49 protein-coding genes and 1 pseudogene (1 of these 50 running past the window's edge) are annotated in these 57671 nt (G+C 67.7%); 28 read left to right on the forward strand and 22 right to left on the reverse strand.

From position 1 onward, the window contains the following. On the forward strand, positions 1-847 hold an 847-nt coding region (locus tag ACYX7E_RS09080; protein WP_462080261.1), incomplete at its 5' end, for an alpha/beta fold hydrolase. A gap of 62 nt (positions 848-909) precedes the next feature. Beyond that, positions 910-2442, forward strand: coding sequence for a serine hydrolase domain-containing protein (locus ACYX7E_RS09085; RefSeq protein ID WP_462080262.1), 1533 nt, complete (start codon positions 910-912; stop codon positions 2440-2442). A 576-nt stretch (positions 2443-3018) separates the two neighbouring features. On the opposite strand, the gene ACYX7E_RS09090 is transcribed toward ACYX7E_RS09085, so the two are convergent. The 3 genes from ACYX7E_RS09090 to ppsR form a co-directional block, all read right to left on the reverse strand. Beyond that, positions 3019-4680, reverse strand: a complete 1662-nt coding sequence (locus ACYX7E_RS09090) for a serine hydrolase domain-containing protein (protein ID WP_462080263.1) — start codon at positions 4678-4680, stop codon at positions 3019-3021. A gap of 223 nt (positions 4681-4903) precedes the next feature. Next, complete coding sequence (locus ACYX7E_RS09095) at positions 4904-5419, reverse strand: DUF1249 domain-containing protein (RefSeq protein WP_462080264.1); 516 nt, start codon at positions 5417-5419, stop codon at positions 4904-4906. 355 nt (positions 5420-5774) lie between these two features. Continuing rightward, complete coding sequence (gene ppsR / locus ACYX7E_RS09100) at positions 5775-6596, reverse strand: posphoenolpyruvate synthetase regulatory kinase/phosphorylase PpsR (protein ID WP_462080265.1); 822 nt, start codon at positions 6594-6596, stop codon at positions 5775-5777. A gap of 122 nt (positions 6597-6718) precedes the next feature. On the opposite strand from ppsR, the gene ppsA reads away from it, so the two are divergent. Beyond that, positions 6719-9112, forward strand: a complete 2394-nt coding sequence (gene ppsA / locus ACYX7E_RS09105) for a phosphoenolpyruvate synthase (protein ID WP_462080266.1) — start codon at positions 6719-6721, stop codon at positions 9110-9112. A 191-nt stretch (positions 9113-9303) separates the two neighbouring features. Here the strand turns inward: ppsA and orn are convergent, their stop codons facing one another. Beyond that, complete coding sequence (gene orn / locus ACYX7E_RS09110; RefSeq protein ID WP_462080267.1) at positions 9304-9873, reverse strand: oligoribonuclease; 570 nt, start codon at positions 9871-9873, stop codon at positions 9304-9306. Positions 9874-9937: 64 nt separating this feature from the next. Between orn and ACYX7E_RS09115 the strand changes: the two genes are divergently transcribed. After that, positions 9938-10411 carry a DUF2721 domain-containing protein gene (locus ACYX7E_RS09115; RefSeq protein WP_462080268.1) on the forward strand — a complete coding sequence of 158 codons (474 nt, stop codon included), beginning with the start codon at positions 9938-9940 and terminating at the stop codon, positions 10409-10411. Between the two features lie 73 nt (positions 10412-10484). Here ACYX7E_RS09115 and tadA read toward each other — a convergent pair whose 3' ends face one another. From tadA to ACYX7E_RS09145, 6 genes are all read right to left on the reverse strand, one after another. Continuing rightward, complete coding sequence (tadA, locus tag ACYX7E_RS09120; RefSeq protein ID WP_462080269.1) at positions 10485-11042, reverse strand: tRNA adenosine(34) deaminase TadA; 558 nt, start codon at positions 11040-11042, stop codon at positions 10485-10487. Positions 11043-11110: 68 nt separating this feature from the next. Further along, complete coding sequence (locus tag ACYX7E_RS09125; protein WP_462080270.1) at positions 11111-12556, reverse strand: replicative DNA helicase; 1446 nt, start codon at positions 12554-12556, stop codon at positions 11111-11113. A gap of 232 nt (positions 12557-12788) precedes the next feature. Beyond that, positions 12789-13241: a 50S ribosomal protein L9 gene (rplI, locus tag ACYX7E_RS09130; protein WP_462080271.1), complete on the reverse strand. Its 453-nt coding sequence runs from the start codon at positions 13239-13241 to the stop codon at positions 12789-12791. Between the two features lie 99 nt (positions 13242-13340). After that, the gene (gene rpsR, locus ACYX7E_RS09135) at positions 13341-13571 is read right to left on the reverse strand and encodes a 30S ribosomal protein S18 (protein WP_096208774.1); all 231 of its coding nucleotides are present in this window, start codon (positions 13569-13571) and stop codon (positions 13341-13343) included. A gap of 11 nt (positions 13572-13582) precedes the next feature. Further along, a complete protein-coding gene (gene rpsF, locus ACYX7E_RS09140; protein ID WP_462080272.1) occupies positions 13583-14014 on the reverse strand; it encodes a 30S ribosomal protein S6 in 432 nt (143 codons plus the stop codon). A 564-nt stretch (positions 14015-14578) separates the two neighbouring features. Then, a complete protein-coding gene (locus ACYX7E_RS09145) occupies positions 14579-15898 on the reverse strand; it encodes an MFS transporter (RefSeq protein ID WP_462080273.1) in 1320 nt (439 codons plus the stop codon). A 182-nt stretch (positions 15899-16080) separates the two neighbouring features. Here ACYX7E_RS09145 and cyoA point away from each other — a divergent pair, with 182 nt between their 5' ends. From cyoA to ACYX7E_RS09170, 5 genes are all read left to right on the forward strand, one after another. Further along, positions 16081-17238 (forward strand): ubiquinol oxidase subunit II, encoded by a 1158-nt coding sequence (gene cyoA, locus ACYX7E_RS09150; protein ID WP_462080274.1) that lies wholly within the window; start codon positions 16081-16083, stop codon positions 17236-17238. 102 nt (positions 17239-17340) lie between these two features. Then, positions 17341-19317 (forward strand): cytochrome o ubiquinol oxidase subunit I, encoded by a 1977-nt coding sequence (gene cyoB, locus ACYX7E_RS09155; protein ID WP_462080630.1) that lies wholly within the window; start codon positions 17341-17343, stop codon positions 19315-19317. Between the two features lie 46 nt (positions 19318-19363). Then, positions 19364-20011 carry a cytochrome o ubiquinol oxidase subunit III gene (cyoC, locus tag ACYX7E_RS09160; RefSeq protein WP_462080275.1) on the forward strand — a complete coding sequence of 216 codons (648 nt, stop codon included), beginning with the start codon at positions 19364-19366 and terminating at the stop codon, positions 20009-20011. Next, the gene (gene cyoD / locus ACYX7E_RS09165; RefSeq protein ID WP_462080276.1) at positions 20008-20430 is read left to right on the forward strand and encodes a cytochrome o ubiquinol oxidase subunit IV; all 423 of its coding nucleotides are present in this window, start codon (positions 20008-20010) and stop codon (positions 20428-20430) included. The genes cyoC and cyoD overlap by 4 nt, the downstream gene beginning before the upstream one ends. Before the next feature lie 51 nt (positions 20431-20481). Then, the gene (locus ACYX7E_RS09170; protein ID WP_462080277.1) at positions 20482-21399 is read left to right on the forward strand and encodes an SURF1 family protein; all 918 of its coding nucleotides are present in this window, start codon (positions 20482-20484) and stop codon (positions 21397-21399) included. Positions 21400-21504: 105 nt separating this feature from the next. On the opposite strand, the gene ACYX7E_RS09175 is transcribed toward ACYX7E_RS09170, so the two are convergent. Further along, the gene (locus ACYX7E_RS09175; RefSeq protein WP_462080278.1) at positions 21505-21846 is read right to left on the reverse strand and encodes a HesB/IscA family protein; all 342 of its coding nucleotides are present in this window, start codon (positions 21844-21846) and stop codon (positions 21505-21507) included. A 108-nt stretch (positions 21847-21954) separates the two neighbouring features. Here ACYX7E_RS09175 and asnS point away from each other — a divergent pair, with 108 nt between their 5' ends. The 13 genes and pseudogenes from asnS (at position 21955) to ACYX7E_RS09240 (ending at position 33515) form a co-directional block, all read left to right on the forward strand. Continuing rightward, positions 21955-23355, forward strand: coding sequence for an asparagine--tRNA ligase (asnS, locus tag ACYX7E_RS09180; protein WP_462080279.1), 1401 nt, complete (start codon positions 21955-21957; stop codon positions 23353-23355). A gap of 3 nt (positions 23356-23358) precedes the next feature. Beyond that, on the forward strand, positions 23359-23667 hold the full coding sequence (locus tag ACYX7E_RS09185; protein WP_462080280.1) for a hypothetical protein: 309 nt from the start codon (positions 23359-23361) through the stop codon (positions 23665-23667). Between the two features lie 69 nt (positions 23668-23736). Further along, positions 23737-24090 (forward strand): hypothetical protein, encoded by a 354-nt coding sequence (locus ACYX7E_RS09190; protein ID WP_462080281.1) that lies wholly within the window; start codon positions 23737-23739, stop codon positions 24088-24090. Between the two features lie 79 nt (positions 24091-24169). Further along, positions 24170-24955 carry an SDR family oxidoreductase gene (locus tag ACYX7E_RS09195; protein WP_462080282.1) on the forward strand — a complete coding sequence of 262 codons (786 nt, stop codon included), beginning with the start codon at positions 24170-24172 and terminating at the stop codon, positions 24953-24955. A 91-nt stretch (positions 24956-25046) separates the two neighbouring features. Further along, positions 25047-25709, forward strand: coding sequence for a carbonate dehydratase (gene can, locus ACYX7E_RS09200; protein WP_462080283.1), 663 nt, complete (start codon positions 25047-25049; stop codon positions 25707-25709). Between the two features lie 13 nt (positions 25710-25722). Beyond that, positions 25723-26196 (forward strand): RidA family protein, encoded by a 474-nt coding sequence (locus ACYX7E_RS09205; protein WP_462080284.1) that lies wholly within the window; start codon positions 25723-25725, stop codon positions 26194-26196. Between the two features lie 71 nt (positions 26197-26267). Then, positions 26268-26834, forward strand: a complete 567-nt coding sequence (locus ACYX7E_RS09210) for a 3-hydroxyanthranilate 3,4-dioxygenase (RefSeq protein WP_462080285.1) — start codon at positions 26268-26270, stop codon at positions 26832-26834. Further along, the gene (locus ACYX7E_RS09215; protein ID WP_462080286.1) at positions 26824-27867 is read left to right on the forward strand and encodes an amidohydrolase family protein; all 1044 of its coding nucleotides are present in this window, start codon (positions 26824-26826) and stop codon (positions 27865-27867) included. The genes ACYX7E_RS09210 and ACYX7E_RS09215 overlap by 11 nt, the downstream gene beginning before the upstream one ends. A gap of 87 nt (positions 27868-27954) precedes the next feature. Then, on the forward strand, positions 27955-29253 hold the full coding sequence (gene kynU, locus ACYX7E_RS09220; protein WP_462080287.1) for a kynureninase: 1299 nt from the start codon (positions 27955-27957) through the stop codon (positions 29251-29253). 80 nt (positions 29254-29333) lie between these two features. Further along, a pseudogene (locus ACYX7E_RS09225) lies at positions 29334-30668 on the forward strand (FAD-dependent oxidoreductase); the annotation flags it as partial. A 92-nt stretch (positions 30669-30760) separates the two neighbouring features. Beyond that, positions 30761-32206 (forward strand): exodeoxyribonuclease I, encoded by a 1446-nt coding sequence (gene sbcB / locus ACYX7E_RS09230; protein WP_462080288.1) that lies wholly within the window; start codon positions 30761-30763, stop codon positions 32204-32206. A gap of 30 nt (positions 32207-32236) precedes the next feature. Beyond that, complete coding sequence (locus tag ACYX7E_RS09235; RefSeq protein ID WP_462080289.1) at positions 32237-32923, forward strand: DUF2461 domain-containing protein; 687 nt, start codon at positions 32237-32239, stop codon at positions 32921-32923. A gap of 52 nt (positions 32924-32975) precedes the next feature. Next, positions 32976-33515: a DUF2939 domain-containing protein gene (locus tag ACYX7E_RS09240; RefSeq protein ID WP_462080290.1), complete on the forward strand. Its 540-nt coding sequence runs from the start codon at positions 32976-32978 to the stop codon at positions 33513-33515. Positions 33516-33539: 24 nt separating this feature from the next. Here ACYX7E_RS09240 and ACYX7E_RS09245 read toward each other — a convergent pair whose 3' ends face one another. From ACYX7E_RS09245 to ACYX7E_RS09265, 5 genes are all read right to left on the reverse strand, one after another. After that, entirely contained in the window at positions 33540-34445 is a 906-nt protein-coding gene (locus ACYX7E_RS09245) for a 5'-nucleotidase (RefSeq protein ID WP_462080291.1), read from the reverse strand. Positions 34446-34662: 217 nt separating this feature from the next. Then, a complete protein-coding gene (locus tag ACYX7E_RS09250) occupies positions 34663-35433 on the reverse strand; it encodes an NAD kinase (RefSeq protein ID WP_462080292.1) in 771 nt (256 codons plus the stop codon). Between the two features lie 124 nt (positions 35434-35557). After that, positions 35558-37162 (reverse strand): serine hydrolase, encoded by a 1605-nt coding sequence (locus tag ACYX7E_RS09255; protein ID WP_462080293.1) that lies wholly within the window; start codon positions 37160-37162, stop codon positions 35558-35560. Positions 37163-37454: 292 nt separating this feature from the next. After that, positions 37455-42434, reverse strand: coding sequence for an NAD-glutamate dehydrogenase (locus tag ACYX7E_RS09260; RefSeq protein ID WP_462080294.1), 4980 nt, complete (start codon positions 42432-42434; stop codon positions 37455-37457). Between the two features lie 325 nt (positions 42435-42759). Beyond that, positions 42760-43941, reverse strand: coding sequence for an acyl-CoA dehydrogenase family protein (locus ACYX7E_RS09265; protein WP_462080295.1), 1182 nt, complete (start codon positions 43939-43941; stop codon positions 42760-42762). Between the two features lie 185 nt (positions 43942-44126). Here ACYX7E_RS09265 and ACYX7E_RS09270 point away from each other — a divergent pair, with 185 nt between their 5' ends. The 6 genes from ACYX7E_RS09270 to ACYX7E_RS09295 all read left to right on the forward strand — a co-directional run bounded on the left by ACYX7E_RS09270 (position 44127) and on the right by ACYX7E_RS09295 (position 52939). Then, the gene (locus tag ACYX7E_RS09270; RefSeq protein WP_462080296.1) at positions 44127-45056 is read left to right on the forward strand and encodes an ArsR/SmtB family transcription factor; all 930 of its coding nucleotides are present in this window, start codon (positions 44127-44129) and stop codon (positions 45054-45056) included. After that, positions 45053-46144 (forward strand): homocysteine S-methyltransferase family protein, encoded by a 1092-nt coding sequence (locus ACYX7E_RS09275; protein WP_462080297.1) that lies wholly within the window; start codon positions 45053-45055, stop codon positions 46142-46144. Before ACYX7E_RS09270 ends, ACYX7E_RS09275 begins: the two co-directional genes overlap by 4 nt. A 100-nt stretch (positions 46145-46244) precedes the next feature. Next, positions 46245-48947: a methionine synthase gene (gene metH / locus ACYX7E_RS09280; protein ID WP_462080298.1), complete on the forward strand. Its 2703-nt coding sequence runs from the start codon at positions 46245-46247 to the stop codon at positions 48945-48947. Between the two features lie 320 nt (positions 48948-49267). Next, on the forward strand, positions 49268-49963 hold the full coding sequence (locus ACYX7E_RS09285) for a hypothetical protein (RefSeq protein ID WP_462080299.1): 696 nt from the start codon (positions 49268-49270) through the stop codon (positions 49961-49963). A 10-nt stretch (positions 49964-49973) separates the two neighbouring features. Then, positions 49974-51173 carry an MFS transporter gene (locus tag ACYX7E_RS09290; protein ID WP_462080300.1) on the forward strand — a complete coding sequence of 400 codons (1200 nt, stop codon included), beginning with the start codon at positions 49974-49976 and terminating at the stop codon, positions 51171-51173. A gap of 167 nt (positions 51174-51340) precedes the next feature. Further along, positions 51341-52939: an amidohydrolase family protein gene (locus ACYX7E_RS09295; protein ID WP_462080301.1), complete on the forward strand. Its 1599-nt coding sequence runs from the start codon at positions 51341-51343 to the stop codon at positions 52937-52939. Between the two features lie 9 nt (positions 52940-52948). Here the strand turns inward: ACYX7E_RS09295 and ACYX7E_RS09300 are convergent, their stop codons facing one another. The 6 genes from ACYX7E_RS09300 to ACYX7E_RS09325 all read right to left on the reverse strand — a co-directional run. After that, positions 52949-53668, reverse strand: coding sequence for a DUF2058 domain-containing protein (locus tag ACYX7E_RS09300; protein WP_462080302.1), 720 nt, complete (start codon positions 53666-53668; stop codon positions 52949-52951). Between the two features lie 6 nt (positions 53669-53674). After that, complete coding sequence (locus ACYX7E_RS09305; protein WP_462080303.1) at positions 53675-53887, reverse strand: SlyX family protein; 213 nt, start codon at positions 53885-53887, stop codon at positions 53675-53677. A 13-nt stretch (positions 53888-53900) separates the two neighbouring features. Then, positions 53901-55247 carry a UDP-glucose dehydrogenase family protein gene (locus ACYX7E_RS09310; RefSeq protein WP_462080304.1) on the reverse strand — a complete coding sequence of 449 codons (1347 nt, stop codon included), beginning with the start codon at positions 55245-55247 and terminating at the stop codon, positions 53901-53903. 54 nt (positions 55248-55301) lie between these two features. After that, complete coding sequence (locus tag ACYX7E_RS09315) at positions 55302-56087, reverse strand: FKBP-type peptidyl-prolyl cis-trans isomerase (RefSeq protein WP_462080305.1); 786 nt, start codon at positions 56085-56087, stop codon at positions 55302-55304. A gap of 108 nt (positions 56088-56195) precedes the next feature. Then, positions 56196-57128, reverse strand: a complete 933-nt coding sequence (locus ACYX7E_RS09320; RefSeq protein WP_462080306.1) for an FKBP-type peptidyl-prolyl cis-trans isomerase N-terminal domain-containing protein — start codon at positions 57126-57128, stop codon at positions 56196-56198. Between the two features lie 234 nt (positions 57129-57362). Beyond that, on the reverse strand, positions 57363-57671 hold the 3' portion of the coding sequence (locus tag ACYX7E_RS09325) for a glutathione peroxidase (RefSeq protein WP_462080631.1). It continues 243 nt past the right edge of the window; only the last 309 of its 552 coding nucleotides appear in the window; the start codon falls outside the window, past its right edge; its stop codon occupies positions 57363-57365.

The raw sequence follows: 57671 nt of genomic DNA on the forward strand, positions 1-57671 counted from the left end.
CCCTGACCGGGCGCCTTCGACACGCACGACGCCCGCCCCGGCGGCGGCCACCACAGCGCCGACGCCACCCTGGCAGACCCTGCCGGTGCCCGACGCATCGCAGCTGATCCCCACGACGACTGGCCATGTCGAGGTCGACGGCGCGCGGTTGTACTACGCCAGCTACGGCAGCGGCGCGCCGGTGCTGCTGTTGCACGGCGGCCTCGGCAGTGGCGACGACTGGGCCCTGCAGATCCCGGCGCTGACCGCCGCCGGCCATCGCGTGATCGCGCTCGACAGCCGCGGCCATGGCCGCAGCACGCGCGGCCCGGGCGCGATGCATTACCAGCGCATGGCCGACGACGTCATCGCCGTGCTCGACCATCTGCACATCGAACGGACTGCGCTGATCGGCTGGAGCGATGGCGGCATCATCGGCCTGGATCTCGCGATCCGGCATCCCGGACGGCTGAGTCGACTGGTGGCGTTCGCCGCCAACGCGCGCACCGACGGCATCCGCCTCGATGGCCCGGCCAACGCCGTCGGCGACGCCTATGCTGAGAAGGCCGCCAACGACTATCGCAAGCGCTCTCCGACGCCCGGCGACTACACGGCCTTCCTCGCCGCGATGGACGCCATGTGGACCTCGGAACCCGACTACAGCGACCTGCAGCTTGCGACGATTCGCACGCCGACGCTGATCGCTGCCGGCGAGCATGACGAGTACATCCGCGCCGACCACACCCGCGCGATCGCCGCGGCCATTCCCGGCGCGCAGCTGGTCGTGCTGCCGGGCATGAGCCATTTTGGCCTCTGGCAGGCCCCCGACGCCTTCAACCGCGTGGTGGTCGATTTCCTCGCCGATTGAGGCGGACCCGCCCCTCGACACACACCGCCCGCACGCGGTGCCGCACTTTCCGGATCTCCCCGATGACCCTGCCTGTTCCTGCCGCGCGCCGTCGCGGCCTGCTGTTGCCAATGCTCGCGCTGCTGGCGTCTGCCGCCCTCGCACCGCTGCACGCCGCGGATCGTTTCGATGGCGTGCGCGCGCAGATCCGCGCCGACATCGCCGCAGGCAAGACGCCGTCGGTGGCGGTGGCGGTCGTCGTCGATGGCCAACTGCTCTGGGAAGAAGGTTTCGGCCTCGCCGACCGCGCACGCGGCATCGCTGCCACCCCGCACACGCCCTACCTGCTGGCCTCGGTGTCCAAGCCCATCCTGACCACGGCGCTGATGCGCCTGGCCCAGGACGGACGCGTCGATCTCGACGCGCCGGCCAACCGCTACCTGCCCGACAGCCCGCTGACCGCGCACGAAGGTCGCGTCGACGACGCCAGTGTCCGCCGCGTCGCCAACCATTCCTCGGGACTGCCGGTGCACTACCGGATGCTGCCGGGCCAGCCGATGCCGATCGGCACCCGCGCCGACACCGTCCGCCACTACGGCCACCTGATGACCGCGCCGGGCGAGCGTTACGACTACTCCAACCTGGCGTTCGGCGTCATCGACCGCATCATCGCCTCGGCCTCCGGACAGCCGGTCGACGCCTACATGCGCGCGCAGCTGTTCCAGCCGCTGGGCATGCGCGATACCAGCTACGGCCCCGACGCCACGCGTCGCGACGACACCGCGCTGCCCTACGCCCCCGATGGCAGCCCCTTGCCGCTGGCGTCGATGGATACGCCCGGTGCCGGCGGCCTGTATTCGAGCGCGCACGATCTCGCGCGCTTCATGTCGCTGCATCTCAAGCGCCCGCTGGCAGGCGCGGCCCGCGTGCTTGACGACCGCCATGTCGACGAGATGCAGCGCGCGACACCGGCCAGCAGCGATGGCGGGCCCGGCGTGCCGAAGACCTCGCGGATCGGCTGGGGTGGCGCCGACGAACGCGTGCGTCGCTACGACACCGTGACCAAGGCCGGCGGCATGCCCGGCGCGGCGACCTGGATGGTGCTGGTCCCCGGCCAGGACATCGGCGTCGTGGTGCTGACCAACGTCTCGTGGACCGATTACCAGGGCCCCAGCTACACCATCGCCGACGCCATCCTCAAGGTCCTGCTTCCGGACTGGGAAGACCTGCGCTCCGAGCCCTGGGGCTCGGAATGGGATCAGGTCGGCAGCACGCCCGATGCTCGCTGGCAGGGCACCTGGACCGGCCGTCTGCAGACCTGGCAGGGCGATACCCCGGTCACCCTGGTCGTCCCCGCACAGGGCGCGTTGCGCCTGCGGCTCGGCGACGGCAACGACACTGCCATCGAAGACCTGAAGGTGCAGGACACCTGGCTGCGCGGCGAAGCCGCCGGCACCCTGCCCACCGACGATGCCCGCGTCTCCGGCATCGACCGCCTGCAGTTGTCGCTGAAGCACCGCGGCGACCGCATCAATGGTGTCGCGATGGGTTTCGGTACCGGCATCGAAGGCGACGCAATGGGTCACTGGATCGAGCTGCGTCGCGCCGACCCGTAGCCGTGGCCGTGAGCCGTGAACCGGTTGTCGCGGTGATGGAGGGTCCGCGCCATGTGCAGGAGCGTGCGTCCTCTGGGGTTGGATGCAGCAGTGCATCGCGCCCATGGGCGCTCCCGCAAGAGAAAAAAGAGAAGAAGAGCACCGCTTTGCTCTTCGCAACGACGACGCATCGCATGTAGACCCGGAGGGCGCCGCACATGGATGTGCGGCGTTTCTCGACTGAGCCATGGATGGCGAGTCGAGAAATCCCGGAACGAACGAAGCGCTGTGACGCTTTGATCGAGGAAGCGTTTTTCTTTGGTTCTGTTTCTTTTGGGGCTTACCAAAAGAAATGAACCCGGCCGCGCCAGCGGACGGAAGCTTTTGCTTTCGCTAGAACGCGGTAATGCCCGATCGCGCCCATGGGCGCTCCCACAGAATGTCGCGCTCCCACAGAATAATGTCGAGATCCCACAAATGGGTTCCCGAAGAAGCCCCCTGAAATGAAAACGGCGGGCCCATCGGGCCCGCCGTTTTGCTGTTGCCAGGCCAGGCGAACGCGCATGTGGATTGCACGTCGCGCTGGCATGCGTGGGCTTACTCGCCTGCGGTTGCGCCGGCTGCGGTCACCCGACGCAGTTCCATCCAGTGGTTCAGGCCGAACACGAAGTACGGATCCTGCACGCCCGCCGGGCCGACCGGGCCCGACCCGGCCATGGCTTCGCCCTTGAGCGTATCGCCGTCCAGCTTCAGGTCCAGCCGCACCGCATGCCGACGGCGGCTGACGTCCTGGGTCTGCAGATGGCTCAGGGCGCGTCCACTGAGCCGGCCGTCCTCGAACTTGACGCTGTTGACCAGGCTCCACAGCTGGTCGTTGATGCGCAGGTGCACCTGGCCCGACGGCAGCACGCGCAGCACGGCGGGAATGTCGCCTTCGTAGGTATGCACCACGCCGCGCCAGTCGCCGGTCAAGCCCGGCGGCAACGCCACCGCGGCATCCAGTTCGGGCGCGGGCTTCGGCGGTGTCGCGGTCGCGGCCTTGGCTACTTCAGGACGGCCCCAGTCGGGCAGCAGGGTCTTCAGGATCGCTTCGCTGACCTTGCCGACCGGTGCGCCCGACAGGTTGCCGAGCACGACCACGGTGATGCCTTCCGACGGCACCATCATCAACGTCGTGCTGACGCCCGACATCGAACCGCCATGGCCGATCCAGCGATACTTGCCGAGGTCCATGACCTGCATGCCGATGCCGTAGTAGTCGCCCTCACCTTCCTTGGCAACGTTCTGGATCATCGCGTCCAGGCTGCGGCGGTTGAGGATCGCCTTCTGACCGGGCACGCGCTGGCCCTGCACGAACATGCCGTAGCGCACCAGGTCGTGCGCGCTGCTGTACATCGCGGCGGCGCCGGGTTCGGCGAAGCCGTAATCCGGAATGCGCTCGCGCTTGGGCCCGTAACGCACGGCGGCATAGCGCTCGAGGCCCGGTGCGACGCCGATCGAGGAATGCGTCATGTCCAGCGGCAGGTAGACGTTCTGGCGCATGTAGTCCGCGAACGGCATGCCCGAGACACGCTCGACGACATAGTCCAGCAGGCCGTAACCGAAGTTGTTGTAGCTGTAGCGCGAACCCGGTTCGCGCACGATGTTGCCGTAGCGCGCGATCGACTGGTCCATGCTGGGCACCAGCTTGCGCTCGTCGCCATAGAAGAACTGTTCGGCCGTGCCCAGGCCCGAGGTGTGGTTGGCGACGCGACGCACCGTGACCTGGTTGATGTCGCCGACGCGGGCCACGAGCTTGGCCTCACCGAAGTAATCGTTGATCGGCCGGTCCAGGTCGACCTTGCCAGCCTGCACCAGCGTCATCAGGCCGGTCGCGGTGAAGGTCTTGGTGACCGAGGCCAGCGAGTACATGGTGTTCTCGTCGGCCGCGATGTCGTTCTCACGGTCGGCCTTGCCGAAGCCTTCTTCCCACAGGATCCGGCCGTCCTTGGCGACCGCCAGCGACATCGCCGGCACGTCGCCATCGGCCATTTCCTTGGCGATCAGCGCACGCACGTCGTCGAAACGGCGATCCGTCGCAGGGGCGTCGGCGGCCGCGGCCTGCGCGGACACCAGCAGCGCCACCGTAGCGACCAGGGCACGCGCGACGGGCCAGCGCGGACGCGCGGCCTGGACGCGCGGCGCGCCCTCGGACGGGACCGGACAGGAGGACAGGAAGGAACGCGCGCTTATGGACTGGCGCTGACAATCGGTGGTCATCGGCTTGCTCACAATTCCGGCGGTCATGCCGCCGCAGAGGGATCACACATCCACGGCCGCCGCCCCACGCGATCACGGGTGGAATGGCGCGTGGTTCGAAGGCCGCCGGGGAGCGGCGGGCCGCCCGATTCGAGCATGCCGGGCGCGGAGGCCGATATCCGTAAAACCACTTGAGTCGACGTGCCCGCTGCGTACGTCGTGCGTATGTCGACGGCGTGCCGGTTCAATGCCCGTGCGGCAGCGGCGCATCCTCGATGACCGGCGGCAGCTCTTCCAGCTCGGCCGGGCGCAACGTCGCCACGCCATGGCCACGCTCGGCCAGGTACTGCAGCCATTTGCCGAGGAAGGTATTCATCCGCATCCGGTGGTCGAGCACCGCGGCCGGCGGCGGGAACATGCCGATCACGTCCTGCCAGCGCCTGCCGACATAGCAGTGCGTGGCTTCGAGCTGGCAGGCATCGCGATACAGGCGCAGGTAGGCCGACGGATCGGGCTGGCCGGTCAAGGGATCGGTCATCGCGTAGGTCAGCCGCAACTCGGTGGTGTACGCGTGCTGGGCGGTGATGTCGACGCGGACATCGAGGCCGTCGTCGATGACCGACAGATAACTTCCCGGTGCAAGATCGCCGGGCTCGAACAGCCGGGTCATGCGCTGGAAGTTCTCGGCGTACAAGCCCATCAGCCAGCTGAAACGGCTGAGCCTGGGCACATGGGCATGGCGGGAGAGGACCTGTGACATGACACCGATCCTACACGCTGCACATGTCGACGGGCAGCATTGACGGATGCGGCGGCCGCGCCTAAGTTGTGGGTTCACGCGCGCGGCTTTCCGCACGCGCATCGCCGTCGCCGGGACGCCGCCACAGCCCTGCGCGCCATCTCCGCGCCGTCCTTTCGTCGCCCTGCCATCGCGGCCCTGCGCAGACGCCATCGACCGCCGCGCCCTGCCCTCAGAACCTGTTCACGATCTGTCGCGAGCGCAGCCAAGTGGCGCGTGGCGGAGCGCAGAAAGCGCAGTGTACGTGGAGGTACATGAGCAACCGAGCACCGCACGCGTGCCAGATGGCAAGCGCAGCAAGATCGTGGACAGGTTCTCAGAACATGTCGCGATGGATGCCCAGCGTCGACATGACCTTGCTTGAGATCTCCTCGATCGAGGTATGCGTGGTGCTCAGCACCGGGATGCGCTCGGCACGGAACAGCGCCTCGGCTGCGCTGACCTCGCGCTTGCAGGTCTCCAGCTTGGAGTAGCTGGAGTTCGGCCGCCGTTCCTGGCGGATCTGCTGCAGGCGGTTGGGGTCGATGGTCAGGCCGAACAGCTTGCGCCGGTGCGCGCGCAGCCGCGGCGGCAACTGGTCGTGCTCCAGGTCTTCCGGCGTCAGCGGGTAGTTGGCGGCGCTGACGCCGTGGTGCAGGGCCAGGTAGATGCAGGTCGGGGTCTTGCCGGCCCGCGACACCGCGACCAGGATCAGGTCGGCATCGTCGTAGTTAATCGACATGCCGTCGTCATGGGTCAGCGCGAAGTTCATCGCGTTGATGCGGCGATGGTAACTTTCGAAATCAACGATGCCGTGGGCCTTGCCGACATGGCGCTGGCGCTTCTGCCCCAGTTCCTGCTCCAGCGGCTCGATGAACGGCGCGAACACGTCCAGCATCAGCGCCCCGCTCTCGGCCAGCACGCCGCTGAGCTCGGTATCCACGCAGGAATTGACCACGATCGGGCGCAGGCCCGAAGCTTCCCCGGCGGCCCGGATGCGCTCCACGACCTCCTGGGCCCGCTCCGCGCTGTCCACGAACGGGATCCGGTCGGTCTTGAAACGGGTGTCGGTGAACTGGGTCAGCAGGCTGTGACCGATGGTTTCGGCGGTGATACCGGTGCCATCGGAGACGTAGAACACCGGGCGGATGTCAGACATGGGCGACTCCGGGACAGGGACGAGACATAAATTGGGCGGCTTGGCCGTGGTGGAGGCTAAAATAGCGTTTCAGCTTGGACACTGTCCGATCTTTCTCTTCCCGACCCCACGGAGCGCCTGTTTTGAGCAAGCCCGCCTCGAGCGCCAACATCCTCTGGCTGCATGACCTGAGACTGACCGACCTGGCCCAAGTGGGCGGCAAGAACTCCTCGCTTGGGGAGATGATCGGCCATCTGTCCCGGCTGGGCGTCTCCGTCCCCGGCGGCTACGCCACCACGGCCGACGCCTTCAAGGACTTCATCGCGCACAACAACCTGCACCAGCGGATCTTCGACCGCCTGGCGACCCTGGATGTCGAGGACGTGTCGGCCCTGACCACGGCCGGCGGCGAGATCCGCGGCTGGGTCATCGAGGCCCCGCTGCAGCCGCAGCTCGACAGCGATATCCGCAGCGCCTACCGCCAGCTGGCCAGCGAGAACGGCGGCGGAGACATCGCCGTGGCCGTGCGTTCGTCGGCCACCGCCGAAGACCTGCCCGATGCCTCGTTCGCCGGCCAGCAGGAAACCTTCCTCAACGTCACCGGCGAGGACGATGTCGTCCGCAAGGTCAAGGAAGTCTTCGCCAGCCTCTACAACGACCGCGCCATCGCCTACCGCGTCCACCACGGCTTCAAGCACGAGGACGTGTTCCTGTCGGCCGGCGTGCAGCTGATGGTGCGCTCCGACGTCGGCGCCTCCGGCGTGCTGTTCACCCTCGACACCGAATCGGGCTTCCGCGACGTGGTCTTCGTCACCGCCAGCGTCGGCCTGGGCGAGATGGTCGTCCAGGGCGCGGTCAACCCCGACGAGTTCTACGTCTACAAGCCCACGCTGCGCCAGGGCAAGCCGGCGATCCTGCGCCGCTCGCTGGGCAGCAAGCTGCTGCGCATGGTCTATTCCGACAAGCCCGGCGAGCGCGTCCGCACCGAGGACACCCCGGCCGAGCTGCGCGGCAGCTTCGCGATCTCCGATGCCGACGTGCAGGAGCTGTCGAGGCAGGCGCTGACCATCGAGGAACACTACGGTCGTCCGATGGACATCGAATGGGCCAAGGACGGCGTCACCGGCAAGCTGTTCGTCGTGCAGGCCCGCCCGGAAACCGTCAAGTCGCGCGCCAAGGCGACCCAGATCGAGCGCTATGCGCTGGAGCAGCGCGGCGACGTGGTCGCCGAGGGCCGCGCGATCGGCCAGAAGATCGGTGCCGGCGTCGCCCGCGTGGTGCGCTCGCTCGAGGACATGGCGCGCGTGCAGCCCGGCGACGTGCTGGTCGCGGACATGACCGACCCCGACTGGGAGCCGGTGATGAAGCGCGCCGCGGCCATCGTCACCAACCGTGGCGGCCGCACCTGCCACGCCGCGATCATCGCCCGCGAGCTGGGCGTGCCTGCGGTCGTGGGCACCGGCAACGCGCTGGAGCTGATCCAGGACGGCCAGGAAGTGACCGTCAGCTGCGCCGAGGGCGACACCGGCTTCATCTATGCCGGCCTGCTGCCGTTCGAGCGCATCACCACCGATCTGTCGTCGATGCCCGAGGCACCGCTGAAGATCATGATGAACGTCGCCAACCCGGAGCGCGCGTTCGACTTCGGCCAGCTGCCCAACGCCGGTATCGGCCTGGCACGCCTGGAGATGATCATCGCCGCGCACATCGGCGTGCATCCCAATGCCCTGCTCGAGTACGACAAGCAGGATGCCGAGACCAAGAAGAAGATCGACGCCAAGACCGCCGGTTACGGCGATCCGGTCGACTTCTACGTCGACCGCCTGGTCGAGGGCATCGCGACGCTGACCGCGTCCGTCGCGCCGAACCCGGTCATCGTGCGCCTGTCGGACTTCAAGTCCAACGAGTACGCCAACCTGATCGGCGGCAGCCGCTACGAGCCGCACGAAGAGAATCCGATGATCGGCTTCCGTGGCGCCAGCCGCTATGTCGATCCCTCATTCTCCGAGGCGTTCGCGCTGGAATGCCGCGCTGTGCTGAAGGTCCGCAACGAGATGGGCCTGACCAACCTGTGGGTCATGATCCCGTTCGTGCGCACGCTGGACGAAGGCCGCAAGGTCGTCGAAGTGCTCGAGCGCAATGGCCTCAAGCAGGGCCAGGACGGCCTGAAGATCATCATGATGTGCGAGGTGCCATCCAATGCACTGCTCGCCGACGAGTTCCTGGAGATCTTCGACGGCTTCTCGATCGGCTCCAACGACCTGACCCAGCTGACGCTGGGCCTGGACCGCGACTCCAGCATCGTCGCCCACCTGTTCGACGAGCGCGACCCGGCGGTCAAGAAGCTGCTGTCGATGGCCATCAAGTCGGCGCGCGCCAAGGGCAAGTACGTCGGCATCTGCGGCCAGGGCCCCAGCGATCACCCGGACCTGGCGCAATGGCTGATGGAGGAAGGCATCGAGTCGGTCTCGCTGAACCCGGACACCGTTGTCGACACCTGGCTGAAGCTGGCCAAGTCGAAGGCCAAGTCGGGCTGATCACGGCGGCCTGCCGACGGCACCGACGGGCCTGGCCTGCCGGTTCCGACGGGTCAGTCCTGGCAAGCGGCTCAAACTGACCCTTCCGTGACACCCGGGCGCCGCTGGAGACAGCGGCGCCTTTCTTCTGGTGGGCGCAATCGATGCCAGGAGATCGGGACGCAGGCACCCCCGCGCCGTTGCCACGGACGCTAGCTCGACGCCAACGCGGCCATGTGCGCGCGATAGTGGCGCAGTTCCTCGATCGAATCCTGCACGTCGCTGAGCGCGGTATGCGCCGACGTCTTGCGCACGCCGGCCAGCACCTGCGGTGCCCAGCGCCGCGCGAGTTCCTTCAACGTGCTGACGTCGAGGTTGCGATAGTGGAAGAAGCGTTCGAGCGTCGGCATCTGCCGGTGCAGGAAGCGCCGGTCCTGGCAGATCGAGTTGCCGCACATCGGCGACTGGCGCGGGCCGATCCACTGCTGCAGGAACGCCAACGTGCGGTTCTCGGCCTCGACCAGCGACACCCCCTCCTCCAGCGAACGCCGCCACAGCCCGGACTTGCCGTGCTGGTTGCGGTTCCATTCGTCCATCGCCTCGAGCCGGGTCAGCGGGTGCTCGATCGCGAACTGCGGCCCTTCGGCCAGCACTCTCAATTCCGAATCGGTGACGATGGTGGCGATCTCGAGGATCGCGTCGCGATCGGTATCCAGGCCGGTCATTTCCAGATCGATCCAGATCAGGCGGCCACTGGGGTCTGCAGGGTCAAACGGTGTCATAGGCTCGCGATCAGGGACGGGACAGCGCATCATAGCCCAGCGCCTCCACCAGCCCGCTCCGAACATGCCTCCCAACGCCGCTGCCGCCCACTACGCCATCCTCACCGCGATGCTGGCGCCCGCCTTCTTCCTGACCGCGACCGCGGCGCTGCTGACCTCGGCGAACGCGCGACTGGCACGCATCATCGACCGCGCACGCAGCCTGCTGCGGGACCTGGCCAGCGTCGAGGACGCCGAAGAGCGCGAACTGCTGGAAGCGCGCGTCACCGTGCAGCGCAAGCGCAGCCTGATCATCCTGCGCGCCAGCCAGTTGCTGTACGTGGCGATCAGCTGCTTCGTCGGCACCAGCCTGACCGTGGCCGGCGACTCGTTCTTCAACCACCGCTTCGGCACCGCCCCGACCGTGCTGGCCGTGCTCGGCGTGCTGGCCATGTTCGCCGCCAGCCTGTTGCTTGCGCGCGAGGCCTCGCTGGCCGTGCGCGCCGTCAACGACGAAATGGACGACGCCCACCGCCATGCCAAACGCGCCCGCCCCTAACACAGCCCGTCGCGCAATGGACTAGCGCCCATGGACGCGATGATGGATCCCGTGCTCGTGCCCATGGGCGCTCCTACAGGGGCGGCTTCCCGCGCTTGCGCCGGAAGTAATTGCTGAGGCGGACCGAGGCCTCGTCGGCCAGCACCCCGCCGCGCACGTCGATGCGATGGTTGTGGCGCGGATCGGCCAGCAGGTCGAACACGCTGCCGGCCGCGCCAGTCTTGGGATCGAACGCGCCGAACACGACCCGCGCCAGCCGCGCATGCACCATCGCCATCGCGCACATCGCGCAGGGCTCCAGCGTCACCACCAGTGTGCAGCCGACCAGCCGGTGGTTGCCCAGCGCCTGCCCGGCCTCGCGCATCGCGACGATCTCGGCATGCGCGCTGGGATCGTGCTGGCCAATGTTGCGGTTCCAGCCCTCGCCGACCAGGCGGCCGTCGGGGTCGAGCACCAGCGCGCCGACCGGGATCTCGTCGAAGGCCTGCTCGGCGCTCCCCGCCAGCGCCAGCGCCTGCCGCATCCAGGCCTCGTCGCCTGTGGACGCGCCGGCACCGCCCAGCCCGTCGCCGGGTGCGGCGGCCTGCAGGCCGGTCGGCGCCTGTGATGGCGCCTTCTCGTCGGACATCATGACAATAAAATCATCATGTTATGGGGTCTATTGAAAGAAGATTCTCTTGCAGGACGACGGCCCACGGCCTACTCGAAGCTGCCCACCGAGTCATGCGCCAGGTTGTCGAAGCGGGTGTACTCGCCGAAGAACTTCAGCTTCAGCGAGCCGGTCGGGCCGCTACGCTGCTTGCCGATGATGATTTCGGCCAGGCCTTTGTCGGGCGACGTCTCCTTGTTGTAGTAGTCGTCGCGGTAAATGAAGATGATGACGTCGGCGTCCTGCTCGATGGCGCCCGACTCGCGAAGGTCGGCCATGACCGGGCGCTTGTCGGCGCGGGTTTCCAGCGAGCGGTTGAGCTGCGACAGCGCGATCACCGGCACGTTGAGCTCCTTGGCCAGGCCCTTCAGCGAACGCGAGATCTCGGAGATCTCGGTCGCGCGGTTCTCGCTGTTGCCCGGCACCGCCATCAGCTGCAGGTAGTCGATGACGATCAGGCCCAGGTCGTGCTCGCGCTTCAGGCGGCGGCATTTGGCGCGCAGCACGTCCGGCGACAGGCCCGGCGTGTCGTCGATGAAGATCTTGGTTTCCTTCAGCATGCGGATCGCGCTGGTGACGCGGCTCCAGTCCTCGTCCTCGAGCGCGCCGGTGCGCAGGCGGGTCGCGTTGACGCGGCCATTGGACGAGATCAGGCGTAGCGCGAGCTGGCTGGCCGACATCTCCATCGAAAACACGCCGATCGCCTTCTTGGTCTTGATCGCGGCGTATTCGGCGATGTTGAGCGCAAACGTGGTCTTGCCCATCGCCGGACGCGCCGCCAGGATCAGCAGGTCGGTCGGCTGCAGGCCGGCGGTCATCTCGTCGAACTCGACATAGCCGGTCGGCAGGCCGGTGACACCACCGCCGTTCTGGTGCCGCGTCTGCAGCACGTCGAAGGCTTCGCTCATCGCCTTGTTGATCGGGGTGAAGTCGGTGCGGCCGCGCGCGCCGGCCTCGGCGATCGCGAACACGTCCTGCTCGGCCTTGGCCAGGATCTCCGAGCTGTCGCGGCCCTCGGGCTGGAAGCCGTCGTTGACGATGCCGGTGCCGACCTCGATCAGCTGGCGCAGCACGGCCTTGTCGCGGACGATCTCGGCGTAGGCCTTGATGTTGGCGGCAGACGGCGTGGTGCTGACCAGTTCGATCAGGTAGGCGCCGCCGGCGACCTGCTCGATCAGTCCCTGCGATTCGAACCACTCGCCCAGCGTCACCGCGTCGTAGGGCCGGTCGCGCTCGGCCAGCTCGCGGATCGCGCGATAGATCAGCTGGTGGTCGCGACGGTAGAAGTCGGGCTCGACCAGCATGTCGGCGATACGGTCGTAGGCGTCGGGCGCGATCATCAGGCCGCCCAGCACCGCCTGCTCGGCCTCGATCGACTGCGGCGGCAACCGGAGCTGCTCGATGCGGTAATCGCTGCGCTCGGAGCCGCGCTGGTCACGGTCGTTGTCGCGTCGATCGGAACGGGAATCCGGGCGGAAGCCTGGGCGTGATGACATCAGCGGGGGAACTCCCGTTCGCGGACCTTCGACATGGTCCTGTTGTTGTGGCGGAACGACCATCCTAGTCCAGCGGACCGGTCGGCCGTTGCAGATAACCCTGTGGATAACCGGTGGGCATCTCATGGCCTGCGATCCGCGCCCATCCGGTGCCTCCGCCGGAAAAGCCCGTCCGCAAACGAGAACAGGCGCCTTGCGGCGCCTGTCCCGGTGGAACCATGGAGCCTGTGGCTTACGCCGCTTCCGGCGCCACGATGACCTTGACGGTGGTCTCGGCGTCCGCGTGCAGGTGCACGACGACGTCGAACTCGCCAGTGTTGCGCAGCGGGCCTTCGCCCAGCACCACTTCGGCCTTGGAGACCGGGGTCCCCAGCTTGGTCAGCGCCTCGGCGATATCGCGCGGGCCGACCGAGCCGTACAGCTTGCCTTCGGTCGACGCGTTGGCGTAGATCGTCACGCTGGCGCCTTCGAGCTTGCCGATGCGGGCCACGGCTTCGTCGCCGATCGCCTTGGCCTTGGCTTCGTAATCGGCGCGACGCGCTTCGAACTCGGCCAGGTTGGTCGCGGTGGCCGGCACGGCCTTGCCCTGCGGCACCAGGTAGTTGCGGCCGTAGCCGGGCTTGACGTTGACCTTGTCGCCCAGGTTGCCCAGGTTGACGACCTTCTGGAGAAGGATCAGTTGCATGGTATTGCTCCGTATTCGTTAGTGGCCGGCCGCCGGACGTGCCGACGGCGAGCCACAACCAGTGCTGTCCGAATGGGACGGACGGTCAGAGCGGAAGGCTCAGACGTTGTGGTTGTCGGTGTAGGGGATCAGGGCCAGGAAACGCGCGCGCTTCACGGCAGTGGCCAACTGGCGCTGGTAGCGCGACTTGGTACCGGTGATGCGGCTCGGCACGATCTTGCCGTTCTCGGTCAGGTTCTGGCGCAGGGTGTTGAGATCCTTGTAATCGATCTCTTTGACGCCCTCGGCGGTGAACTTGCAGAACTTGCGGCGGCGGAAGAACTTGGACATGGGTGTGCTCCTCAGGCGGCTTCGGCGTTGTCGTCGGTCACAGCGGTGTCTTCGCTGCTGCCTTCGGTGCTGTCTTCGTCACGCGAACGGCGTTCGCTGCGCTCGGGCTTGTCGCCCTTCTCGTCCTTGTTCTTCATGATCAGGGACTGCTCGGTGTCGGCCTCGTCGCGACGCACCACCAGGTGGCGCAGCACCGCATCGTTGAAGCGGAAGCTCTCGACCAGTTCGTCGAGCACGCCCTGGGCGGCTTCGACGTTGAACAGGACGTAGTGGGCCTTGACCAGGTTGTTGATCGGGTAAGCCAACTGGCGGCGACCCCAGTCTTCGAGACGGTGGATCTTGCCCTGGCCCGCTTCGATCAGCGACTTGTAGCGCTCGACCATCGCCGGCACCTGTTCGCTCTGGTCCGGATGGACCAGGAACACGATTTCATAATGACGCATGTGGTTTCCTTTCGGATATTCGGCACCCTCGCGGGCTCGCCGGAATAGCCCCCTGGGACCCGGGATGGGCCAGTGGAGCAAGGTCTTCGACGGGCCTGCGCCCAACGAAGCCGATCATTGTCCCAGACAAGCCCACTGCAGGCAACCTGCCGTGGCTGGCGCGCCGACCGTCTGCCTCCCCTGGCCACCGCGTTGCTGCGTCGGGACCGCGCTGCCGCTCCGAACCGCGTGCCGGATCTGGTGCGGATCCGCCCTGGGTCACGTGCCGGACCGGCCCAGCATCTCCCCGTCGCGGGCCTGGGACAGGCCGCTGCGACATTCGGTCACACCCGGTCCGGGCGGTGCGCATGTTTCGATGCTGCGTTGCATCAAGACCGCATCACCGCCAAGGATTGGCACCCACCTCATTGCGAACGATAATTAATCTCATTGCGGGCGCGCCCGCTGGGATTCACACCGGAGCGCACCCGTCCGGTCGCCGCGAACAGGACACCGAGATCCAACGTGCCAGCCCGCCGTCCACTTCCGCTGTCGCGCCCCACCCGCCCGCAGGCCCGCGTTGGGTCAGCGCGTGGTGTCCAGCGCCCGGCTGAAGAACAGCGCCACCAGGGTGACGACCGCACCCGACAGCAGGTAGTAGCCGACGTAGGCGATGCCGAAATGGCTGCACAGCCACAGCGCGACCATCGGCGCGAAGCCGGCACCGATCAGCCAGGCGATGTCCGAGGTCACCGCCGCGCCGGTATAGCGGTACGCCGGCTGGAAGCGCGAGGCGATCGCATTGCTGGCCTGCCCCAGCGACAGCCCCAGCAGCGCGAAGCCGGCGATGACATAGACGGTCCGGCCGGTGCCCTCGCTGGCCAGCAGTTGTGGCGCGAAAAAGCTGAAGACCGCGATCAGGCCGGCGGCGATCGCCAGTTGGCCCCGCCGGCCGACCCGGTCGGCCAGCAGGCCCGACAGCATCATCGTCAGCCCGCCGACCACGGCGCCCACGAAGAGTTTGCCAAGCAGGCCGGTGGCCTCGCCGGTGCTGAACAGCTGCACCCAGCTCAGCGGGAAGATCGTCACCAGGTGGAACATCGCGTAGCTGGCCAGCGGGATCAACGCGCCCAGCAGCACTTCGCGCGGATGCCGCGCAACCGTCTCCAGCACCGGCCGCGGCTGCAGCTCCTGCGCCATGAACTGGCGCGCGAACTCGGGCGTGATCACCAGCCGCAGCCGTGCGAACAACGCGACCACGTTCAGCGCCAGCGCCACGAAGAACGGGAAGCGCCAGCCCCAGGCCAGGAAGTCCTCCGGGCTCAGCCAGTGGCTGAACACCAGGAACAGGCCGCTGGCCAGCATGAAGCCCAGCGAGGCGCCCAGCTGCGGCACCATCGCGTACCAGCCACGGCGTTGCGGTGGTGCGCTCAGCGACAGCAACGACGGCAACCCGTCCCAGGCCCCGCCCAGTCCCAGCCCCTGGCCGAAACGGAAGACCGCCAGCAACACCGGCGCCAGCATGCCGATCTGGTCATACCCGGGCAGGAAGGCGATCGCCATCGTCGAGCCGCACAGCAGGAACAGCGCGCCGATCAGCTTGGCGACGCGGCCGAAGCTGCGATCGACCGCCATGAACACCAGCGAGCCGACCGGCCTTGCGATGAAGGCCAGCGAGAACACCGCGAACGACTTCAGGGTCGCCTGCACCGGATCGCTGTCGGGAAAGAACAGCGACGGGAACACCAGCACCGACGCGATGCCGTAGACGAAGAAGTCGAAGAACTCCGACGTGCGCCCCATGACCACGGGCAACGCGATGGTGGCCGGCGAGACCTCGCGGCCGTCGTTCTCCGGCGCGTCCTCGAGTCCCGTGCCGGACGCCTGCATGGTTCCACTGTTCATCCGCGCCCTCATTCCGATCGATGGATCGTGCCCGGCATTGTTAACCCGAAAACGCCCTGCCGGACAAGCCGTCCGCCGGCGTCGCCGCGGCCATGCCCCGGCCTGCGATCACACGCGCCCCAGCCTACGCGCCGTTGCGCGAGCGCGGCGTCAACCCGTTTCCCACCGTTGCAGCCTCTCCCATGACCTCCCCGCTCCGCCCGATCCTCCGCCTGATCGTCCCGCTCGTCCTGGCCAGCCTGCTGGCCGGTTGCGACTGGGTGGTGATGAACCCTTCGGGTGACATCGCCAACCAGCAACGCGACCTGATCCTGGTGTCCACCGCACTGATGCTGCTGATCATCCTGCCGGTGATCGCGTTGACCCTGTGGTTCGCGTGGAAGTACCGCGCCTCCAACAGGGAGGCCACCTACGAGCCGGAATGGCACCACTCGACGCGGCTGGAGATCCTGATCTGGTCGGCACCGCTGGCGATCATCCTGGTGCTGGGCACGATCACCTGGATCGCGACCCACAAGCTCGACCCGTATCGCCCGCTCGACCGCATCGATGCCTCGCGCCCGTTGCCGGCCAACGGCAAGCCGCTGGTCGTCGAGGTCGTCGCGCTGGACTGGAAGTGGCTGTTCCTCTATCCCGAGCAGGGCATCGCCACGGTCAATGAACTGGCCGCGCCGGTCGACGTGCCGATCGAGTTCCGCATCACTTCGTCGTCGATGATGAATTCGTTCTTCATCCCGGCGCTCGCCGGGCAGATCTACGCGATGGCCGGCATGCAGACCAAGCTGCACGCGGTCATCAACAAGCCCGGCGTCTACAAGGGCTTCTCGGCCAACTACAGCGGCGACGGCTTCTCGCACATGCGCTTCGACTTTCACGGCCTGCCGCCCGCAGAGTTCGACGCCTGGGTGGAACGCGTGCGCAGCGGCGATGCGCTGGGCCGCGACGAGTACCTGACGCTGGAAAAGCCGTCCGAGCGCGAGCCGGTCCGCTATTTCGGCAAGGTCGACCCCGAGCTCTACAACGCGATCCTCAACCTGTGCGTCGCGCCCGGCAAGATGTGCATGCACGAGATGATGCACATCGACATGGCCGGCGGCGCCGGCATCGACAGCCGCGACAACAAGGCACGCCTGCAGCATGACAACCGCCATGCGGCGCTGCCGGTCGAAGCGCCCGGCGCCACCTTCCCGGCGACCGGCCGCGAGGCCTGGGGCGAAGGTCCGCAGGGCCACCAGCCGCGTCCGCTCGAAGACGGCGAGACGCCGCCCGCGCCGGACCCGGCCGGCGGCCATCCGGGCCAGGCTCCGCACGAGCACGACGATGCCGCGCCGCGCCGCTGACGCCGCGCGCAGCGGGCCCGTCCCGCGCGCAGGCCATCGCATGTCCCTCTTTTCGTCTTACGCAGGTATCCCATGTCCGTGACCCAGGACCACACCTCAGCGCTGTTCGGGCGACTGACGCTCGACGCTCTTCCTCTGCACGAACCCATCCTGGTGATGACGTTCGCCGGCGTGGCCCTCGGCGGCCTCGCCCTGCTGGCCATCCTGACCCGGTACCGGCTGTGGGGCTATCTGTGGAAGGAGTGGTTCACCAGCATCGACCACAAGAAGATCGGCATCATGTACTGCGTGCTGGCGCTGGTGATGCTGCTGCGCGGCTTCGCCGACGCCATCATGATGCGCCTGCACCAGGCGATGGCCTCCGGCGGCGGCGAGGGCTACCTCAACGCCCACCACTACGACCAGATCTTCACCGCCCACGGCGTGATCATGATCTTCTTCGTGGCGATGCCGCTGGTCACCGGCCTGATGAACTACATCGTGCCGCTGCAGATCGGCGCGCGCGACGTGTCGTTCCCGTTCCTCAACAACTTCAGCTTCTGGATGACCACCGCGGGCGCGGTGCTGATCATGCTGTCGCTGTTCGTCGGCGAGTTCGCGCGCACCGGCTGGCTGGCCTACCCGCCGTTGTCGGGCATCGACTACAGTCCAGGCGTCGGCATGGACTATTACCTGTGGGGACTGCAGGTCGCCGGCGTCGGCACCACATTGTCGGGCATCAACCTGATCGTCACCATCATCAAGATGCGCGCGCCGGGCATGTCGCTGATGAAAATGCCGGTGTTCACCTGGACCGCGCTGTGCACCAACATCCTGATCGTGGCCACCTTCCCGGTGCTGACCGCGACCCTGGTGCTGCTGACGATGGACCGCTACGTCGGGACCAACTTCTTCACCAACGACCTTGGTGGAAACCCGATGATGTACGTCAACCTGATCTGGATCTGGGGACACCCGGAGGTCTACATCCTGGTGCTGCCGGCGTTCGGCATCTATTCGGAGATCGTCGCGACCTATTCGGGCAAGCGCCTGTTCGGCTACAGCTCGATGGTCTACGCGACCGCGGTCATCACCATCCTGTCGTACCTGGTCTGGCTGCACCACTTCTTCACGATGGGATCGGGCGCCAGCGTCAACGCCTTCTTCGGCATCACCACGATGATCATCTCGATCCCGACCGGGGCCAAGATCTTCAACTGGCTGTTCACGATGTACAAGGGACGCATCCGCTTCGACGTGCCGATGCTGTGGACGATCGGCTTCATGGTGACCTTCGTCATCGGCGGCATGACCGGCGTGCTGCTGGCGGTCCCGCCGGCCGACTTCGTGCTGCACAACAGCCTGTTCCTGATCGCGCACTTCCACAACACCATCATCGGTGGCGTCGTGTTCGGCCTGTTCGCCGGCATGGTGTACTGGTTCCCCAAGGCATTCGGCTTCAAGCTCAACGAGTTCTGGGGCAAGGTCTCGTTCTGGTGCTGGCTGGTCGGCTTCTGGGTCGCGTTCACGCCGCTGTACATCATGGGCCTGATGGGCGTGACCCGACGCGTGAGCCAGTTCGAAGACACCTCGCTGCATGTGTTCTTCATCATCTCGGCCATCGGCGCGGCGATCGTCGCCTGCGGCATCGCCGCGTTCATCTGGTCGATCGTGGTCAGCATCCGCGACCGCAAGGCGCTGCGCGACACCACCGGCGACCCCTGGGACGGACGCACGCTGGAATGGGCGACCTCGTCGCCGCCCCCGGCATACAACTTCGCGTTCACCCCGGTCGTGCACGAGCTCGACGCCTGGACCGACATGAAGAAGCACGGCTACCAGCGCCCCACGACCGGCTTCACGCCGATCCACATGCCCCGCAACACCGGTGCCGGCGTGGTGCTGTCGGCGATCAGCGCCCTGCTGGCGTTCGCACTGATCTGGCACATCTGGTGGCTGGCGGGCGTGGCGTTCGTGGGCCTGATCGTCGCCACGATCTGGCACACCTTCAACTACGACCGCGACTACCACATCCCCGCACAGGACGTGACCGACACCGAGGACGAACGGACGCGCCTGCTGGCGCAGAAGGCGCTCTGACATGAGCCAGACCACCGTGCCTCCCCGCCATTCAACCGGACGCCACATGACCCAGACCCACCCGCACATCGGCGCGAACGGCGAGCGCATCTACCACCTCGTCGAACCCCCACACGAAGACGGCCACGAACACCATCCGGAAACCGGCACCAACCTCGGGTTCTGGATGTACCTGATGAGCGACTGCCTGATCTTCGCGGTGCTGTTCGCGACCCATGCCGTGATCGGCCGCAACTACGCCGCGGGCCCTTCGCCTGCCGACCTGTTCGACCTGAAGCTGATCCTGGTCGCGACCTTCATGCTGCTGTTCTCATCGATCACCTACGGGTTTGCGATGCTGAACGCCTACCAGGGCAATGTCCGCAGGACGATCCAGTGGCTGCTGGTGACCGCGGTGTTCGGTGCCGCGTTTCTCGGCCTGGAGATCTACGAGTTCCATCATCTGGCCCACCTCGGCGCCACGCCGCAACGCAGCGCCTTCCTGTCATCGTTCTTCACCCTGGTCGGCACCCATGGCCTGCACGTCACATTCGGTCTGGTCTGGCTGTTCACGCTGGTGTTCCAGCTGCGCAAGCACGGCCTGATCGAAGCCAACCGCCGCCGCCTGATGTGCCTGTCGATGTTCTGGCACTTCCTGGATGTGATCTGGATCGGCGTGTTCTCGTATGTCTACCTGATGGGAGTCGCGGGATGAGCGGCCACCACGTCAATCACGCACATTCCCGGCACGCGCATGGCAGGCATGATGGCCATGACCATGGGCACGGACACGCCCATGACCAGGCCGGCCACGGCAGCAAGCGCGACTATGTGATCGGCTTCGTGCTGTCGGCGATCCTGACGGTGATCCCGTTCTGGCTGGTCATGGCCGAAGTCTTCGACAACAGGCTGGTGACCGTCGGCCTGGTGATGGGCTTCGGCGTCGCCCAGATCTTCGTGCACATGGTCTATTTCCTGCACATGAACCGGAAGTCCGAAGGCGGCTGGATCATCATGTCGCTGCTGTTCACCGGCATCATCATCCTGATCGCACTGGTCGGCTCGCTGTGGGTCATGCATCACCTCGACAACAACATGATGCCGACCTCGCCCGAGATGATGCGGAACATGTAGGGAACGCCCCATGTCCGCCACCGCCTCCTCCACGCTGTCCGGCTTGCCGGCATGAACGGCATCGACAGCCGTTGCGCCGGGCCCGACCCGCGCGCTGCCGCGCGGCCCCGCCGCGGCTGGGGACGCTGGCTGTTCGCGGCGCTGATGGCCGTCGCCGTCGTGCTGCTGGTCGCCCTGGGCATCTGGCAATTGGAGCGGCTGGCGTGGAAGCAGGCGCTGATCGCGCGCGTCGATGCCCGCGTACATGCCGAGCCGGTCGCAGCGCCGCCCGTATCGGAAGGGCCGGACGCCGACGCGGACGGCGCGACCCGGCTGGAGTACCTGCGCGTGCGCGTGCGCGGCCGGCTGCGGCACGACCTCGAGATCCCGGTCTATGCGTCCACCGAGCGCGGGCCGGGGTACTGGATCATGACCCCGCTGCAGACCGCGACCGGAACGATCTGGATCAATCGCGGCTTTGTCGACAACGCCCATCGCGACCGCAGCACGCGCCCGGCGGACACCGGCACGCCCGAGCGCAGTCTCGTCGGACTGTTGCGCCTGCCCGAGCACAACGGCCTGTTCCTGCGTGCCAATGTCGCCGCGCAGGACCGCTGGTACCGGCGCGACCCGCAGGAGATGGCGGCCGCCCGCGACCTCGCGGGGCCGGTTGCGCCGTGGTTCATCGATGCCCAGCCCGAGGCAGCCCAGGATACCCCCGATGCCGCTGGCGCCGCCCCTGCCGCCGATGCCATGCCGATCGCGGGCATGACAGTGATCCGCTTCCGCAACCACCACCTCAGCTACGCGCTGACCTGGTTCGGCCTGGCGGCCCTGGCCGTGCTGGCACTGGGCCTGGTCATGCGTAGCGATCTGCGCCCTCGGGGACGCCGCGGACGCATCGCCGGGAAAGACCGCAGCGATGCGGCCGACGCCGGGACTGCGCAACCAGATACTCGGTCACCAGACCGGCGGAATGCCGCCCGATAGCCGCAAGAGGGGAAGCGCGGAGAACAAAGGCAGGCGTGCCCCATCGCGGAACCGGCAGCACGCAGAGGCCATCGGCCCAGGCGCGGCAGCCCGCGCGGGCGTGACTCAGGCGGCCTTGTCGGCGTCGGTCGTGAAGCTCTCACCGCAGCCGCAGGCAGCGGCCGCCTTGGGATTGTCGAACACGAACTCATGGTTCAGGCCCTTGCGCACGAAGTCGATCGTGGTGCCATCGACCATCTGCACGCTGGTGGGGTCGACATAGATCCGCACGCCATCCTGCTCGCTGACGCTGTCGTCGGGCGTGCTGGCATGGGCCAGCTCGACCTCGTAGCCCCAGCCCGAGCAACCGGTGCGCTTGACGCCGAAGCGCATGCCCAGCGCATCGGGGTTGCTGGCAAGGAAACGCTTGACGCGATCGAGGGCGGCAGGAGTCAAAGAAATGGCCATGCCGCGATTGTACGCCCCTGCCGCGGCTGGAGTGACCGCCTCCGGTAGACTATGCGTTCCATCGATCAGGCCTGTTCATCGGGCCTTGCGCCTTCAGGATCCAACGCAATGACCGTTTCCAGTGTCGAACATGCGCTCGCCGGCAAGATCCCGGCCGGCGGCGAAGTCACCGTCCGCGGCTGGGTCCGCACCCGTCGCGACTCCAAGGCCGGCCTGAGCTTCGTCAACGTCAGCGACGGCTCCTGCTTCGCGCCGATCCAGGTCGTCGCCACCGACACGCTGGACAACTACGAGTCCGAGATCAAGCGGCTGACCGCCGGCTGCTCGGTGATCGCGACCGGCACCCTGGTGCCGTCGCAGGGCCAGGGCCAGAGCTTCGAGATCCAGGCCAGTGCGCTCGAGGTCGTCGGCTGGGTCGAGGACCCCGAGACCTACCCGATCCAGCCCAAGGCGCATTCGCTGGAATTCCTGCGCGAGGTCGCGCACCTGCGCCCGCGCACCAACCTGTTCGGTGCGGTCACCCGCATCCGCCACTGCCTGGCCCAGGCCACGCACCGCTACTTCCACGAGAACGGCTACTACTGGATCAACACGCCGATCGTGACCACCTCCGATGCCGAGGGCGCCGGCCAGATGTTCCGCGTGTCCACGCTGGATGTGGCTAACCTGCCGCTGGGCAAGGACGGCAAGGTCGACTTCTCGCGCGACTTCTTCGGCAAGGAAACCTTCCTGACCGTGTCCGGCCAGCTCAACGTCGAGGCCTTCTGCCTGTCGATGAGCAAGGTCTACACGTTCGGGCCAACCTTCCGCGCCGAGAACAGCCACACCACGCGCCACCTGGCCGAGTTCTGGATGATCGAGCCGGAGATCGCGTTCGCCGACCTGGCCGAGAACGCGCGCATCTCCGAGGAATTCCTGAAATATCTGTTCCGCGCGGTGCTCGACGAGCGCGGCGACGACATGGCGTTCATCGCCGAACGCGTGCAGAAGGACGCGATCACGCGCCTGGAGACCTTCATCAACGCACCGTTCGAACGCATCGAGTACACCGAGGCGGTCGAACTGCTGCGCAAGTCCGGCCACAAGTTCGACTTTCCGGTCGAATGGGGCCTGGACCTGCAGACCGAGCACGAGCGCTGGCTGACCGAGCAGCATGTCGGTCGCCCGGTCGTGGTCACCAACTATCCCGAGCACATCAAGGCGTTCTACATGCGCCTCAACGACGACGGCAAGACCGTCGCGGCGATGGACGTGCTGGCGCCGGGCATCGGCGAGATCATCGGCGGCGCGCAGCGCGAGGAACGCCTGGACGTGCTCGACGCGCGCATGGACCAGTTCGGCCTCGATCGCGAGCACTACGGCTGGTATCGCGATTTCCGCCGCTACGGCACCGTGCCGCACGCCGGCTTCGGGCTGGGTTTCGAGCGCCTGATCGTCTACGTCTGCGGCCTGTCGAACATCCGCGACGCGATCCCCTACCCGCGCGCGCCCGGCCAGGCGGAGTACTAGGGCGTGATCCTGTTCTTCGCCCTGTGCTTCATCGGCGTCGCGATCGCCGGGATCAGCGCCTTCGTGATCTTCTGGCCGTTGTCGCTGGTGCACCTGCGCGACCGCCATCCGCAGGTGCGCGCGCGGCTGGGCGACAACGCCTTCCTCGGCCTGTCGGCACTGCGCTGGCTGCTGGACGGTGGCTACCGCGAAGTCGCCGACCGCCAGTTCACGGGCCTGGCCACGCCGGCACGCGTGTCGCTGATGACCATCCTGTTCGCGGTCGCGATGTCGGCGTTGCTGTGGCTGACCTCCCTGCTGCTGCCGGCCTGACCGGCCAGGCCCTGCGACCTGCGCGAAGACTGCACGACGACCTGCCCTGCCCCTACCGACCGAACCGACATGACCGATCTCCAGGCCCCTCAAGCATCTGCCGCCGATGACGACGCGATCAGCATCGTCTCCGAATCCTGGTGGCTGGCCAGCCTGGGCCGCACAATCGTCTGGGCGCGCCTGCGCGTGCGCGGCGCCGGCACTGCCGATGTCTTCGACAGCGACGGCAACACCCTGGTCTACGACAGCGAGGACACCGCGCGCGCGATGCTGCTCGATGCCGACTTCATCGCCCTGGACGGCATCGACGAGGACGACGCGCTGGAGCGCGGCTTCTCGCTGCAGGAAATCGAACCGCCGGAGGCACGCGACGACCAGCAGCTGCGCGAGCGCATGCTGGTCTCGCTGGGCGAACGTGCCTGAGACCGGCACGCACCACAGCCCGCGCAGGCCGACGTCCCCATGACGCCCCTTCCCGCCCTTTTCGACGGGCGTAAACGACATGGATCTTGATCTGACAGGCAGGCATGCCCTGGTCTGCGGGGGCTCGGACGGCATCGGCCGCGCCGCGGCCCATGAACTGGCCCTGCTGGGCGCCGATGTCACCGTGCTGGCACGCCGCGGCGATGCGCTGCAGGCCGTCGTCGCCGCATTGCCCGCCAGCGCTCCCCAGGCGCATGCCTGGATCGTCGCCGACCTGGCCGAGCACGCCCCCCTGATCGCCGCGGTCAACGCCAGGATCGCGCAGCGACCGGTGCACATCCTGGTCAACAACACCGGCGGACCACCGGGCGGACCGATCGCCAGCGCGCCACCGACGGCCTTCCTGGAGGCATTCCATCGCCACCTGATCGCCAACCAGCTGCTGGCACAGGCGGTCGCGCCGGGCATGCGCGCGGCGGGCTGGGGACGCATCGTCAACGTCGTCTCGACCTCGATTCGCGAGCCGATCGCCGGCCTGGGCGTGTCCAATACGATCCGCGGCGCCGTCGCCAGCTGGGCGAAGACGCTGTCGCGCGAACTCGCCGGCGACGGCATCACCGTCAACAACGTGCTGCCCGGATACACGCGCACCGCACGCATCGACCAGGTCGTGCGCGACCGTGTCGCGGCGAGCGGCCGCAGCGCGGAGGATGTGCTCGACGGCATGCGCGCGCATGTACCGCTCGGGCGCATCGCCGAACCCGCCGAGATCGCAGCCGCCATCGCCTTCCTGTGCTCGCCGGCCGCGGGCTATGTCACCGGCGCCAGCCTGCCGGTCGATGGTGGCCGCATGGCCTCGATCTGAACGCACCGCACTCGACCCTCCACGACGACGGCGATACGCTGTCCCCCGGCCCCGGCGGCACGCAGGCCTCCCCTCACTCGACCCCTGGACCATGAACGAACTCGACGAACTGCTGCAACGCAACCGCGACTGGGCCGAGAAAGTCAGCCTGGAAGACCCGGACTTCTTCGCGCGGCTGTCGCGCCAGCAGAGTCCGAAGTACCTGTGGATCGGTTGCTCCGACTCCCGCGTCCCGGCCAACCAGATCATCGGCATGGATCCGGGCGAAGTGTTCGTCCATCGCAATGTCGCCAATCTGGTCATCCACACCGACCTCAACGCGCTGAGCGCGATCCAGTTCGCCGTTGACCTGCTGAAGGTCGAGGACATCCTGGTCGTCGGCCACTACGGCTGCAGCGGCGTGCACGCCAGCCTGACCGATACCCGCGTCGGCCTGGCCGACAACTGGCTGCGGCATGTTGGCGACATCGCCACCAAGCATGCCGACTACCTGTCGCAGGTGCCGACCGAAGAACTGCGGCACGCACGCCTGTGCGAACTCAACGTCATCGAGCAGGTCGCCAACGTCTGCCGCACCACCGTGGTCCAGGATGCCTGGGCACGCGGGCAGAAGCTCGGCGTGCACGGCTGGGTCTACAGCCTGCGCGACGGCCGCGTGCGGCCGATGGCGATCGACATTTCCAGCCCCGAAGAAGTCGAGCCCGCCTACCAGGCCGCGATCGACGGGCTGCCCACGACGACTGCGCGCGACTGAGCGGGCCGATGCGATGAACGATGCCGACCGCGACGCGATCCATGCCGGCAGTGCCCCTGCCGCGGTCGGCAGCTACCCGCATGCGCGCCGGGTCGGCGACTGGCTGCTGCTGTCGGGGATCGGACCGCGCGATCCGGTCAGCAACCAAGTCCCCGGCAACGTGCTGGCGGCCGACGGCCGCGTCCTCTCGCATGACATCACCGCGCAGACGCATGCGGTGTTCGCCAACGTGCGCGCGGTGCTGGAAGCCAGCGGCGCCCGCTGGGAGGACCTGGTCGACGTCACCGTCTACCTGACCGACATGGGCCACGACTTCACCGCCTACAACCGCGTCTGGGCCGAGTATTTCCCCGACCCGGCCAGCGCGCCGTGCAGGACCACGCTGGGCATCAGCGCGCTGCCGACACCGATCGCGATCGAACTCAAGTGCATGGCCGCCGTCGGCCGCCGTCCTTCGTCGTCACCGCCATCGCCCGATGCGGACTGATCGACGCGTTCCGCCGCTCCACCGCACCACCGCAGACGCCATCCAACACGCACGATGACTGGAGCAAGTCGATGATCTCCGCCCCACTCAACTTCCAGGCCTGGATCGACGAACACCGTCACCTGCTGAAGCCGCCGGTCGGCAACAAGTGCATCTACGACGGCGACTTCATCGTCATGGTCGTCGGCGGTCCCAATGCCCGCACCGACTACCACTGGGAAGAAGGCCCGGAGTGGTTCTACCAGCTCGAAGGCGAAATGGTACTGCGCATCCAGGAACCCTCCGCCGATAGCGGCCCGGCGCAGGCCCGCGACATCCCGATCCGCGCCGGCGAGACCTTCCTGCTGCCACCGCGCGTCCCGCATTCGCCGCAACGCGCCCCCGATTCGGTCGGCCTGGTCATCGAACGCAAGCGCTTGCCACACGAGCAGGACGGCCTGCAATGGTATTGCGAGCACTGCAACCACAAGCTCTACGAGACCTACTTCCACCTGCACGACATCGAGCAGGATTTCCCGCCGGTGTTCGACCTGTTCTACCGCTCGATCGACCTGCGCACCTGCGACGCCTGCGGGCATCTGAACCCGCGCCCGGCGCGCTACGACGCCGATCCGGACTCGCTGGCGGATGTCACCTGACGTCATGCAGGCGAACGATGCCATGCTCAAGATCGACATCCACGCCCACTACCTGCCGCGCGACTGGCCGGACCTGGCGAAGAAGTTCGGCGACCAGCGCTTCCCGGTGATCCACCATACCGAGGACGGCCGCCATCGCATCTACAAGGATGGACGCTTCTTCCGCGAGATCTGGTCCAAGACCTGGGATCCGCAGGAACGCGTCGACGACTACGCGCGCTTCGGCGTGCAGGTGCAGGTCATCAGCACGGTGCCGGTGATGTTCAGCTACTGGGCCAAGCCGCAGCATGCGCTGGAGCTGCACCAGTCGCTCAACGACCACATGGCCGCCACCTGTGCGGCGCATCCGCGCCATTACGCCGGCATCGGCACGGTGCCGCTGCAGTCGCCGCGACTGGCGATCCAGGAACTCGAACGCTGCGTCGACCAGCTCGGCCTGCAGGGCGTGCAGATCGGCAGCCATGTCGGCGACTGGAACCTCGACGCGCCCGAACTGTTCCCGTTCTTCGAGGCCGCGGCCGAACTGGGCGCAGCAATCCTCGTGCATCCCTGGGACATGATGGGCAGCGAGAGCATGCCCAAGTACTGGTTGCCCTGGCTGGTCGGCATGCCGGCCGAACAGTCGCGCGCCGCCTGCTGCCTGGTGTTCGGCGGCGTGCTGGAACGCCTGCCGGGCCTGAAGATCTGCATGGCCCACGGCGGCGGCAGCTTTCCGTATTCGATCGGCCGCATCGAGCACGGCTTTAACATGCGTCCCGACCTGGTCGCGACCGACAATCCGCATAACCCGCGCGACTACCTGAAGCGCCTGTACTTCGATTCCTGGGTCGCCGACCCGCGTGCACTGCAGTACCTGCTCGACACCTGTGGCGTCGACCGCGTGATGCTGGGCACCGACTACCCCTTCCCGCTCGGCGAGCAGGTCCCCGGCGCCGGCATCGAGGAGATGCAGCTGCCCGAGCCGGAGCGCGCGCGGCTGTACCACGGGACCGCGCTGGAATGGCTCGGCCTGCCGGCGGCGCGGTTCGCATGACCCACCGCGCGCGCGCCAGCGACCGCTGTGTCCATCCGCCCTCCTTCGGCGCCGCACTGCGCCCTGCCCCATAGACGGACGTCCTGCATGACCCACACCCCCGATCCGTCCATCGACCTGTCATGCGATGCCTACGCCGCGCAGGCCGATGCCGCCGATCCGCTGCGGGCCCTGCGTTGGGAGTTCCTGCTGCCGCAACATGGCGGGCAGGCGCAGGCCTACTTCGTCGGCAATTCGCTGGGGCTGCAGCCACGCGGCGCACGCGCGCATGTCGAGGAAGTGCTCGACAAATGGGCGCACGAAGCCGTCGAGGGCCACTTCACCGGCCAGGCGCAGTGGATGCGCTATCACGAGCTGGTCCGCGATCAGCTGGCGACCGTGGTCGGTGCCGAGCCATCCGAGGTCGTGGCGATGAACTCGCTGACCACCAACCTGCACCTGCTGATGGTCAGCTTCTACCGGCCCACGGCGGCGCGCCCGGCGATCCTGATGGAGGCCGGCGCCTTCCCGTCGGACCGCTATGCCCTGGAATCGCAGGTCCGCTTCCACGGCTTCGATCCGGCCACCGACCTGATCGAACTCGAACCCGATGAAGCCGACGGCCGGTTCTCGATGGCGGCGATCGAGCAGGCCATCGCCATCCACGGCCATCGCCTGGCGCTGGTGCTGTGGCCGGGCGTGCAATATCGCACCGGCCAGGCCTTCGATCCCGAAGCAATCACCCGGCTGGCGCACGCCGCCGGTGCGCTGGCCGGATTCGACCTCGCGCACGCGGTCGGCAACCTGCCGCTGCGCCTGCACGACAGCAACGTCGACTTCGCCGTCTGGTGCCACTACAAGTACCTCAATGGCGGCCCCGGCGCGGTGGCGGGCGCCTTCGTGCATGCCCGCCATGCGCACAGCGAGCTGCCGCGTTTCGCCGGCTGGTGGGGACACCAACCGGAGACGCGATTCCAGATGGGTCCGCAGTTCGTGCCTACGCCCGGTGCGGATGGCTGGCAGCTGAGCAACCCGCCGGTGCTGGGCATCGCGCCGCTGCGCGCGTCGCTGGACCTGTTTGCGCAGGCCGGCATGGACGCGCTGCGCGCCAAGTCCGAACGCCTGACCGGCTGGCTGGAGCAGCTGATCCATCGCCATCTCGGCGACGTGCTGCAGATCGTGACGCCGGCCGAACCCGCGCGTCGTGGTTGCCAGTTGTCGCTGCGCGTAGTCGGTGGGCGCGAACGCGGGCGTGCCCTGTTCGACCATCTGGCCACGCACGGCGTGCTCGGCGACTGGCGCGAGCCCGACGTGATCCGCATTTCGCCGGCCCCGATGTACAACACCCACGCCGACGTGCTGCGCTTCGCGCGCACGGCCGCGCAATGGCGGGACCTCGCACGATGACCGCAGGCCCCCACACGAATGCCCGGGACGCCCAAGGCGGCGCGGGCAGCGACGGCAGCAACACGCCGCGCCACCTGTCGATCGTCGGTGCCGGCCTCGCCGGCGCCCTGCTCGGCATCCTGCTGCGCCAGCGCGGCTGGCAGGTCGACATCTACGAGAAGCGCGGGGATCCGCGCGTCGCCGGCTATGCCGGCGGGCGCTCGATCAACCTCGCGCTGGCCGAACGTGGCCGGCATGCGCTGCGCCAGGCCGATGCCGACGATGCGGTGATGCGCCACGCCATCATGATGCGCGGTCGCATGGTGCATGTCGGCGATACCCCGCCGCAGCTGCAGCGCTATGGCCGCGACGACAGCGAAGTGATCTGGTCCGTACATCGCGGCGACCTCAACCTGGTGCTGCTGGACCTGGCCGACGAGGCAGGTGCGCGGCTGCATTTCGATCGCGGCCTGGAAGACGTGGATTTCGATGCCGGTACCGCTCGCTTCGTCGATCCGCGCGACGGCAGCACGCACACGGCCCAGGTCCATGCGCTGGTCGGTGCCGATGGCGCCGGCTCGGCGTTGCGCGCCGCGATGAACCGGCATACCGACCTCGGCGAGCGCAGTGCGTTCCTCGATCACGGCTACAAGGAGCTGGAAATCCCGCCGACCGCCGACGGCGATTTCCGCATCGAGGCCAACGCCCTGCATATCTGGCCGCGTGGCCATTACATGTGCATCGCGCTGCCCAACGACGAGAAGACGTTCACGGTGACGCTGTTCCTGCCGCACGCCTCGGATGGCAGCGGCGGGCCGGCCTTCGACCAGTTGCGCACGCCGGAAGCGGCACGGGCGTTCTTTGCCCGCGATTTCCCGACCGCGCTCGCGCTGATCCCGGATTTCGACGCGCACTGGGCCAGCAATCCGGTCGGCCAACTGGCTACGCTGTATCTGGAGCACTGGCATCTCGATGGCCGCGCGCTGCTGATCGGCGACGCCGCGCATGCGATGGTGCCGTTCCACGGCCAGGGCATGAACTGCGCGTTCGAGGATTGCGTCGCACTGGCCAGGCAACTGGATGCGCACGCGGATCTTGAGGCCGCGTTCGCCGCATTCGAGGCCGAGCGCAAGCCCAACGCCGCCGCGATCCAGCACATGGCGCTTGAGAACTACCAGGAGATGCGCGACCGCGTCGACGATCCGGTCTACCTGCTGCAACGGGCGCTGGAGCTGGCGCTGCAGGCGCGTCATCCGACCCGCTTCGTGCCGCATTACGCGATGGTCACCTTCATGCTGATCCCGTATGCGCTGGCCCTGCACCGCAGCGAACTGCAGCGCGAGCTGCTGGCACGCGCGACCGCCGGCATCGACCGGCTCGAGGATGTCGACTGGGCGGCCGTCGATGCCGACGTACTGCGCACGCTGGCGCCCCTGCAGGACAGGCCCTTGCAGGACGTCAGCCTGCAGGACAGCGGCACGGCCGCGGACCATGCGTCGGCATCCTTCTCGATCAGCGAGTCCGCCGGATGAGCGACAGCTTCCTGTTCTACGATCTCGAGACCTTCGGCTCCGATCCGCGGCGGACGCGGATCGCCCAGTTCGCCGCGATCCGGACCGACGCCGAACTCAACGAGATCGACGAACCGATCGATTTCTTCGTGCAGCCGGCTGACGATCTGCTGCCGTCGCCGGTCGCGACCCTGATCACCGGCATCACGCCGCAGCATGCCGCGCGCGTAGGCGTCAACGAGGCGCAGGCGTTCTCGCGCATCTTCGACGAGATGGCGCGTCCCAGGACCTGCACGCTGGGCTACAACTCGCTGCGCTTTGACGACGAGTTCGTGCGCTTCGGGCTGTTCCGCAACTTCCACGATCCCTACGAACGCGAATGGCGCGGCGGAAACTCGCGCTGGGACCTGCTCGACGTGATGCGGCTGGCGCATGCGCTGCGCCCGGAGGGCATCGAATGGACCCCGCGCGACGATGGCCAGGGCACCTCGTTCAAGCTCGAACACCTGGCCAGCGCCAACGGCGTGCGCGTCGGCGATGCCCACGAAGCGCTGTCGGACGTGCGCGCGCTGATCGGCATCGCGCGCAGGTTCAAGCAATCTCAGCCGCGGCTGTGGACGTATGCGCTGAAGCTGCGCGACAAGCGTTACGCCGCATCGCTGCTCGACACCATCGCGGTGCAACCGGTGCTGCACGTGTCCCAGCGCTACCCGGCCTCGCGCCTGTGCGCGGCCGCGGTGGTGCCGCTGACCCGGCATCCGCGCATCGACAGCCGCGTCATCGTCTTCGACCTCGACAGCGATCCCGACATCCTGCTCGACCTGGACGCCGCGACCATCGCCGCGCGGCTGTACCTGCGCGCCGACCAGTTGCCGGAAGGCCAGGCCCGCATCCCGCTGAAGGAAGTCCATCTCAACCGCTGCCCCTGCCTGGTCGCCTGGGACCATCTGCGCGCGCCCGATTTCCAGCGTCTGGCGATCGATCCGGCCGTGGCCGAACACCGCGCCGGCGTGCTGCGCCAGCATGCGGTCGCGCTGGCCGAGAAGATCCGCCAGGTCTACGCGGCCGAGCGCGAGTTCGCGCCGTCCGATGTCGATGGCTCGCTGTACGACGGTTTCCTGTCCGACCAGGATCGCCGTCGCTTTCCGGACGTGCGGGCGACGCCACCGGCGCAGCTGGGCCAGAAGGACTTCGGCTTCGTCGATCCCAGGCTGCCGGAACTGCTGTTCCGCTATCGCGCGCGCAACTGGCCGCAGACGCTGTCGCCTGCCGAGCAGGCGCAGTGGCGTGACTATCGCCGCCAGCGGCTGGGCGACGACGATAGCGGATCGGAACTGTCCTTCACGGCATTCTTCGCGCAGATTGCGACACTGCGCGGCGAGATCCAGGACGCCCCGGACAAGCGCGCGCTGCTCGACCAGCTCGAGGACTGGGGCAAGACCCTGCAAGCCACCCTGGCATGAAGACATCGACATGAGTGCAGACAACCTGGCATGAGCACCTATTTCACCGACAAGAGCCTGAAGTTCCTGCGCGCACTGGCACGCAACAACGACAAGGTCTGGTTCAATACGCACCGGAAGGAGTACGAAGCTCACATCCGCGATCCGTTCCAGCGCCTGATCACCGACCTGCAACCGGACCTGGCGGCCGTCAGTCCGCACTTCCGTTCCGACCCGCGCGGCGTCGGCGGCTCCCTGTTCCGCATCCATCGCGACGCACGCTTCTCCAACGACAAGTCGCCCTACAAGACCTGGCAGGGCGCGCGGCTGTTCCATGAGCGTCGCCGCGAAGTCGCCGCGCCCTCGTTCTACGTCCACCTGCAGCCGGGCGGCAGCTTCATCGGCGCCGGCCTGTGGCATCCCGAGCCCGATACCCAGCGCCGTATCCGCCAGTTCATCGTCGACAACCCCGGCAGCTGGAAGCAGGCCGCGCATGCGCCTGCGCTGCGTCGACGCTTCGATTTCGAGGAGAGCGAGAAGCTGGTGCGCCCACCGCGCGGATTCCCGGCCGATTTCGAATTCATCGACGACCTCAAGCACCGCAACTGGGTGTTCTGGCGCACGCTCGACGACGCGGCGATGACCGGGCCGCGCCTGCGCCAGACGGTGGCCAAGGACCTGGTTGCGCTGGGTCCGTTCGTCGACTACCTGTGCGCAGCGCTGGACCTGGAATTCTGATGCCTGCGCCAGACCTGGGTGCGGAGCCGTACCAGCCTTCGGAGCGGCCGGCGTGAGGCGCTGGGGCATCCTAGTCGGCCTGCTGGTAGCGCTGCTGCTGGGCTACGTCGTCGCCGGGCCGTGGATCGCGATCCATGGCATCCGCGATGCGGTCAGCACCGGCAATGCAAGGGCCCTGGCCCGGCACGTCGATTTCGTGCCGTTGCGGGCCAGCCTGAAAGCGCAGCTGACGGACCGGCTGGTGCGCAGCGCCGGCATCGACGTGCAGTCGAGCCTGCTCGGCAACCTCGGCCTGGTCCTGGCCGGCGGCGCCGTCGGCGGCGCGGTCGATGCGATGGTCACGCCGCTGGGCATCGGCGCATTGATGGAAGGCCACAAGGTCTGGCGACGCGCCAGTGGTGATGAGCCCGCGACGCCGGCCACACCCGACGACGGACACGTGCTGACGCGCGAGATGCGCTACCGGTTCGAGTCGGGTTCGCGCTTCACCGCGACCGTCAACGACGGCAGCGCCACGCCGCTGGTCTTCGTGCTGAGCCGCGATGGCCTGCGCTGGAGACTCTCGGACATCCGGTTGCCGCCTGCGGACTGAGCCGGCAATGCTGCAATGCCGCTGCTACAGGTTGGACACGCCGTGCGGCACATGCCCGGCGGCCACGTGCAGGCGGGCGCTGTCGATGTTGTGGCGCGAATCGTCGAAGAAGATGTCGGCGCCAAAGGCTTCCAGGAACGGGCCTTTCGGACGACCACCGAGGAACAGCGCCTGATCCAGGCGTACGTCCCAGTCGCGCAGCGTGCGGATCACGCGCTCGTGCGCAGGCGCGGAGCGCGCGGTGACCAGCGCGGTCCGGATCGGCGACGCGACGCCGGCCGGATAGGCCGCCTGCAGGTCGTGCAGGGCCGACAGGAAGCCGCGGAACGGGCCGCCCGACAACGGCTCGCGCGCGCGTTCGCGCTCGTGCTTGTGGAAGGCCTCGATGCCGCCCTGCTGGGACACCCGCTCGCCCTCGTCGCCAAAGATCACCGCGTCGCCGTCGAACGCGATCCGCAGCTGGTCATGCCGTTGCGCGGCCGCCCTGGCCGGCAGGATCGTGGCCGCCGCGACGCCGTTCTCCAGCGCGAAGCGCACCGACTCCGGATTGGCCGACAGGAACAGGTGCGTGCCGAACGGACGGATGTACGGCCAGGTCGGTTCGCCCGATGTGAACGTCGCCCGCGAGATCGCCAGGCCATGGTGCTGGATCGAATTGAAGATGCGCAAACCGCTGTCGGCCGAATTGCGCGACAGCAGGATCACCTCGACCCGCGGCGCGCCCTCGGGGGCGCCCTCGTTCAGCGCCAGCAGCTTGCGCACCAGCGGGAACGCGATGCCCGGTTCGAGCACGTCGTCCTCGTGGCTGCGCTGGTGGTCGGCATAGGAGTCGATGCCCTCGGCCTCGAACACCGCGTGGCTGTCTTCGAGATCGAACAGGGCGCGCGACGAGATCGCGACGGTCAGCAGGGGAATGGCAGGCTCGGACATGGTGCAAGTATGCGCGAAGCGGGTCGCGCGACGCGAGATCGCCGAGGCGGCACCCGGCGGGACACGCGCGCCCAGAACCTGTTAACGCTCTGTCGCGAGCGCAGTCAGATGACGCGTGGTGGAGCGCACGAAGCGCCATGTACGTGGGGGGTACATGAGCATTCGGAGTACCGCACGCGCGTCATCTGGCAAGCGCAGCAAGACCGTGACCAGGTTCTCAGACGACGAACTGCTCGCTGAGGATACGTTCTTCCAGGTTGTGCTCGGGGTCGAACAGCAGCGTCACCGTGCGGTCCCGCGATTCGCGGATCGTCACTTCGACCACGTCGCGGACCTCGTGCGAATCCGCGGTCACGCTGACCGGGCGCTTGTAGGGATCGAGCACCTTGAAGCGGATCTCGGTGTCGGCCTTCAGCAGGGCGCCGCGCCAGCGCCGGGGCCGGAACGGCGCGATCGGCGTCAGCGCGATCACGCTGGACCCCAGCGGCAGGATCGGACCATGCGCCGAGTAGTTGTAGGCGGTGCTGCCGGCCGGCGTCGCCACCAGCACGCCATCGCCGACCATTTCCTCCAACCTGACCTGCCCGTTCAGCGCCACCGACAGCCTGGCCGCCTGGCGGGTCTGCCGCAGCAGCGAGACCTCGTTGTAGGCCAGCGACCCCACCGTGGCGCCGGATTCGGTCTGCGCGACCATTTCCAGCGGATGCAGCACCGCCGGTTCCGCGCGGGCCAGGCGGTCGAGCAGCCCGTCGCCGCGATGGTGGTTCATCAGGAAGCCGACCGTGCCCGCCTTCATGCCGTAGACCGGCTTGCCGAGGGAGCCGTAACGATGCAGCGTCTGCAGCATGAAGCCGTCGCCGCCCAGCGGGCACAGGATGTCGGCCTCGTCGGGCGCATGCTGCCCGTGCAGGTCGATCAATCCCTGCAATTCCTCCTGCGCGCCATCGGTCTGGCTGGCAAGGAAGGCGATGCGTGGCGTGCTGGGCATCGGGGATGCATCCGGGGGAACAGGTTGGAGCTTATCGCAGAAGCCGTGGACTGCGGCATCGCGACCGCCGCACCGCACCAGCCCGTTACGCGTCAGCCACCCCGCCGCCCGTCAAGCACGCCCGTCAAGCGCAACGCGCGAACGTGTAACCGGTGCTGAAGCCGAAGCCCGCGATCTGCGCGTGCGGATCGACGCGGAAATCGACGAAAAAGTCGCGACTGTCCATCTGGTACGGCCAGCGCGGGCTGGCCTTGAAGACATCGTGGTGCCAGTGCTGCAGGTCGTACACCAGGCGTCCGGCCTCGAGACTCAGACGATCGCCATCGACGCGCACAGCGACCTTCCCGAAAGCCCCGGCGTCGGCATAGCAGCCGGCGTAAGCCGGCAGCTTCAGCGACGGATGCGTGCCGGCGATTCTGGCCTCCTCGAGTGCCTCGCGGCGTGCCGAGCCCGCTGCGCGATCGGTCTCCGCACGTTGCCGGAAACGCGTGCTCCAGTCGCCCTGGTTGCCGCGCCCGAGGGCATGGTCGAGCGCGGTCTGGAACACCGCCAGCGGCATCAGCGACTGGTCGGAATTGGCCAGCACCACGATGCCGATGCCCAGTTCGGGCACGAAGCCCATGCGACTGCGGAATCCGTCGATGCCGCCCGAATGCCAGACCACGGTGTGGCCGCGGTACGCGTGCACCATCCAGCCCATCGCATAGCTGCGGAACGTGATCCGGTCCGCGCCCTCGCCCGCCACGTCGGCCCAGTCGCTGCTCGCGAACGCGCCCCGCTCCGGCGTCTGCGGCACATGCGTTTCATGCAGCGCCGCCGCCGGCAGCAGCGGACGGCCATCGACGCTGCCGTCGCCGAGCTGGAAACGCAGCCACAGCGCGAGGTCGTGCGCGGTCGAATTGACGCCGCCCGCAGGCAGCGCGTTGTAGTCCTCGTAGATCCAGTCGATCGGCTGCATGCGCGAGCCGTCGCGGCGCAGGTGCGGCGAGGCCGCGTTCGCATCGCGGCGCGCCAGCGCATGGTCGGCATGGGTGCGCGACATGCCCAGCGGCTGCCACAGCGCCTGCGCGGCATAGCCCTCCCAGGGCATGCCGGTGGTCTCGGCGACGACCTCGCCGATGGCGGTATAGCTGTCGGTGGTGTACAGGAACTGGCTGCGCAGCGGATGCAGCTGCGGCAGGTAGCGGATCCGGCGCACATGGTCGCGACGGTCGGCGCTGACCCGGCGGAACGTGTATTCGGAACTGCCGAAACCGCTGCGCATCGCCAGCAGGTCGCGCACGGTGACCTCGCTGTTGTCGCGCTCGCGCGGCATCTGGAACCATGGCAGGTGACGCTGCACCGGATCGTCCCAGCCGATCCGCCCATCGGCGACCAGCTTGGCCACGGTGGCCGAGGCGAAGCTCTTCGACAGCGAGGCGATGCCGAACAGCGTCTGCGCATCGACCGCGTCGCGGCGCGAGGCATCGCGCACGCCGAACCCGCGCTCGTGCACGATGCGGCCGTCGGCGACGATCGCGATCGCGAGCCCCGGCTGCTGCCAGTCCCGCATCATCGTCTCGATCTGTGCATCCAGCGCGGCGACATCGAGCGGCGGCGCCGTGGCCTTCGTCGCCGCCGCGTCGGCTGCAGGGGCGGAGGACATCGTGGCAGCGGCTGCCGATGCCAGCGAGGGCATCAACGACAGCAGCGGCAACAGGAGCGACAGGACGACGGCTGGGGCGCGCATCGGGGATCCGGGGCATGGCGGGGAGCCCCGATGATGCCGCAAGCGCAGGGCCGCGGGTACCGTGAAAAGACGCAAACTGCCATCTTTCCTGCCATCTTTCCTGCCACCTTCCGGCCAACGTCCTGCAGCGACGCGCAGGATCGCAACGGGCATCGTGCGGCGATCCCGCACCCTGCCCGCATACGAGAAGATGCGCGGCCGGCCGCAGACGGGACGCCGCTGCGAGCGTGACCGCGCCGACCGCCGTCACCCGGATGCCAGGCATCCGGGTGGGTCGGTCAGCCGCTGGCGATCAGCTGCGCTGCACCAGTTGCGACAGACGCTGCACGGCCACCGACGCGGTCGGGTAGTCGAGCGTCTTCTGTGCCGCCAGCTCGTTGAGCATCGACAGCGTGAAGCGCAGCGCCGGATCGTCGCGCTCGAGCCAAGCCTTGACCTTGGCCTCGGGCGTGCTGCCGGGCATGTCGATGACCTGGTTGACCAGCGCCCGCAGTTGCGTCGACAACTCGTCGCGCAGCACGCCACGCGCCACCGCATGCCAGCGGCCGTCGACGACCAGCGCGTCGATCTGCTCGACCAACCACGGCAGGCGCAGGGCCTCGCCGACGCGGTAGTGCAGCTTGGCCACTTCCAGCGGCTTCTGCTTGCGCTCGGCCGCCAGTTCGATGATGTCGCAGGCAGGCTCCAGGTACGGCAGCGCCGCCAGCTCGGCACCGAGGTCGTCGGGCAGGCCCTTGTCCTTCCACGACTGCAGGCTGGCCTCGTAGGTCGGGCGCAGCGAATCGGGCAGGATGCCGTCGGCGCCGCGGATGTCGCGGAAGCCGTCGTGGTAGCGCTCGACCGCCGTGGTGATGTCGGGGATCGCACCCGGGCGCGACAGCAGCCAGCGCGTGAACGAGCGCTGCAGGTTCCAGATCACCTGCAGGGCGTCGACCTGCACCGACTCCGGCACCTTGCCATCGAGGGCGTCGATCTGCAGCCACAGCACGCGCGCTTCCAGCGTCTCGCGGGTGATCGTGAAGGCCTTGGCGACTTCGCCCGGCGAGCGTCCGCTGTCTTCCTGCATGCGCAGCATGAAGGTCGCGCCCATGCGGTTGATCATCGTGTTGGTCACCGCGGTGGCGATGATCTCGCGCTTGAGCCGCAGCTGCTCCATCGCCTTGGCATACTTCTGCTGCAGCGGCTGCGGGAAGTAGCGATGCAGCTCCTTGGACAGGTACGGGTCCTCGGGCACGTCGGACGCCAGCAACTGGTCGAACGCGACCAGCTTGGAGTACGACAGCAGCACCGCCAGTTCAGGCCGGGTCAGACCCTGCCCGCGCAGCTTGCGCTCGGCAATCTCGGCATCCGACGGCAGGTATTCGATCTGCCGGTCCAGCAATCCCTGCGATTCCAGCGTGCTGATGAAGTGCTGCTTGGACCCCAGCCGCGTCAGCGACATCCGCTCCATCAGGCTCAGCGCCTGGTTCTGGCGGTAGTTGTCCCACAGCACCAGGTCGGCGACCTCGTCGGTCATCGACGCCAGCAGCTTGTTTCGCGCCGGCAGCGTCAGCTTGCCGGTCTGCACCTGGCTGTTGAGCAGGATCTTGATGTTGACTTCGTGGTCGGAGGTGTCGACGCCCGCGGAGTTGTCGATGAAGTCGGTATTGAGCAGCACGCCGTTGAGCGCGGCCTCGATGCGGCCCAGCTGCGTGAAGCCGAGGTTGCCGCCCTCACCGATGATCTTGCAACGCAGGTCGCGGCCGTCGATGCGGATCGCATTGTTGCCGCGATCGCCGACGTCGCTGTGCTGTTCGCTGCTGCTCTTGACGTAGGTCCCGATGCCGCCGTTCCACAACAGGTCGACCGGGGACTTCAGGATCGCCGAGATCAGCTCGTTGGGGCTCAGCGCGGTGACGTTGTCGGCCAGGCCCAGCACCTCGCGCGCCTCGGGAGACAGCGGGATCGACTTGGCGCTGCGCGGCCAGATGCCGCCGCCCTTGCTGATCAGCGACTTGTCGTAATCGTCCCAGCTCGAACGCGGCACGACGAACATCCGCTGCCGTTCCTTGAACGAGACCGCGGCCTGCGGCGCCGGGTCGATGAAGATGTGGCGGTGGTCGAACGCGGCGACCAGCCGGATGTGCTTGGACAGCAGCATGCCGTTGCCGAAGACGTCGCCGGACATGTCGCCGATGCCCGCCACGGTGAAGTCCTGCGACTGGCTGTCGCGGCCGAGCGCACGGAAGTGGCGCTTGACCGACTCCCAGGCGCCACGCGCGGTGATGCCCATGCCCTTGTGGTCGTAGCCGACCGAGCCGCCGGACGCGAACGCGTCGTCGAGCCAGAAGCCGTGCTCGCGGGCGATGCCGTTGGCGATGTCGGAGAACGTCGCAGTGCCCTTGTCGGCGGCGACGACCAGGTACGGATCGTCCTGGTCGTGGCGCACGACATTGCGCGGCGGTACCACCTTGCCATCGACGAGGTTGTCGGTGATGTCCAGCAGCCCGTTGATGAACTGCTTGTAACAGGCCACGCCTTCGGCCAGGAAGGCATCGCGGTCGCCGGCGGCCGGCGGACGCTTGACGATGAAGCCGCCCTTGGAGCCGACCGGCACGATGACGGTGTTCTTGACCATCTGCGCCTTGACCAGGCCCAGCACCTCGGTGCGGAAGTCCTCGCGGCGGTCGGACCAGCGCAGGCCGCCACGCGCGACCGGTCCGAAGCGCAGGTGGATGCCCTCGGTGCGTGGACCGTAGACGAAGATCTCGCGGTAGGGGCGCGGCTTCGGCGCGTCCGGCACCTTGGCCGAATCGAACTTGAACGCGATGGTGTCCTTGAAGCCGCCTTCGGCATTGCGCTGGTAGTAGCTGGTGCGCAGCGTGGCATCGATGACGCCCATGAAGCTGCGGACGATGCGGTCCTCATCGAGGCTGGAGACATCGTTGAGCAGTGCGCGCAGCGCATTGCGGGCGCTGTCGTAGCGCGCATTGCGGCCGTTGCCGCGCGATGCGATGACCGGCTTCAGCGTGTCCAGCGCCGCGGTGCTGTCGCCCGCCAAGGCTGCCAGCTGCTGTGCCAGCAGGTCCGACGCGGCCTTGGCTTCGGCCTTGTCCTCGTTGCCGGCCGCGGGATCGAAACGGGCCTGGAAGGCCTCGATTAGCAGGCGGGCCAGCAAGGGATAACGGGTGAAGGTGTCTTCGACATAATTCTGCGAGAACGGCACGCCGACCTGCTGCAGGTACTTGCCGTAACCGCGCAGCACCGACACCTGGCGCCAGTCCAGCCCGGCGCCGAGGATCAGCTTGTTGAACCCGTCATTCTCGGCATCGCCATGCCACAGGCGCGCGAAGGCTTCGGAGAAGTCGGTCGATGCGCGCGCGACATCCAGGCCGGCGATCGAGGTCTCGACCTCGAAATCCTGGATATAGGCCGGCGTGCCATCGGTCTCGACCCGGTGCGGGTGCTCGGAGATCACGCGCAGGCCCATGTTCTCCATCATCGGCAACGCGTCCGACAGCGGGATGTCCTTGTGCTGGCGGTACAGCTTGAAGCGCAGCAGGCCCTCGCCTTCCGGGCTGTGCGGCGACTGCGACAGACTCAGTTGCAGGTCGTCGGGTGAACGCAGCGCGGCCAGGCGCTCGACGTCGGTCGCGGCGATCGCCGGTGTCGCGCTCTCGATGTAGCCGGCCGACAGGGCGCGGCCGAAGCTGTTGGCCAATGCCAGGCCGGTGCTCTCGCCATGGCGGACGATCAGCTCGTCGCGCAGGTCGTCCTGCCAGTTGCGAACGATCGCCGACAGCTCGGCTTCCAGCATCGCCTGGTCGACGTCGACCTTGGCGTTTTCGCGCGGACGCACGATCAGGTGCAGCTGCGCCAGCGGCGATTCGCTGATCAGCACGCTGGCATCGACCTGGTCGGCCTGCATCAGCCGCTTGAGCATCGCCTCGATGCGGCGACGGACATCGGTGTTGAAGCGGTCGCGCGGGATGTAGACCAGCGCCGAATAGAAGCGGCCGTAACGGTCCTTGCGCAGGAACAGCTTGCTGCGCACGCGCTCCTGCAGGCCCAGGATGCCGGTACCGACGCGGAACAACTCGTCGGCGGTGCACTGGAACAGCTCGTCGCGCGGCAGCGTCTCCAGGATGTGCTTGAGCGCCTTGCCGCTGTGACCGGTGGGGTTGAGGCCCGACTCGCTCATGACGTGCTCGAAGCGCTCGCGCACCAGCGGGATCTCCCACGGGCGGCGGTTGTAGGCGCTCGACGTGTACAGGCCGATGAAGCGCTGCTCCGAGACCGGGCGGCCCTTGTCGTCGAAGCTGAGCACGCCGATGTAGTCCATGTAACCGGGACGGTGCACCGCCGAGCGGGCATTGGTCTTGGTCAGGATCAACGCATCCATCGACCCCGAATGCTGCATGTAATGCGCGGCCAGCGACTTCAGCGAGCGCGCCTTGCCGGTGTCCTCGCCGCCCAGCAGGCCGAGTCCGCTGCCGTCGACGGCGACCAGCACGTCCTCGCCACCACGCTTGCGCACCTGGTACTCGCGATAGCCGAAGAACGTGAAGTGGTCGTTGGCGGCCCAGCGCAGGAATTCCTGCGCCTCGCGACGGCCGGCGTCCGGCACCGGCATGCGCCGCGTCGCCAGGTCGGCAGCGACCTGCTGCATCTTGTCGCGCATCGCGCGCCAGTCGTCGACGATGTTGCGCACGCTGGCCAGCACGCCGCGCAGGATGTCCTCGATCCTGGCGATGCCTTCCGGCGTCTGCCGGTCGATCTCCAGGTGCATCACCGATTCACTGGAGCCCTCGCCGACCGCGGTCAGCTTGCCGCTGCGGTCGCGGCTGATCTGCACCAGCGGATGTCCCAGCACGTGCACGCCGATGCCCTGCTCGGCCAGCGCCATCGACACCGAGTCGACCAGGAACGGCATGTCATCGTTGACGATCTGCAACACCGTGTGCGACGACTCCCAGCCATGCGTTTTCAGCATCGGATGGAAGATCCGCAGGATCGCGGTGCCCGGCTTGCGCTTGCGCGCGAAGTCCAGCAGGTCGTTGGCCAGCGCCGCCCAGCCGTCCGCGCTGTGCAGCGGCATTTCATCCTCGGACATGCGCCGGTAGAACGCGCTGGCGAAGGCGCTGGCGTCGTCCTGGTGGGCCTTGCCGGCCAGCTTGCGGATCGCGCTGAAGATGGGATCGAGCAGGCTGTCCCTCGGGCTGACCCGCGGCGGATGCGCCGGCTTGGCCGTCTTCGGGGTGGAGGATGCTCCAGCTTTGCGTTGAGTGCTCATGGAAACAGTAGTCCGATGGATGACGGCCAGCAGGATGGGCAGGCCGGGGAAAAGGGGTCAGCGGGCGCGACAGGCGCGCATGTCGCCTACAGGCGGGTCATCCGTGTCCGGAATCGGGCCCGTACGACGGAAACGAGGCAACGGATGCGATGTTGCGGGGGCGGCCATCGCAGCCGCGGATGACGGGAAAGGCGATGTCTTTCACTCCACTGCAGTGATGCATGCTCGACTTCCTGGAAGGGTCAGTGCCGGCCCGCGTCGGCGCGGGCACGGGACGCGGCTGCACCTGCGGTCGACGCAGGGGCGGTCCGCGATGTGCGGGCGTTCATCTCAAGCCGGTCTCGTTGCGGGCAATGACCAGGCGCTGGATCTCGCTGGTGCCCTCGTAGATCTCGGTGATCTTGGCATCGCGGAAATAGCGTTCGATCGGCATCTCCTTGGAGTAGCCCATGCCGCCATGGATCTGCAGCGCCTGGTGGGTGATCCACATCGCCGCCTCGGACGCGGTCAGCTTCGCCATCGCCGCCTCGTTGCTGAAGCGCTGGCCCTTGGACTTCAACCAGGCCGCGCGCAGCGTCAGCAGCAGCGCGCCATCGAGCTTGCAACGCATGTCGGCGATCTTGGCCTGGGTCATCTGGAACGTGCCGATCGGCGCGCCGAAGGCCTTGCGCTCCTTGACGTAGGCGATGGTCGCCTCGTACGCCGCGCGGGCGATGCCGATCGCCTGCGAGGCGATGCCGATGCGGCCGGCATCGAGCACGCCCATCGCGATCTTGAAGCCCTGGCCTTCCTCGCCGAGGATCTCGTCGGCCTGGGCAACATAGCCGTCGAATTCGATCTCGCAGGTCGCCGAGGCCCGGATGCCGAGCTTGGGTTCGGTCTTGCCGCGGTGGAAGCCGGCGCGCTCGCCGTCGACCAGGAACGCGGTGATGCCGCGCGCGCCCTTGTCGGGATCGGTCATCGCGAACAGTACGAAATACTTGGCCACCGGGCCGGACGTGATCCAGCTCTTCTTGCCGTTGATGACGAAGCTGCCGTCGGCCTGGCGCGTCGCGCGGCACTTCATGGCGGTCGCGTCCGAGCCCGACTGCGGCTCGGTCAGCGCGAAGGCGCCGATCTCGCGCCCTTCGGCGATGGCGCGGACGTAGGTCTGCTTCTGCGCCTCGGTGCCGTGGGTCAGAATGCCGTTGCAGAACAGCGAATTGTTGACCGACATGATCGTCGAGTGCGCGGCATCTGCCGCGGCGATCTCGACCATCGCCAGCACGTAGGCGATCGGGTCCATGCCGGCGCCGCCGTACTCGTCGGGCACCTCGATGCCCATCAGTCCGTTCTCGCCAAGGACGCGGATGTTGTCGAGCGGGAATTCGCCCACGCGATCGAAGTGCTCCGCACTGGGTGCGATTTTTTCCTGCGCGATCCTCCGCGCCACGTCCTGCAACATCAACTGCTCATCGCTGAACCCAAAATCCACGTTTCCACTCCATCGGCGATCTTGGGTGCACATTGTAGACGTGGCTGCGCCTAAACCCCAGCACGTCGCACGCACATTCGACGCCCGAAAACACTCGACATTTCATGCAAAAAAGAGTGGATACCTTCATTGCACTGCAACATTTCCCGGGGCGCACGGCTTGACCCTGCGGGGCGCGAGGAGGAAACTTATCTCTATATCGCGATATGGAGATATTTATGGATCTGGAAGCCTGGTCGTCCCGGCTCAAGGTGCTTGCCGACCCGACCCGCGTCCGCCTGCTGGCCCTGCTCGAGGGCGAGGAGCTGACGGTCGCGGAGCTGTCGTCGATCACCCGGCTGGCGCAGCCGCGGGTGTCCACCCACCTGGCCAAGCTGAAGGAAGCCGGACTGGTGCGCGACCGCCGGGCCGGCGTGTCGGCCTATTACCGCTTCGACCATGCCGCGCTCGACCCGGCACAACAGGCGCTGTGGCAGGCGCTCAGCACGGGTAGCGACGATCCCCTGCTGCGCCAGGATGCTGAACGCGTCGCCAGCGTGCTGGCCCTGCGCGCGGCCGACCAGAACTGGGCCGACTCGGTGGCCGGCGACATGGAACGCCACTACTCGCCGGGCCGGACCTGGGAGGCGCTGGCGCGTTCGGCGCTACCGCTGCTGGAAACCGGCGACGTGCTCGACATCGCCTCCGGCGACGGAGTTCTGGCCGAGCTGCTGGCCCCGCATGCCAACCGCTACGTCTGCGTCGACGCCAGCAAGCGCGTGGTCGCCGCCGCCGCCGAGCGGCTGAGCCGCTTCCGCAACGTCGAAGTCACCGAAGGCGACATGCATGCGCTGCCGTTCGATGCCGCCAGTTTCGACCTGGTGGTGCTGATGCATGCCCTGACCTACGCCAGCAAGCCGGCCAATGCCGTCGCCGAGGCCGCGCGCGTGCTGCGCCCGGGCGGGCGTCTGCTGCTGTCCAGCCTGGCCAGCCACGGCCACCAGTCGGTGGTCGAGGCCTACGGCCACGCCAACCTGGGCTTCAGCGAGAAGGAACTGCGCCGGTTCATTTCCCGCGCCGGCCTGGAGCTGCTGAATTCCGAGACCGTCACCCGCGAGAAGCGTCCGCCGCATTTCGAAGTGATCTCGTTGATCGCGAGGAAGCCATGACCACCCTGCCCTGGCTGCACCCCGAACGCGTCGCCAAGCTCGAAGCCGGCCTGGCCCGGCGCATCCTGATCATCGACGGCGCGATGGGCACGATGATCCAGCGCCATCGCCTGGAGGAAGAGGACTATCGCGGCACGCGCTTCGCGCAGGGCTTCGACTCCCTGCATGCCCATGACGATGGCCACGGCCCGGCCTGCGGCCACGACCTCAAGGGCAACAACGACCTGCTGCTGCTGAGCAACCCGGGCCTGATCGGCGCGATCCACGCCCAGTACCTCGATGCCGGCGCCGACCTGGTCGAGACCAACACCTTCAACGCCACCTCGGTCAGCCAGGCCGACTACCACCTCGAACACCTGGTCTACGAACTCAACAAGGCCGGCGCCGAAGTCGCGCGCGCGGCCTGCGACGCCGCCGAGGCGCTGACGCCCGACAAGCCGCGTTTCGTCATCGGCGTGCTCGGCCCGACCAGCCGCACCGCATCGATCAGCCCGGACGTCAACGACCCCGGTTTCCGCAACACCAGCTTCGACGAACTGCGCGGGACCTACCGCGAGGCCATCGAAGGCCTGATTGATGGCGGTGCCGACACGCTGATGGTCGAGACGATCTTCGACACGCTCAATGCCAAGGCCGCGCTGTACGCCATCGAGGAAGTCTTCGATGTGCGCGGCGGCCGCTTGCCGGTGATGATCTCAGGCACGATCACCGATGCCTCCGGGCGCACGCTGTCGGGCCAGACCGCCGAGGCCTTCTATGCCTCGGTCGCGCACGGGCGCCCGCTGTCGGTGGGCCTGAACTGCGCGCTCGGGGCGCGCGACCTGCGTCCGCACATCGAGACGCTGGCGACGATCGCCGACGGCCACGTCAGCGCGCATCCCAATGCCGGCCTGCCGAATGCCTTCGGCGAATACGACGAAACCCCGGAAGAGACTGCGGCGATGCTGCGCGAGTTCGCCGAGGCCGGCCTGCTGAACCTGGTCGGCGGCTGCTGCGGCACCACGCCCGAGCATATCCGCGCGATCGCCGATGCCGTCCGCGACATCGCGCCGCGTCGCCTGGCCGGCCCGTCGCGACTGGCCGCCTGATCATGTCCGGCCGCCCGCTCCGTCGCCTGACCCGCCCCGTCCTCCCGCCACGCGCGGCGCACGCCTGCGCCTGTGCCCGCCACGATCGACACGCCTCGCCATGACCGCTCCCGCCCCCGTCCGCCACTCGCGTCTGTCCGGCCTCGAGCCGCTGGTCATCACGCCCGACCTGCTGTTCGTCAACATCGGCGAACGCACCAACGTCACCGGCAGCGCGCAGTTCAAGAAGCTGATCAAGGAAGACCGCTACGAAGAAGCCGTCGAAGTCGCGCGCCAGCAGGTCGCCAGCGGCGCCCAGATCCTCGACGTCAACATGGACGAGGGGCTGATCGATTCCGAGAAGGCGATGACCCGCTTCCTCAACCTGATCATGTCCGAGCCCGACATCGCGCGGATCCCGGTGATGGTCGACTCGTCCAAGTGGACCGTCATCGAGGCCGGCCTGAAATGCCTGCAGGGCAAGAGCGTGGTCAACTCGATCTCGCTGAAGGAAGGCCAGGAGGCGTTCGTCGAGCAGGCGCGCAAGGTGCTGCGCTACGGCGCCGCCGCGGTGATCATGGCGTTCGACGAGGACGGCCAGGCCGACACCTGCGCCCGCAAGGTCGAGATCTGCACGCGCGCCTACCGGATCCTGACCGAAGAGGTGGGCTTCCCGCCCGAAGACATCATCTTCGATCCCAACATCTTCGCGGTCGCCACCGGCATCGAAGAGCACGACAACTACGCCGTCGATTTCATCGAGGCGACCCGGATCATCCGCCAGACCCTGCCGCACTGCCACGTCTCCGGCGGCGTCTCCAACGTCTCGTTCTCGTTCCGCGGCAACGAGACCGTGCGCCAGGCGATCCATTCGGTATTCCTGTACCACGCGATCCGCGCCGGCATGGACATGGGCATCGTCAACGCCGGTGCGATGCCGATCTACGACGAGCTCGATCCGGACCTGCGCGAACGCGTCGAGGACGTCATCCTCAACCGTCGCAAGGACGGCACCGAGCGCCTGCTCGAGATCGCCGAGAAGTACAAGGGCAAGAAGGGCGCGGCCCAGGTCGAAGATCTGGCCTGGCGCGAGAAGCCGGTCCGCGAGCGCCTGGCGCATGCGCTGGTGCATGGCCTGGACGCCTGGGTCGAAGCCGACACCGAGGAAGCGCGCGAACAGTCCAAGCGCCCGCTCGACGTCATCGAAGGCCCGCTGATGGACGGCATGAACATCGTCGGCGACCTGTTCGGCGCCGGCAAGATGTTCCTGCCGCAGGTGGTCAAGTCCGCGCGCGTGATGAAGAAGGCCGTGGCCTACCTGCTGCCCTTCATCGAGGCCGAGAAGCTGCGCACCGGCGACGTCGGCAAGAACAACGGCACCGTGGTCATGGCGACCGTCAAGGGCGACGTGCACGACATCGGCAAGAACATCGTCGGCGTGGTGCTGGCCTGCAACAACTTCGAGGTCATCGACCTCGGGGTCATGGTGCCGGCGCAGGTCATCCTGGACAAGGCGCGCGCGGTCAATGCCGACCTGATCGGCCTGTCCGGCCTGATCACGCCGTCGCTGGAGGAGATGAGCCACGTCGCGCGCGAGATGCAGCGCCAGGGCTTCACCACGCCGCTGCTGATCGGCGGCGCCACCACCTCGCGTGCGCATACCGCGCTGAAGATCGACCCGCATTACAAGTCGCCGACGGTCTGGGTCAAGGATGCCTCGCGCGCGGTCGGCGTGGCGCAGTCGCTGATCAGTGCCGACCTGCGCGGCCCGTTCATGGCCGCCAACGACGCCGACTACGCCGAGATCCGCACCCGCCATCGCAACCGTGGCGATGCCAAGCGGCTGGTGTCGCTGGAGAAGGCGCGCGCCCAGCGCTTCCAGGGCGACTGGGCGCACTACACGCCACCCACGCCGGCAAAGCCCGGCGTGACCGTGTTCGACGATTACCCGCTGCAGGAGCTGGTCGACGTCATCGACTGGACGCCGTTCTTCCAGGCCTGGGAACTGGCCGGCAAATACCCGGCGATCCTGACCGACGAGATCGTCGGTACCCAGGCCAGCGAGCTGTACCGCGATGCGCGCGCGATGCTGGCGCGCATCGTCGACGAGAAATGGCTGACCGCCAAAGCGGTATTCGGACTGTGGCCGGCCAATGCGGTCGGCGATGACGTCGAGGTCGACACGGGCAATGCGGACGGGCGGCCGGTGACCCTGCACTTCCTGCGCCAGCAGGTCGACAAGCCGGTCGAACGGCCGGATTTCTGCCTGGCCGACTTCATCGCGCCCCGGACCTCCGGCAAGCAGGACTGGATCGGTGCGTTTGCGGTCACCGCCGGCATCGGCATCGACCCGCACGTCGCGCGCTTCGAGGCCGACCACGACGACTACAACGCCATCCTGCTCAAGGCGCTCGCCGACCGCCTGGCCGAGGCCCTGGCCGAACGCCTGCACCAGCGCGTGCGCCGCGAGTTCTGGGGCTTCGCCGCGGACGAGGCGCTCGACAACGAGGCCCTGATCGACGAGCGCTACCAGGGCATCCGCCCGGCGCCCGGCTATCCGGCCTGCCCCGAGCACAGCGAAAAGCAGCGCCTGTTCGAGATGCTCGACGCCGGCAGGCATGCCGACATGACGCTGACCGAAAGCTACGCGATGCTGCCCACCGCGGCCGTCTCGGGCTACTACTTCAGCCACCCGCAGAGCCAGTACTTCGTGGTCGGGCGGGTGTCCAAGGAACAGGCCGCCGACTACGCGCGCCGCAAGGGCGTGGACCTGGTCCAGGCCGAGCGCTGGCTCGCCTCCAACCTCGACTACGATCCCGAGTGATCGTCGGCCAGGCCGGCATGCGCGCGCGACCTGCCGCGCATGCCGTTGCGTGCATGACGAGCACGCGCGCCGCGCCCGCACGCATGGCTTGCATCGGCGCCCGATTGCCCGCCCAATAGCCGCTTCAAGGCGGCCTCCGCACGAATCTGTTCACGATCTTGCTGCGCTTGCCGTCTGGCGCGCGTGCGGTGCTCGAAATGCTCATGTACTTGCACGTACACTGCGCGTTCTGCGCTCCGCCAAACGCCACCTGGCTGCGCTCGCGACAGATCGTGAACAGATTCTAAGACCGCCTCGGCGCCAGGACCCGGACAAGACGCATGGATGCCGCCGATGGCATAAGCAATGCCAGCTTCATCGCCAGACACGCCGCGCCGGGCCGGATCGGGCTGTGCGGCGGCCGCGACTGGATCAACAAGCTGATCCGCAAGGCACAGGCGCCATTGACCGGCGATGGCCACCGCAGCCTCTGGTCGCACGCCTTCATGTTCAGCGAAACGCGCATCGACGGCCACTGGTGGGTGCTCGAATCCGACCTGGACCTGCGTTACCGGCAGATCCGGCTGGGCGTCCAGGAGAACCGCGTCGACCGTTACTTCGACGAGGCGCTGTTCCCGAACATCGCGATCCTCGATTTCGGGCTCGACGACGCCCAGGTGCGCGCGGCCCGGATCGCCGGGCTCGACCTGCTGTCGGGGCTGTCAAGCTACTCGCTGACCGAACTCGTCGGCACCCTGCTGGCGATGCACAGCCAGCGCCTGCGCCAACGCGAGAATCTGTTGTCGAAGGAAGGCGCGCTGTACTGCTCGGCGATGGTGCAGCACTGCTACGCCGCTGCCGGCGTCGACTTCATCCCCGGCGTGCACGGCAAGAACATCACGCCGCACGACATCCACCAGTCCGTGGTGCCGCACCAGACGCATTCGCTGATCCGCGACCTCGGCATCTCGCGGCTGCGCCGGATCGCGCATCGCGTCGACGGCCTGCTCGACCTGGCCGCCGACCGCCTGCCCTGACGCCCGCACGATGACCCGCTCCCCCGCCCACGATCACGCCGTGGTGCCGTTCGCGCGGCTCTCGAGCTTCTACCTGTGCTACTACGCGGCGCTCGGCGCGTTCACGCCGTACTGGAGCCTGTACCTGCAGTCGCGCGGGCTCGAGGTCGGCGCGATCAGCATCCTGATGAGCCTGTGGTACGCCACCCGGATCGTCGCGCCCAGTACCTGGACCACGCTGGCCTCGCGTTCGGCGACGCCGATCCGCTGGCTGCAGGGCGGCTGCCTGCTCGCGCTGTTGAGCTTCTCGGCATTCCTGCTGCCGCTCGAGTTCGTCGGCCTGTTCGTCGCGATGACCGCGTTCTGCTTCTTCTACAACGCGGTGATGCCGCAGTTCGAATCGATCACGCTGTCGCACCTGGCCGCACGCGCCGAGCGCTACGGCACGATCCGGGTCTGGGGTTCGGTCGGCTTCATCGTCGTGGTCGTCGTCTACGGCAAGCTGATCGACCGCCTCGGCGCCGGCATGCTGCCCTGGCTGATGCTGCCGTTGTTCGTGGCGATGCTGGGCTCGGCCCTGTGCAACCAGTACGCGCGGCCACCGGTTGGCGGCGTCGATGCCAGCGCGCCCAGCTTTTCGGCGACGATGCGCCGCCCGCCGGTGATCGCCTTCCTGGTCGCGGCGTTCCTGATGCAGGTCTCGTTCGGCCCGTACTACACGTTCTTCGCGATCTACCTCAACGAGCACGGCTATCCGCCCAGCATCCAGGGCTGGCTGTGGGCCATCGGCGTCGGCGTCGAGGTCGGCGTGCTGTTCCTGTCGGCGCGCATCTTCCGCCGCTTCGACGCCCGCGCGGTGTTGACGCTGGCGATCCTGAGCGCGGCGCTGCGCTGGTGGGTCACCGCCCTGTTCGTCGACAACCTCGCGATCCTGATGCTGGCGCAGGCCACGCATGCGCTGAGTTTCGGCGCGTTCTTCGCCGCCGGCATGCAGTTGCTGGCGCGGTTCTTCCCCGGGCCGATGAACGGTCACGGCCAGGGCGTGTTCTATGGCCTGGCATCGGGCTGCGGCGGCGTGCTCGGCGCGCTGCTGGCGGGCCTGGCCTGGCAGTCCAGCGGCCGCGTCGCGTTCGCGATCTCCGGATTCATCGCGCTGGCTGGCGCCTTCATTGCGTGGCGCTGGCTGTTGCGCGCGCCGCAGGACGCGCGCATCGCCCGATCGCTGCCCTGAGCCTGTCGCTGCCCTGAGCCCACCGATGCTCTGGCTCTGAGTCCGCCGATACGCTGCGCCTGTTGCGCAATGACGCAACCGCGGCTACGCCCCCTCGATACCGACGGCTCACATCGCCTGCAACCGCGACTGGGTATGCTGGGCAACGGTCCAGAAGAGGAAGCACGATGCCCCCACATCGACACCCTGCCCCGCCGCGCGCGCCACGCCATCCGCAGCGCGACGTGTACACGTCGCGCGTGCCCTGGACGCGCATGCTGATGCTGGGTGCCGCCGCACTGACGCTCGGCGCCTGCCAGCGGGCCTCGGATGCCACGCCGGTGGACAGCGCCGACAAGGCATCGACGGCGGCCCCCACGGCATCGACCATCGTTATCGAACACGCGCGCATCTTCGACGGCAGCCGCGATCTCGGCGAACAGACCCTGGTCGTCCGTGATGACCGCATCGTCCATGTCGGCGATGCCGCACCCGCCTCCCTGACCGCCGGTGCGCGCAGGATCGATTATTCCGGGCGCCACCTGATGCCGGGTCTGGTCAGCAACCACTCGCATGTCGCCAATACCGATGGCCTCGAACACGGCGACCGTTTCTACACGCGCGACAACGTCATCCGCGACCTGCGCCAATTCCAGGCCTACGGCATCACCACGGTGACTGCGCTGGGCATGAATGGGCGCGACTTCATCGCGATCCGCGACGAGGTGCGCGAGGACCCGACCCTGGGCGCGCAGTTGTATGGCGCCGCCGGCGGCATCGGCGCGCCGGGTGGCGCACCCCCCGCGCAGATCATGGGGCTCGAACACGATCCGGTGCTGCGGCCTGCCGATGCCGGACAAGCGCGCGAGGCCGTGCGCATGCAGGCCGATGCCGGCGTCGACCTGATCAAGCTCTGGGTCGACGACCTCGGCGGACGCTTCCCGATGATGACGCCCGAGATCTACCGCGCAGCGATCACCGAGGCGCATGCGCGCGGGCTGAAAGTCGCCGCGCACCTGCATGACCTCGCGCAGGCCGAAGACCTGGTGGCCAGCGGCCTGGACATCATCGGCCATGGCGTCCGCGACGTGCCGGTCAGCGACACGCTGGTCGCCGCGATGGCGCGGGCCGGCACCTGGTACGTGCCGACGGTCCACATCGACGAGGCCAACTACGTCTACGCCGAACATCCGCAGTGGCTCGACGATCCTTTCCTACGCAAGGCATTGCCGCCTGCGGTGCTGGCGCAATGGTCGGACCCGGCCTGGCGCACCAGGCAGCTGCAGGGCGCCAACATCGCGGCCTCGCGCAAGGCCGTCACGGTCAACCTGGCCAACCTGCGGACCCTGCACGCGGGCGGCATCCGCATCGGCTTCGGCACCGACTCCGGCGCGATGCCCCAGCGCGTCGTGGGCTTCGCCGAACACCGCGAACTGGAGCTGATGACACAGGCCGGTTTCACGCCCGCGCAGGCCCTCAGCGCGGCCACGCGCGACGCCGCCACGCTGCTGGGGCTCGACGATCGCGGTACGATCGCCGTCGGCAAGCGTGCGGACTTCGTGGTGCTCGATGCCGATCCCACGGCCGACATCCGCAACTCGCGCCGGATCCACGCGGTCTGGCAGGCGGGTCGTGAAGTGGCCGGTGCGATGGCGGCGTCGACAGCGACCGCAGCGGCGCCGTCAGTTCCGGACGCGTCCGCCCTCCCGCCGGCCACCGCGGACGCGGCGCAGCGCAGCGCTGAGGCTGCACGCGGGCAAGCTGCTATCGGTGGGCCTGCGAGCTGAGCGGATCGCCTACCAGACCAGGTCGTCGGGGACCTGGTACTGCGGATCGGCGTATTCGTCCGCGACCGGTGCATCGGGATCCACGCGCAAGGCGACGGCGGGCGCGAAGATCGCCTCGGCCTCGGCCAGCACCGCCGCGGTGACCAGCAGATAACGTCCGTTGTGCTGGACCACGCCGAGCACACCGGCGTTGAGGTCCTTCAACTGCGCCTCGTTGACGTGGATGCGCTTGATCTTGCCGCCGTATTCGAAGTGGCGGGCGATATCGGCATCGGCCAGGTTCAGCGACTTGTCCTTCAGGAATTCCGCCAGCTTCTCGCGGGCTTCGCGGCGCAGGCGCGCCTCTTCCTGCTTGCGGCGCTCGGCCTCGATGCGCTCGTCCTTCTCGCGCTGCGCACGGATCGCATACGCCTTGGCCAGGTCGATGTCGCCGCCCTTGCGCGGATCGCGCGCAGGCGGCCGCGGCCGTTGGCCCTCGCGCCCAGCTTCGCCCTGGCGCTGGCCTTGCCGCGGCCCGCCACCGGGACGTTGATCCCTGGCGGCCGGACGCTGCCCGCCGGGCGTCGCCTGAGCACCCGGCTTGGCGTTCGCGCCGCGCGGGTCGGGCCTGCGATCGGGCTGCCTGCCGGACTTGTGTTCGGGTCGTCGCGGCGGGTCGGGCTTCCGCTCGGGTCGCGGGGCCGGTTTGAAGCCCAGCCCAAGCAACTGGTCGCGCAATGAGTCAGTCATGGATCATCAGTAATGCGGAGGGGGTGGTTCCTGCGAAGGATCCGGGAACATCTCGCCGCGCACCTGTTTCATGTCGTCCAGGGTGCGGCGCAGCAGCTCGGACGTACGCACATGCTCGAGCCGGGTCTGCGACAACGCATCGTTGAGCTCTGCCAACGCATGCTCCTGGAATGCCAGGCGCGTTTCAAGCTCGACGATGCGTGCTTCCAGCTCGTTCATGCCGGGGCATCCATCAATGGCGCATCAGCGAACGGCCGCGACCGATGCCGTAATAGGCGAGCCCGGCCATTTCCATTTCGTCGGGTTCGTACAGGTTGCGGCCGTCGAAGACCACGCGGTCGGCCAGCGATTCGTGCAGCATCGCCAGATTGGGGCTGCGGAACTGCTTCCACTCGGTGATCACGAACAGCGCCTCGGCCCCTTGCAGGGCATCGTTGGCGCGTTCGCACAGGACCAGGTCGTCGCGCTCGCCAAAGATCCGCCGGGTCTCGTGCATCGCCTCGGGATCGAACGCGCGCACCACCGCCCCGGCGGCCCACAGCTGCTCGAGCAGGCGCCGGCTCGATGCCGCGCGCATGTCGTCGGTATTGGGCTTGAACGACAGCCCCCACAGCGCGACGGTCTTGCCGCGCAGCGCCTCGGCACCGCCGTAGTGGCGCAGCGCCAGCTCGTACAGGTGGCCCTTCTGGCGCTCGTTGACGGTCTCGACGGCGTTGAGCAGGGTCGGCTCGCAATCATTCTGCGCCGCGGTCCGCGCCAGTGCCTGCACGTCCTTGGGAAAACAGGACCCCCCGTAACCGGCACCGGGATAAATGAAGTGCCAGCCGATGCGCGGATCCGAACCGATGCCCTGGCGCACCATCTCGATATCAGCGCCGACGCGCTCGGCGATGTTCGCGATCTCGTTCATGAAGCTGATCTTGGTCGCCAGCATCGCGTTGGCCGCGTACTTGGTCAGCTCGGCCGAACGCACGTCCATCGTCACGATGCGGTCGTGGTTGCGGTTGAACGGCGCGTACAGGCGACGCAACCGCTCCACGGCATCGGCGTTGCGGCTGCCGATGACGATGCGGTCCGGGCGCATGCAGTCCTCGACCGCGGCGCCCTCCTTCAGGAACTCCGGGTTGGACACCACCTCGAACGCCAGCGACTGGCCACGCGCCTTCAGCTCGGCCGCGATCGCCGCCTGCACCTTGTCCGCGGTACCGACCGGCACCGTGGACTTGTTGACGATGATCGAAGGACGCTGCAGGTGCTGGCCGATCGTACGCGCGACCGCCAGCACGTACTGGAGATCGGCGCTGCCATCCTCATCGGGCGGCGTTCCCACCGCGATGAACAGGATCTCGGCGGTGCCGATGGCCTTGGCGGCGTCGGTCGTGAACGACAGGCGCCCGGCCTCGTGGTTGGCCAGCACCATCGGCTCCAGCCCCGGCTCGAAGATCGGGATGCGACCGGCATTGAGTCCATCGACCTTGGCCTGATCGATGTCCACGCAGACCACGTCGTGCCCCACTTCGGCCAGGCAGGTGCCGGTGACCAGCCCCACGTAACCCGTTCCGAAAATCGTTACCTGCATGCACCCGCTCCTTCAAGCCGTCCGTGGACCATGTGTTCGTCCCTGATGGGATGATCAGGGCGTCTTGACGATGTCGAGCAATTCGACTTCGAACACCAACGTGGTATTCGGGCCGATGGGGCCACCGGGCGTGCCGGCTTCGCCGTAACCCAACTCGCCGGGCACCCACAACTTGTACTTGCTGCCGACCGGCATCAGCTGCAGGCCTTCCTGCCAGCCGGGTACGACCTGCGCCAGCGCGAACTGGACCGGCTCGTTGCGATCGTAGGAGCTGTCGAAGGTTTCGCCGTTGAGCAGCGTGCCCTTGTAGTGCACGCGCACGGTGTCGGTCGCGGCCGGCTTGGCGCCCTTGCCTTCGGTCAGCACCTGGTACTGCAGGCCCGACGCGGTGGTCTTGACCTCGGGCTTCTTGCCGTTCTCGGCCAGGAACGCCTTGCCTTCCTCGGCATTCTTGGTGCGCTGCGATGCCAGCTCGGTCTGCTGCTTGGCCTGCATGCGCTCGCCGAAGGCCTGCATGACCTGCATCGCCTCGGCTTCGTCCAGCGGCTTGGACTTGCCGTCGACGGTCGCGCGCACGGTCTTGATCAGGGTGTCGAAATCGACGTCGTCCTTGATCGGCTTCAGCGACTCGCCGATTTGGGTGCCGATCACATACGCCACCTTCTCCTGCTCGGTCTTCAGCGCGCCAAGCGCGGACTTCTCGGCGGCCGCCTCTGCCGGCTTCTCCTCGCCATCGACCGGCTTGCCGGTGTCCTTGTCGAGCGGCTTGCAGGCCAGCAACGAAACACTGATGGCGACCGCGAGCAGCGCGATCGAAGGGGTGCGCAGGGACATCTTCATGGTTGGGGCTCCGGGAACAAGGGAAAACGGGTCAGGGGTTCAGTGCAAGATGGATCAGAGCAAGACGGATCGGGGAGACAGGCCGCGACGGAACGCGACCAGGATGATTCAGAGGATCTCGAGCAGTTCGACCTCGAACACCAGCACCGAGTTCGGGCCGATGGTCGGCGGGCTGCCGTTCTGGCCGTAGCCCAGTTCGCTGGGAATCCAGAAGCGGTACTTGGCGCCCACCGGCATCAGGGTCAGGCCTTCGGTCCAGCCTGCGATGACCTGGCCAAGGCCGAACTCCGCGGGCTGGTTGCGCTGCACCGAACTGTCGAACACGGTGCCGTCGAGCAGGGTACCGTGGTAATGCACGCGCACGCGGCTGGTCGGGATCGGCCGGGCGCCGGTGCCATTGGTCAGCACCGAGTACTGCAGCCCCGACGCGGTGCTGAACACGCCCTTCTTGGTCTTGTTGGCGGCCAGGAAGTCGATGCCGACCTGGCGGTTGGCCTGCGCGGCCTCGGCGACCTTGGCCTGCCGGCGCTGCGCATACGCGGCGGCGACCGTCTTGGTGTCTTCCTCGCTGAGCAGCGGCGTGCTCTTGTCGACGACGGCCCGGAAGCCCTGCAGCACCACTGGCAGGTCGATGTCGTCGGCGATGCCGCGCAACGACATGCCGATGTTGGCGCCCAGCATCAGGCCGACCTTGTCGCGCGCGACCTCGGGCGGCATCGAACCCGGCGCCAGTCCAGGCACCTGGCGTCCACTGCGGGCCGCAGCGCGCTGGCTCAGCACCGGCGAGATCGCGGTCGCGTCCTGCTCGCTGATCAGCGGCGGCTTGCCGTCCATCGCGTTGCGGATCGCGCGCTCGAACGTGGTCATGTCGATATCGGGCGCCGCGGCCTCGAGCGATCGCGCCACGTCCATGCCGACCATGTAGCTGACCTTGTCGCGGTCCGTCGCCAGGCTCGTGCGTTGCTGGGCGACGACGTCGCCGGCCACGCACAGGAACGCCACGCATATCAACGCGGCTGCGCCGCGCACCATCGGGTTCATCCGGATCACTCTCCTGCCAGGCCTGGGGCCACCGCGGCGGCCAAGCCCGTTATTGTCGCGGCGGGCGCGGCAGTGAGCAATGTCCGTCGTTCATGCGCGCGTCGGCTTGGACCCGGCCTGCCGCCCATCGCCGCCCGGCCTGCGTGCCACGCGACACCGGCGTGGGCGCGCCGGCCGTCGATCAGGCCGCCTGTCGATCGGTGCAGCGGTGGATCGGGCGCCCGATCGTGCGGTTCAGCGTGCCGGACGGGGCGCCGCCAGCGCGCGCTCGATCGCCTGCACCAGTTCCGGCGCATCCGGGGTCGTGCGGCTGCCCCAGTTGGCGATGACCTTGCCATCGCGACCGATCAGGTACTTGTGGAAGTTCCATTTCGGCGCTTCGCCGGTGGCCGCCAGCAGATCGCGATACAGCGGCGTCGCGTTGTCGCCGACGACATGCACCTTCTCGAACATCGGGAAACGCACGCCATAGGTCAGCGTGCAGAATTCCTGGATCTCCTTCTCGTCGGTGAATTCCTGCTCGCGGAAATCGCCGGAAGGAAA

This window comes from Luteimonas sp. RIT-PG2_3, from assembly GCF_054902115.1.

Excerpts from the sequence above, each read along its gene's own strand:
- ACYX7E_RS09085 (WP_462080262.1), top strand. The coding sequence starts at position 910 with ATGACCCTGCCTGTTCCTGCCGCGCGCCGTCGCGGCCTGCTGTTGCCA.
- ACYX7E_RS09090 (WP_462080263.1), bottom strand. The coding sequence starts at position 4,680 with ATGACCACCGATTGTCAGCGCCAGTCCATAAGCGCGCGTTCCTTCCTG.
- ACYX7E_RS09095 (WP_462080264.1), bottom strand. The coding sequence starts at position 5,419 with ATGTCACAGGTCCTCTCCCGCCATGCCCATGTGCCCAGGCTCAGCCGT.
- ppsR (WP_462080265.1), bottom strand. The coding sequence starts at position 6,596 with ATGTCTGACATCCGCCCGGTGTTCTACGTCTCCGATGGCACCGGTATC.
- orn (WP_462080267.1), bottom strand. The coding sequence starts at position 9,873 with ATGACACCGTTTGACCCTGCAGACCCCAGTGGCCGCCTGATCTGGATC.
- ACYX7E_RS09115 (WP_462080268.1), top strand. The coding sequence starts at position 9,938 with ATGCCTCCCAACGCCGCTGCCGCCCACTACGCCATCCTCACCGCGATG.
- tadA (WP_462080269.1), bottom strand. The coding sequence starts at position 11,042 with ATGATGTCCGACGAGAAGGCGCCATCACAGGCGCCGACCGGCCTGCAG.
- ACYX7E_RS09125 (WP_462080270.1), bottom strand. The coding sequence starts at position 12,556 with ATGTCATCACGCCCAGGCTTCCGCCCGGATTCCCGTTCCGATCGACGC.
- rplI (WP_462080271.1), bottom strand. The coding sequence starts at position 13,241 with ATGCAACTGATCCTTCTCCAGAAGGTCGTCAACCTGGGCAACCTGGGC.
- rpsR (WP_096208774.1), bottom strand. The coding sequence starts at position 13,571 with ATGTCCAAGTTCTTCCGCCGCCGCAAGTTCTGCAAGTTCACCGCCGAG.
- rpsF (WP_462080272.1), bottom strand. The coding sequence starts at position 14,014 with ATGCGTCATTATGAAATCGTGTTCCTGGTCCATCCGGACCAGAGCGAA.
- ACYX7E_RS09145 (WP_462080273.1), bottom strand. The coding sequence starts at position 15,898 with ATGAACAGTGGAACCATGCAGGCGTCCGGCACGGGACTCGAGGACGCG.
- cyoA (WP_462080274.1), top strand. The coding sequence starts at position 16,081 with ATGACCTCCCCGCTCCGCCCGATCCTCCGCCTGATCGTCCCGCTCGTC.
- cyoC (WP_462080275.1), top strand. The coding sequence starts at position 19,364 with ATGACCCAGACCCACCCGCACATCGGCGCGAACGGCGAGCGCATCTAC.
- cyoD (WP_462080276.1), top strand. The coding sequence starts at position 20,008 with ATGAGCGGCCACCACGTCAATCACGCACATTCCCGGCACGCGCATGGC.
- ACYX7E_RS09170 (WP_462080277.1), top strand. The coding sequence starts at position 20,482 with ATGAACGGCATCGACAGCCGTTGCGCCGGGCCCGACCCGCGCGCTGCC.
- ACYX7E_RS09175 (WP_462080278.1), bottom strand. The coding sequence starts at position 21,846 with ATGGCCATTTCTTTGACTCCTGCCGCCCTCGATCGCGTCAAGCGTTTC.
- asnS (WP_462080279.1), top strand. The coding sequence starts at position 21,955 with ATGACCGTTTCCAGTGTCGAACATGCGCTCGCCGGCAAGATCCCGGCC.
- ACYX7E_RS09190 (WP_462080281.1), top strand. The coding sequence starts at position 23,737 with ATGACCGATCTCCAGGCCCCTCAAGCATCTGCCGCCGATGACGACGCG.
- ACYX7E_RS09195 (WP_462080282.1), top strand. The coding sequence starts at position 24,170 with ATGGATCTTGATCTGACAGGCAGGCATGCCCTGGTCTGCGGGGGCTCG.
- can (WP_462080283.1), top strand. The coding sequence starts at position 25,047 with ATGAACGAACTCGACGAACTGCTGCAACGCAACCGCGACTGGGCCGAG.
- ACYX7E_RS09205 (WP_462080284.1), top strand. The coding sequence starts at position 25,723 with ATGAACGATGCCGACCGCGACGCGATCCATGCCGGCAGTGCCCCTGCC.
- ACYX7E_RS09210 (WP_462080285.1), top strand. The coding sequence starts at position 26,268 with ATGATCTCCGCCCCACTCAACTTCCAGGCCTGGATCGACGAACACCGT.
- ACYX7E_RS09215 (WP_462080286.1), top strand. The coding sequence starts at position 26,824 with ATGTCACCTGACGTCATGCAGGCGAACGATGCCATGCTCAAGATCGAC.
- kynU (WP_462080287.1), top strand. The coding sequence starts at position 27,955 with ATGACCCACACCCCCGATCCGTCCATCGACCTGTCATGCGATGCCTAC.
- sbcB (WP_462080288.1), top strand. The coding sequence starts at position 30,761 with ATGAGCGACAGCTTCCTGTTCTACGATCTCGAGACCTTCGGCTCCGAT.
- ACYX7E_RS09235 (WP_462080289.1), top strand. The coding sequence starts at position 32,237 with ATGAGCACCTATTTCACCGACAAGAGCCTGAAGTTCCTGCGCGCACTG.
- ACYX7E_RS09245 (WP_462080291.1), bottom strand. The coding sequence starts at position 34,445 with ATGTCCGAGCCTGCCATTCCCCTGCTGACCGTCGCGATCTCGTCGCGC.
- ACYX7E_RS09250 (WP_462080292.1), bottom strand. The coding sequence starts at position 35,433 with ATGCCCAGCACGCCACGCATCGCCTTCCTTGCCAGCCAGACCGATGGC.
- ACYX7E_RS09255 (WP_462080293.1), bottom strand. The coding sequence starts at position 37,162 with ATGCGCGCCCCAGCCGTCGTCCTGTCGCTCCTGTTGCCGCTGCTGTCG.
- ACYX7E_RS09260 (WP_462080294.1), bottom strand. The coding sequence starts at position 42,434 with ATGAGCACTCAACGCAAAGCTGGAGCATCCTCCACCCCGAAGACGGCC.
- ACYX7E_RS09265 (WP_462080295.1), bottom strand. The coding sequence starts at position 43,941 with ATGTGCACCCAAGATCGCCGATGGAGTGGAAACGTGGATTTTGGGTTC.
- ACYX7E_RS09270 (WP_462080296.1), top strand. The coding sequence starts at position 44,127 with ATGGATCTGGAAGCCTGGTCGTCCCGGCTCAAGGTGCTTGCCGACCCG.
- ACYX7E_RS09275 (WP_462080297.1), top strand. The coding sequence starts at position 45,053 with ATGACCACCCTGCCCTGGCTGCACCCCGAACGCGTCGCCAAGCTCGAA.
- metH (WP_462080298.1), top strand. The coding sequence starts at position 46,245 with ATGACCGCTCCCGCCCCCGTCCGCCACTCGCGTCTGTCCGGCCTCGAG.
- ACYX7E_RS09285 (WP_462080299.1), top strand. The coding sequence starts at position 49,268 with ATGGATGCCGCCGATGGCATAAGCAATGCCAGCTTCATCGCCAGACAC.
- ACYX7E_RS09290 (WP_462080300.1), top strand. The coding sequence starts at position 49,974 with ATGACCCGCTCCCCCGCCCACGATCACGCCGTGGTGCCGTTCGCGCGG.
- ACYX7E_RS09295 (WP_462080301.1), top strand. The coding sequence starts at position 51,341 with ATGCCCCCACATCGACACCCTGCCCCGCCGCGCGCGCCACGCCATCCG.
- ACYX7E_RS09300 (WP_462080302.1), bottom strand. The coding sequence starts at position 53,668 with ATGACTGACTCATTGCGCGACCAGTTGCTTGGGCTGGGCTTCAAACCG.
- ACYX7E_RS09305 (WP_462080303.1), bottom strand. The coding sequence starts at position 53,887 with ATGAACGAGCTGGAAGCACGCATCGTCGAGCTTGAAACGCGCCTGGCA.
- ACYX7E_RS09310 (WP_462080304.1), bottom strand. The coding sequence starts at position 55,247 with ATGCAGGTAACGATTTTCGGAACGGGTTACGTGGGGCTGGTCACCGGC.
- ACYX7E_RS09315 (WP_462080305.1), bottom strand. The coding sequence starts at position 56,087 with ATGAAGATGTCCCTGCGCACCCCTTCGATCGCGCTGCTCGCGGTCGCC.
- ACYX7E_RS09320 (WP_462080306.1), bottom strand. The coding sequence starts at position 57,128 with ATGAACCCGATGGTGCGCGGCGCAGCCGCGTTGATATGCGTGGCGTTC.